Genomic DNA, 57,510 nt, shown 5'->3' on the forward strand with positions numbered 1-57,510 from the left:
CGCGCGCGGGGTCCATGGGCGTGGCGGGGTCCATGGGCGTGGCGGGGTCCATGGGCGTGGCGGGGTCCATGGGCGTGGCGGGGTCCATGGGCGTGGCGGGGTCCATGGGCGTGGCGGGGTCCATGGGCGTGGCGGGGTCCATGGGCGTGGCGGGCGTCCAGCCGTTGGACAGGGCCCAGCGCACCATGCTGGGGCCGCTGGCGATGGTCTCCAGGCAGCCGTTCGTCCCGCACGAGCACGGCTCGCCATCGCGATCCACGATCACGTGACCCACGTGGCCGGCGTTGCCCGTCCCGCCGAGGACCGGACGCCCGTCCAGGATGAGGCCGCCGCCGACGCCGGTAGAGACGACGATGCCCAGGAGCGAGTCGGCGCCGTGTCCCCCGCGCCACCACTCCCCCAGCGCCATGCACTGCCCGTCACCGGCCAGCGCCACGTCCGCGCCGGGCACGAGGCGGCGGACGGTGTCCGCCAGCGGGAAGCCCCGCCAGGCCGGGATGTTGATCGGGGAGACGGTTCCGGTGAGGACGTCGAGCGGGCCGGCCGATCCGATCCCGACGGCGCGCAGGCCGGGGGTGCGGAAGTCGGCGACGAGGTCGCTGAGCGTGGCGGTCGGGTCGGTCCCGATGGGCCGCTCCTCGCGCCGCAGCAGCGTGCCGTCGGCGGTGATGTGGGCGGCGGCGAACTTCGTGCCGCCGATGTCGAGCGCGAGCACCGTCATGCCTGCCGCCCTTCCGACGAGAGTCCTGGAACCGCCCGGTACAGGCTGCTCAGGCCGGTGAGCCGCGCGCCGCGCAGACCGCCGCGCAGACCAGCGCGCAGACCGCCGGGCAGACCGGCGTGCGGACCAGCGCGCAGCCCAGCGCACAGACCGGCGCGCAGACCGCCAGGCAGACCGGCGCAAAGACCGGCGGGCAGACCGGCGGGCGGACCGACGGGCGGGAACGCGGCCTGTTCCGCGCCGAGCCGCACCCCGTCGATCACCGCCTCGCCCTCGACGCACAGCACGATCCCCGGGACACCGCCGGACAGCCGGCGCGGCTCCAGGCCGGTGAGCGTCAGCCCGCACCGCATCACGTCGTCGGAGTTCGTCATGACGTTCACTTGGCCGCGCCCTGGGTCAGCCCGTTGTAGATGAAGCGCTGGAGCAGCAGGAACACGGCCAGCGTCGGCACGATCACCAGGATCGCGCCCGCCGAGATGTTCTCCCAGTGCGCCCCGAACGGCCCCTTGAACCGGAACAGCGACGTCGAGATCGTGCCGAGCCCCTGGTCCGGCATGTAGAGGAAGGGAATGTAGAAGTCGTTGTAGACGGCGATGCCCTTGACGATGACGACGGTCGCGATGGCCGGCTTGAGCAAGGGCAGGATGATCTTTCGGTAGATGGCGAAAGAGGAGGCGCCGTCGAGGCGGGCGGCCTCGTCCACGGAGATCGGGATGCTCCGGATGAACTGCAGGAAGATGTAGATCGCGACGATGTCGGTGCCGAGGTACAGCATGATCGGGGCCAGCCGGGTGTTGAACAGGCCGAGCTGGTCGACCACCTGGAAGGTGGTGACCTGGGTGGTGATGCTGGGGACGAGCGTGGCGAACAGGAACAGGGCGACGACGAGCTTCTTCAGGCGGAAGGTGAACCGGTCGATCGCGTAGGCGGCGGCCGAGCCGATGAAGACCGTGCCGGTGATCGACACCACGAGGATGATGAAGGTGTTGAGCGCCGCCTCCGCCATCCGTCCCTTCTCGAAGGCCGTGAAGTAGTTGGCCAGGTTGAACCAGTCGCCTGGCGGCGTCAGCGGGCCGCTGCCGGCCGCGAGCTCGTCGGACGTCTTCAGCGAGGTGAGCAGCACCACCCCGAGCGGCAGCAGGACGACCAGGCTGGCCAGGATCAGCGACAGGTACTTCAGGGTGCTCGCCACCCTGGCGCGGACGGCGGTGGTCACGAGGTCGCCCTTTCTTCAGGAACGATCCGCCGCTGCGCCCAGGCCACCAGCAGGATGATGACGAGGAGCACGACGGCGGCGGCCGAGGCCAGGCCGGTCTTGTTGAAGCGGAAGGCGAGCTTGATGGTCTGGATGACGAAGGTCTCGCTCGCGCCGGCGCCGCCGGTCATGATGTACGGGATCTCGAAGACCGACAGGCAGCCGGAGACGGCCAGGATCGCGGTCAGCCCGATGAGAGGGCGCAGGCTGGGCACGATGATGAAGCGGAACTGCTGCCACCGGTTGGCCCCGTCGAGCTCGGCGGCCTCGTACAGCTCCGGCGCGATCGACTGGATGGCGCCGAGGAAGAGCACGAAGTTGAGCCCCATGTAGCGCCACACCGAGACGCCGGCCAGCGAGTAGTTGACCAGGTCGGGGTCGCCGAGCCACAGGTGCTCGCCGCCGACGCCGAAGAGCCTCAGCACGGTGTCGAACGTGCCGCCTTCCTGGAAGAAGTAGAGGAAGACGAAGCCGATGGCCACCCCGTTGATCAGGTAGGGGAAGAACAGGATGCCCTTGAACAGGTTGCGGAAGCGGGTGTTGAAGCTGAGGACGGTGGCGAAGTACAGCGCGAGCACGATCTGCAGGACGGCGGCGCCGAGGTAGTAGGCGCTGGCGACGAAGACCCTGAACAGCTCGGGCCGGGTGAAGATCTCGAAGTAGTTCTCGAGACCGGTGAAGGTGTAGTCGGGGCTGACGCCGTCCCAGTCGGTGAAGCTGTAGACGATCATGTTGATGATCGGCACGTACGAGAAGGTGATGAGCAGGGCCAGCGGCACGAGCAGGAACAGCCAGGGGGTCAGGCCCTGCCTCCAGCGGCGGCGCGGCCGATGCCGGGAGTGCCGCGCCGCGTCCTGCGGTCGCGGGCCTCCCGCCGGGCCGCGCTTCAGGGATGACGAGATCGGTGTCATCTCTGCCTTTCTTCGGTCAGCTCGCGGCGCCGGCGCGCCGGATCGGGCCGGCGCCGCGAGTGGGGGTGTCAGGCGGTGGCCTGCTGGCCTTCCACCGAGCGGGGATGTCGGGCGGCGGGTGGAGGGCGGCGGCCCCCCACCGGGCGATGTCAGGTCGCGGCGGCCTCCCACCGGGCGGGGGTGTCAGGCGGCGGCCTGCTGGGCGGGGGTGTCAGGCGGCGGCCTGCTGGCCGGCCTTCCAGCGGGCGGACAGGTCGGCGAGCACGCTGTTCAGGTCGCCCTTGGCGGCTCCGCGGGCGACGTCGATGAGCTTCTGCCGGTAGTCGGGCGACTTGATCCCGACCTCGGACTCCTTGTCGATGTTGTCGACCAGGATGCGCTGGTCGGTCTCCAGCTCGATGAGCTTGACGCCGCCGTCGCTGTACGGCTTCAGCGCCGAGGGCAGCGGGTCGGACTTGACGGGCGAGACGCCCTGGTTGGTGGCGGAGAAGCCGGACTTGTCGACGAACCAGTCGAGCCAGGCCCGCGCCGCCGCCTTGTTCGGGGAGTGGCTGTTGACGGCGTACTGGTAGTCGGGGTTGAGCACCGAGCAGAACGAGCCTCCCGCCTGGGAGGGGAAGGGCATGAAGGCGATGGAGTCGGGGCTCTGGCCGGCCGTGGTGGCGGCGGCCTGCATCTGCGGGATCGCCCAGGAGCCGAGCCACATCGCGCCGATCTTGCCGGTGGCGATGAACTTCTTGGAGTCCTCCCAGTTGGTGGTGGTCGGGTCCTTCTCCGTGAGCTGCTGCTGGACGGCGTTGAACAGCAGGGAGTCGATGACGTTGAGGTCCTTGCCGGGGGCCCACGGGTCCTCGGTGGTCATCGCGGACTCGGCCTTGACGTCGCAGGTGACGGAGCCGTTGCCGTTGGTCCAGTTGCTGAGCGGCCAGCCGTCCTTGTAGTTGGTGTAGAGCGGGGTCGCGCCGGTCTTGTCCTTGACGGCCTTGAGCCCGGTGAGGAACTCCTCCGGCGTCTTGGGCCAGTCGGTGACGCCGGCCTTGGCCCACAGGTCCTTGTTGTAGACGAAGCCGTTGGCCGAGGCGAAGGAGACGATGCCGTAGACCTGGTCGTTCACCGTGCCGGACTGAACGAACTTGTACTTCTGGGACAGGTCGGCGGCCGAGCCGAGGGGGGCGAAGAACTTGGGGTAGTCGCCCTTGGCGATGTTGTTCGGGATCAGCAGCACGTCACCGTAGTTCTCGGTGTTCATGCGGATCTTGACTTCGCCCTCGTAGTCGGTGATCGCCTCGAACTTGACCTGGACGCCGGGGTAGACCTTGACGAAGTCGTCGGCGTACTTCTTCATCGTGCCGTCGTTCACCAGGTCGGTGCGGTTGGTCAGTACGGTGATCTCGCCGGAGACCTTCGACGGGTCGCTCGCCGCCGTGGCGGGCGCCGTGCTCTTTCCGCTGCCGCCGCAGGCGGCGGCCAGCGCCGCGGTCACCGCGAGGGCCAGACCGGTCAGCGCAAGTCTGCGCATCTCACACCATCTCCTAAGGGAAGCACCGTGGTTGCGGTGAACAGTGGCATGTCGCGTTTAGGCGTAAAAGGGACGAAGCACTGAAGATACATAACCGTTACAAGGCGTTCAGTGCAGACGTCGATCGAGGTGTGGAGTGAGCTGGGAAAACAACTACTAGAGCGGTTTAGTAGCTGGAAGGCATGCAAGGGCCGCTCACAGTGACAGGCGGGGTCAGCGAGCCCTGGCGGTGGTGCCGCGCGGGACGAGCACGGGTGTCGGCACCGCGCCCACCTCGGCGTGACCGCTGTCGATGAGGTCCATGAGCCGGCGCGTGACCTCGGCCCCGAAGGCGAAGACGTCGTGACTCATGGCCGACAGCGGCGGATGGGTGAGCCGGCAGAGCTGGGAGTCGTCCCAGGCCAGCAGGGACAGCTCGGACGGCACGGACACGCCCATCTCCGTGGCCACGGACAGGCCGGCCACGGCCATGATGTCGTTGTCGTACAGGATGGCCGTGGGCCGCTGGGCGGAGGCGAGCAGCGCCCGCGTGGCGCGGGCGCCCTGCTCGCCGGAGAAGTCGGTGGGCAGGATCCTGCCGGGCTCCAGGTTGAGGTCGGCCACCGCCTTGGCGAACGCCTCACTTCTGATCATGCTGTGCCCGAGAGTGGCGGGGCCGCCCACCCGCGCGAGCCGCCGGTGCCCGAGCGCCGCCAGGTAACGCACCGCCTCGGTGACCGCCGCGCCGTCGTCCGTCCAGACCGACGGCAGCCCGCCGGTCAGGTCGGGATGACCGACGGCGATCACCGGCAGGCCCAGCGCCGCGATCGGCGCGACGCGCGGGTCGTCGAGGGTGAAGTCGACCATGATGGAGCCGCTGATCTGCTTGCTGCGGCCCCAGCCGTCCAGGACGCCGATCTCCTCGCCGACGTCGTGCACCAGCCGTAGCAGCAGCGAGTGCGACCGCTCCACCAGCACGCTCTCGATGCCGGAGACGAACTCCATGTAGAACGGCTCGAGCCCCAGCATGCGGGCCGGCCTGGCGATGACCAGCCCCACGTTGCTGACCTGCGTCGAGGCCGACGACAGGGAACGGGCGGCCTGGTTGGGCAGCCAGCCCAGCTCGCGGGCGGCCTTGAACACCTTCTCCCGCGTGGCCGCGGACACCCCCGGCTTGTCGTTCATCGCCAGCGACACCGAGCCCTTGGACACTCCGGCGCGCGCGGCGACCTCGGCGATCGTCACCTTCCCGCCCGGGCGGGCGGCAGCTCTCATGGCCGGGGAACCCCTTCCGCCGCGTTGACAGAGAACAGCGCCGACCGTACGGCGTCCGCGCCGACGCCGGCGGCGTCGGCCAGGCCGCTCACCGTGATCGTGACGCTCTCGCCGGGCAGCAGCGTGACCAGCCCGCGGTCGGCGGTCGCCGCGGGGCCGAGCCGGTCGGCCTGCAGCAGCAGGTCGCGGACGAAGGCGCGGGCGGTGATCACAACCATGAGCGTACCGCCGGAGGCGTCCAGCCGCAGGTCGAGTTCGGCGGGCGGGTAAGCGAACTCCTTGTCGGGCCCGCCGAGCACGACGTCGCGCAGGTCACCGGCGTCGGCCACGAGCAGCTCGCCCGCGGCGTCCTTGATCTCGGCCACCTCGGCCGTCAGCGGCAGCAGCGCGACCGAGCGCGGCGGCACGGTGAACGGCACGTGCTCCTCGGCCAGGCCCGTCCCGTCGGCGCGCAGCCTGCGCACGACGGCGGTGCCCTGCCAGGGGTCAGGCGACTGGTTGTCGGCGGCGAGCACGCGGGCGCCGTCCCTGCTCTGGAAGGTCAGCAGCCGGTCGGCGTACAGGCGGCGCAGCTCGTGGTAGAGCGGCTTGAGCCGCTCGGCCCCGTCGATGGCCGCCCACGAGGTCACCGGCCAGCAGTCGTTGAGCTGCCAGACGACGGTCCCGCCGCAGACCGGCCAGTGGGAGCGCCAATGGGCGACGCCGGTCGCGATGGCGCGGGCCTGGTTGACCTGGGTGAGGTAGTGCCACTGGTCGAAGTCGGCGGGGACGCTGAAGTGGTGGGCCAGGCCCCGGTCGAGCTTGCCGTTGCCGTCCTCGGCCTTCTGGTGGTGCAGCATGCCGGGCGAGGTCGAGGTCAGCGGGTCGTCGCCGAGCCATTCGCGCAGGGTGGCGTGGGCGGGCGGCGCCTGCCAGCCGAACTCGGCGGCGAAGCGCGGCACGTGGTCGAGGTAGTCGCTGTAGTCGCGGCGGTTCCACGCCTCCCAGAAGTGGGAGGGCCCGTGCGCGGGGTCGTTGGGGTGGTGGTCCCACGAGCCCGACCAGGGGCTGCCCGCCTGGTACGGCCGGGTCGGGTCCAGCTCGGCCACCACGCGCGGCAGCAGCCCGAGGTAGTAGCCCTCGCCCCAGCTCTCGCCGTTCAGCTTGGGCTCCCAGCCCCAGTCGCGAAAGCCCCACAGGTTCTCGTTGTTGCCGTTCCAGAGCACGAGGCTGGCGTGCGGGCTGAGCCGGGTGACGTTCTCGCGGGCCTCGGCCTCGATCTCGCCGCGCAGCGGCTGCTCCTCGGGGTAGGCGGCGCAGGCGAACAGGAAGTCCTGCCAGACCATCAGGCCGAGCTCGTCGCAGGCGTCGTAGAAGGCGCGGTCCTCGTAGATGCCGCCGCCCCAGACGCGGACCAGGTCCACGCCCGCCTCGGCGGCCTGGACCAGGCGGCGGCGGTAGCGCTCGGGGGTGATGCGGGCGGGCAGGGCGTCGTCGGGGATCCAGTTGACGCCGCGGGCGAAGATCGGCTGCCCGTTGACGCGCAGGGTGAAGGCGGTGCCGTGCTCGTCGGGCGCGCTGTCCAGCTCCACCGTGCGGAAGCCGACGCGCCGCTCCCACCGGTCCAGGACGCGGCCGGCGTCGGACAGGGTGACGACGCAGTCGTAGAGGGGCTGGTCGCCGTACCCGCGCGGCCACCACAGCTCGGGCCCCGGCACCTCCAGCTCGATCACCGCGTCGTCGGAGGAGACGGCCCGGGTGGCGGTGTGCCCGGCGGCCTCGATGGTGAGCGTCAGCTCGCGGCCCGCGCCGGAGGCGGTGCGCTCCAGCTCGACATGCGCCTCGATCCTGCCGGTGCCGGAGCCAGAGCCGAAGCCAGAGCCGAAGCCGGAGCTGGTGACGGAGCTGGTGACGGAGCTGGTGACGGAGCTGGTGACGGAGCTGGTGACGGAGCCGGAGCCGGAGCTGGTGACGGTGACGAGCGGCCGGACCGAGGCCAGCCTGGCGGTGCTCCAGCTCTCCAGCCGCACCGGACGCCAGATGCCGGCGGTGACCAGGGTGGGCCCCCAGTCCCAGCCGAAGGAGGCGGCCATCTTCCTGATGTAGTTGAACGGCTCCGGGTACTCGTTCGGCCGCGCGCCGAGGCGCTCACGCAGCCCTTCCGCCTCGGTGTACGCCGAGGTGAACAGCACCGACAGCGCCGAGCCGTCACGCACGCGGCCGGTCACGTCGAACCGGTAGGAGCGGTGCATGTTGCGGGTCTCGCCCAGCTCCTCGCCGTCCAGCAGCACCCTGGCGACGGTGTCGAGCCCGTCGAAGACCAGGTCCGTGCGCTCGAAGCCGGGCGGCGCGGCGGCCAGCGCGGTGTCATAACGCCAGTCGGCCCGGCCCGCCCACGCCACCTCGACCTCGTTGAGATCACGGTAGGGGTCGGGGATCAGCCCGGCCGCCAGGAGGTCCGCGTGAACGCAGCCGGGCACCTCGGCGGGCACGGCGTCGTCGCGCAGACCGGCGACCTCGGCGGGGGCCGCGCCGCCCGCCAGCCGGAGCGTCCATCCCGAGTCCAGCGACCTACTCTGCTTCGTCAACCTGCCTGCTCCTTGATCATCACAATGGGACAAACGCCCCCAGACGTCCGACAAGGTAGCGATTTCCACCTGAACATGTCTAGACCGTTTTAGGTCTTCGCTGAACCAGCAGGTCGTGGAGGCGGCTCAGGACCCCTGCCGACGTCGGGGCGGCGAGCAGGCCACTGAACCGAGTCAGCCGAGTGTTAAGCGACCGTGTCTTGCAGGTTTCGGGCCGTTGACATCGTTGTCGCGGCAGTTCTATCTTCAGGGCACTTATTCGGTAAAGCAATCGTTCAGCCGAATCCGAGAAAGGCCCAGCCCCATGCGATCCCTCCGATGGGCGAGCCTCGCCGCGGTCGTTCTGGCACTCTCCCTGGCCCCGCCCGCGCACGCTGCCCCCACCCCCACGGACCTGAGCTCGCTGAACACCCGGTTCGTGACCCGCTCCGACTCCCGCCTCAGCCTCGACGGCAAGCCGTTCCGCTTCGCCGGCACGAACATCTACTGGCTCGGGCTGGACGAGAACGTCGGCGGCGTCGCCTACCCGACGTTCTTCCGCATCCGGGACGCCCTCGACACGGCCAAGGCCATGGGCATGACCGTGGTGCGCTCGCACATGCTGGCCTCCACCGGCAACCCCCTGTCGATCCTGCCGTCGAAGGAGGCGGGCTTCAACGAGGAGGCGTTCGCGACGGTGGACTACGCGATCGCCTACGCCGGCTCGATCGGCCTGCGGCTGATCCTGCCGCTGACCGACGAGTGGTCCTACTACCACGGCGGCCACCGCGACTTCACCGACCCCTACGGCCTGCCGTCGGCGGCGTTCTACACCGACGAGCGGGTGATCGCCGACTACCAGGCCTACGCCGGGCACGTGATGCGCCGGGTCAACCCGCTGACCGGCAAGGCCTACAACGCCGACCCGACGATCATGGCGTGGGAGTTCGGCAACGAGCTGGAGGGCATGACCCTCGACTGGATCAACCGCAACGCGACCGCGTTCAGGAAGTGGGCGCCGCGCCAGCTCATCGCGGCCGGCCGCCGCTTCGAGATCGACCCCGACACGCTCGCCGCGCCCGGCGTGGACATCGTGGACGTGCACTACTACCCGCCGACCGCCGAGCGGGTGCGCGCCGACGCGGCCACCATCACCGGCGCGGGCAAGGTGTACATCGGCGGCGAGTACGCCTCGACCGCGGCCACCAAGGAGCTGCTGACCCCGCTGGCCGAGGACCGCGATGTCACCGGCATGCTGTCGTGGTCGCTGTTCGGCCACCACGACCGGGGCGGCTTCGTCCAGCACGACGACGGCTTCACCCTGCACTATCCCGGCGACGACGAGCGCATGCGGGCCTCCGTCGAGGCGCAGATCGCCTTCGCCGACCAGGTCTCCCCGTCGAGGCGCCCCGCCCGCGTGGGGCCGCCGCTCATCGTCGCGGTGGGCAAGCGCGGCGGGCTCAACGAGCTGAGCTGGCGCGGCGCGGCCGGCGCCGCCGGGTACGTCGTGGAGCGCTCGCAGCGCGGCCGGTGGAGCGCCGCCCACCAGGGGCTGCTCACCGACAACCAGACGCCGTGGCTCGACACGGGGACGACGGGCGAGGTCACCTACCGGGTCGTCCCGGCCGGCCGCGACGGCCGCCGCGGCACGGCCTCCGAGCCGGTGCGGGTCACCCGCTCGCAGGTCGTGCTGGTGGACCCGCTGCAGACGACGGACCTGGCCGACGGCCACGAGAACGTCACCATCACCCCGGCGGCGGCCGTCGCCGAGGGCGAGGCGTGGCTGTCGTGGAGCCGCCCCGGGCTGCGGCAGGTGCGTTTCGACGTGGCGGGGCGGCCCCGCGTGCGGGTGCAGGTCTCCGGCGACGGCTCCGCCTGGCGCACCGTGCGGCACGAGAGCGAGGACGGCCAGGTGACGGCCGACGCCGGCGGCGCCGGTCACGTCCGCGTGCTGTGGAGCGGCGGCAAGGGGCTGACCCGCGCCACCCTCTGGTCGGCCGACCCGGCCCCCGTCTCCGCGCCGCCGGCCGCGCCCGCGCCGCTCACCCCGGCTCAGGACGCCCGTGACGTGCTGGGCACCCCGGCGTTCACCTGGAGCCCGGCCGCGGGCGCGGGCCACTACACGCTCGTCGTCTCCGAGCACGCTGACCTGAGCGACCCCGTGCTGACGGCCACCGCGATCACCGGGACGGAGCACAAACCGGCCGAGGAGCTCGAACCCGGCGTCACCTACCACTGGCGGGTCACCGCGGTCAACGCGGCCGGCCGCACCCACGGCGCGGTGTCCTCGTTCGCCACCCGCCCGCTGCCCACCGCCCCCGCCGTCGTGGACGACTTCACGGGCTACGCCGACTCGGCCCAGCTCGCCGCCGCGTACGTGCGCAACCCCGGCGGCGACCCGATCACCCCGTCGCTGGCGCCCGGCCAGGACCTGCGGCTGGACTACACGCTCGGCGGCGCTGGGTACGCGGGCGTCACGCGTACCTTCTCCCCCGCCCTGGACGTGTGGGGGCAGCACGGCCTCGAACTGCGGCTCGCCCAGACCGGCGCCGCCGCGAAGATCACCGTCCAGTTCGTCACCGGCGGCGTCTACTTCGAGCACACCCTGGACGCCGCGCCGGACGGCGTGGTCCGCATCCCGTTCACCGAGTTCGACCATCCGAGCTGGGCCGGCGCGGGCCCGCTCGACCTGACCCGCTTCGAGCAGCTCTCGTTCTACGCCGGAGGCGGGCCGGGCACCGGCACGCTCACCGTCGACCAGGTCACCGCCTATCCCACCCCTTAGGAGACCGGGTCACCGCCTATCCCACTCCCTAGGAAAGGAAACCCCGCGATGCGCACCCCCCGCACCCTGTTACTGACCCTGGCGGTGGCCCTGGCCACCGTCGCGAGCCTGGCCACGCCCGCGCTGGCCTTCCCCGCCGCCACCCGGGCCGACCTGATCGGCTTCCTGAACGGCATCTCCGGCCAGTACACCCTGTCGGGCCAGCACAACCGCGAGCCCAACAGCGACCCCACCAAGTACACCCGCGTCGCCCAGAGCATCACCGGCCAGACGCCCGGCCTGTGGGGCGGCGACTTCCTGTTCGCCTCCTCCGACGTCTCCAGCCGCCAGACGATGGTCAACGAGGCCATCCGCCAGTGGCAGGGCGGCTCCGTGGTGGCGCTGACCTGGCACATGTGCCCGCCCACCACCGGTTCCACCTGCGGCTGGGACTCGGGTGGCGTGCTCAGCCACCTGTCCGACAGCCAGTGGAGCCAGCTCGTCACCAACGGCACGAGCCTCAACAACGCCTACAAGGGCCGGCTCGCCGAGGCCCTGCCCTACCTGCGCCAGCTCCAGAACGCCGGGGTGCCCGTGCTGTGGCGGCCCATCCACGAGATGAACGACGGCTGGTCCTGGTGGGGCGGCCGGCCCGGCGCGAACGGCAGCCGCAAGCTCTACCAGATCACCTACGACTACTACACCTCCCAGGGCCTGACGAACCTCGTGTGGGTGTGGAACGTCAAGGACGTCAGCATGGGCTCCATCGGCGAGTACTGGCCGGGCTCGTCGTACGCCGACGTGGCCTCGCTCGACGTGTGGGCCAAGCTGGAGCCCTCCTCCTCCGACTACCAGGCGATGCTCAACGTCGCAGGCGGCAAGCCGATCTCCCTGGCCGAGGTGGGCCGCGCCCCCAGCCCCGCGCTGCTCAACGCCCAGCCGCGCTGGACCTGGTTCATGGTGTGGGCCGAGTGGCTGACCAACCCGTCGTACAACACCAACGCCAGCGTGCAGGCGAGCTACTTCGGGCCGCGCGTCCACAACCGCGGCGAGTTCACGATCACAGGAGGAGGCGGCGCCACCCGTACGGGGAAGATCAAGGGGCTCGGCGGCAAGTGCGTGGACGTCGCCGCCGCCAACCCCGCCAACGGCACCAAGGTGCAGCTCTACACCTGTGACGCCAACGGCAGCGCGCAGGCGTGGACGGTCGGCTCCGACGGCACCATCCGCGCGCTCGGCAAGTGCCTGGACGTGGCCGGCGGCGTCAACGCCGACGGCACCAAGGTGCAGATCTGGGACTGCACGAGCGGCAACGCCAACCAGCGGTGGACCTACGACTCCGCCACCCAGCGCCTGACCAGCGCAGCCACCGGCAGGTGCCTGGACGCGACCGGGCAGAGCCCGGCCGACGGCACCGCGCTGCAGATCTGGAGCTGCACCACCAACGCCAACCAGAAGTGGACCTTGCCCGCATGAGCAGAGTGCTCACCGTCCTGCTGACCCTTCTCGCGCTCTGCGTGGCCGTCCCGGCCGCGCAGGCCGCGGACTCCTACCGGGAGAAGCTGGACGACTTCTCGGCCTACGCCGACAGCGCCCGCCTGTCGGCCGCGTACACGCCCAACCCCAACGGCGGGACGAACACCGCCACGCTCGTGCCCTCACCGTTCGGCGCCGGACTCGGCAACGCCATGGCGTTCGCCTACACGCTGACCGGCGGCTACTCGGGCCGCTCCCGGCCGGTGAACGGCTACTGGCCGGGCCTGCGGGCCGTCGAGCTGTGGGTCGCCAACGCCACGCCCGGCCAGGACGTGCTGCTGCAGCTCTCCGACGGGGCCTCCTACGAGGCGCACCTGAACGCGGTGCCCGGCTTCGACCCTGCCTCGGCGCAGCCGCAGCACCTGATGATCCCGATCGGCTCGTTCACCCCCAAGACGGGCACGGGGACGATCAACACGGCGGGGATCACCTCGTTCGCCCTCTACGTCAACCAGGTCGGCGACGTCCGGGAAGGAAGCATCACGCTGGACGAGATCGAGCTGGTCTTCGACGAGAAGCCGTACGTGCCGGAGGTGTCCTTCCCCGGCGGCACGCTGACCGCCGACCGGGTCGGCAACCTCGTCACCGTCCTGAACGACGCCGCCGTGCTGCCCGCCGGCGCGCGGATCGTCCAGGCCCGCTACACCTCGGACAACGCGGCCGTCCTGCCCTCCTCCGGCGACAGGTTCGCCCCCAAGGGCGACTTCGCCGGCAACGGCAGCACGGTCGTCCGGCTCCAGCAGCTCAAGCTGCACCAGAACGGCGTCACCTTCACGGTGGACCAGGACGTGAGCCTGCGGGTGCGGGTGCGTAACCTGCCGCCGCGCGTGGACGTGACCGCGTACCTGAAGGGCCTGACCGGCAGGGGCATGCTCTCGGCCATGCACCACGACCAGTCGTACGCCGACCCGCTCAACGCCGACGTGCTGCACCAGCGGGTGGCCAACCAGTTCGGCGTGTACCCGGCCCTGTACAGCGCCGACTTCCTGACCGGCGGCACCGTCCCGTACCGGCAGAACATGATCGGCGAGGTGCAGCGGCAGTGGGCCGGCGGCGACCTGGTGCAGATCATGTTCCACGTCTCGCCCCCGCAGTACACCGTCGCGCAGGAGCGCGAGGGCGGCTGGGGCGGCGACCAGGCGCACGAGACGCTGCCCGGCCCGAACCGGATCTTCAGCTACCTCTACAACGACCAGTGGAAGGAGCTGATGACCGAGGGCACCCCGCTCAACCGCAACTGGAAGCTGCGCATGGACGAGTACGCCCGCCACCTCCAGCAGTTGGAGGACGCCGGCGTGACGGTGCTGTTGAGGCCCTTCCACGAGATGAACCAGCACGTGTTCTGGTGGGGCGGCCGGCCCGGCCTGACCGGCAGCGCGGGGCTGTACCGGATGTTCCACGACTACCTGGAGGTCGAGAAGGGGCTGTCCAACATCGTCTGGGTGTGGAACATCCAGGATCTGCCGGACGATTACGGCTGGGCCGACGGTGACCCGAAGTTCGACCGCTACGAAGGGCTCGAAGGCGGCCTGGCCGAGTACGACGCCAACGACTGGTCGTCCTTCAGCCCCGGCGAGGACTACTACGACGTGCTGTCGGTGGACTTCTACGACGCCGAGGGCTACGCCGCCCGCCACTACGAGCAGGCCAGGTCGATCGCGAGGCGCGACGGCAAGCCGATGATCATCGGTGAGACGTTCGTCCTCCCGTCGCAGGCCGAGCAGGCGGCCCAGCCGGACTGGACGCTCGCCATGCCGTGGGGCGTGCGCACATGGAACTACAACACCCCTGAGGCGATGGCCGCGTTCTACCACAACAGCATCGGCGCCGACGGCGTGCCGCGCCTGGCCACCCGGCGCAACGTCATCGACCCGCTGCCGCGCGTCTCCGTGGAGGCCACGTCGGACGGCCGCGAGCCCGGCACCGGCGCGGTCCTCACGTTCGTCAGGCCCGCGCACTCCGCGGGCGAGGCGCTGACCGTGCGCTACGTCGTCCACGACGACCGGGACACGCGGGCCGGGCGGGACTACGCGCCGCTCGACGGGCGCGTCACGTTCGCGGCCGGTCAGACCACGGCCACCGAGACGGTCCGGGTGCTCGACCGGCGCGGGCACTCGCCCGGCGGGCGGACGGTCACGGTCACGCTGCTGCCCGGCAGGGGGTACCGCGTGAGCGCTCCCGCCGCGGCGACCGTCCGGATCCTTCCGGAGGGCTGACGGGGGTGCGGCGGTCTCCCCCGCGCGGGTCGTGCAGGAAGCGCAGAGATCGCCATGACCGGGACCGTGCCAAGCGGCCAGACCTCTACCTGGCCCCCCGGAGGCGGCGCCGTACCTGGGCCAGGCGTTCGGCGATGTGATGGGCGCGGTCCCTGGCCTGCTGGGCGCGTTCGGCGGCGGCCCGCGCGCGCTGGGCGGCGGCGCCGGCCTGCAGTGCGGCCGAGCGGGCTATCTCCCGGTTGAGCGGGAGCAGCACCGAGGCCAGGTCCTGGAAGTCTGAGTGATCGGGAGGAAAATGTGAATGAGGCATGGAATGGCATTCCCGAACGGGGACCCTCTCCGGGCGATGGTGTGCCGCTAGGGCGATGTCCGGCGAATCGGACCGCCATCGCAGGGAGCGTCCCTCAGGCAGATGGCCGATCACTCACCTCGTTGAGCGAGCCGGCCAGCCGCAGGGCACCGGCATGAACCAGGCGGTGCCGTCCGGCCAGATCAACAAAACACGCGATCAAGCGCTGTCACCCTTCACGGTACGCGCCTTTCCGCGGGCTGGCGAGGCGTGACCGGCGGAGCGACCGCGGTGAGTGGCCGGGATCTCGAACCCGTACGCCTCACCGAGGGCCCGGACGTCCTCGAGATCCTTGTCCTGGGGCGGGTACGCCGTCTTGAACCTGAACATCCATTCGGCGCCGACGCACCGCACCTCCTGCCCCGCGATGACCCCCGTGCCCGTCAGCGAACCATGGGGATATTCGATCCCGTACGTGTTGCGGCCCTGGTCGTCGTACTCGAACACGTGAACGTCGACGCTGCTGCTGCCTTTCGCGACGACGTAGCTCCAGTCGGTCGTGTCCTGCCGTGGTATCGGCGCGTAGCCCCATCGGCCGAACAGCTCCCTGAGGCGCCGCGCGTGCTCGCGGGCGACGGCGAGGTCGAGGTCGGAGTGTTCGCGGGTCTGCCTGCCGAGAAGCGCGTCCACGCACCATCCGCCGTCGATCCAGACCGGGACGCCCTCGGCGTCGAGATCGCGGTAGATCGCGAGGACTTCGTCGGCGTTCACGTGTGCAGCGTAATGCGACAGGATGGGACGCGGGCACTCGCCTGACGGCACCGACGGGAGCTTCCATGGTCAAGGCTTATGTCTTTCTCGCACTCGGCGTCCTGCTGGCCCTGACCGGGCTGGTGTGGACCTTGCAAGGGCTGGGGATCGTCGGCGGCAGCGTGATGAGCGGCGTCACCACCTGGGCGATCATCGGCCCGATCGTGATCGTGGTGGCGCTGGTCCTCGCCTCCATCGGGCTCCGGCGGCTGACCGGGCGCGGCCGGTGAGGGCCGCACTCAGCGGGAGGTGAGGCGGGCCGCACTCAGCGCGGGGTGAGGCGGGCCGCACTCAGCGGGGGGTGAGGCGGGGCGCCCGGTTCTCGATGGCCTGGGCGGCGTCGAGGATGAGCCGTTCGGTGAATCGCCCGCCGACGAGCTGAACGCCGACCGGCAGCCCGTCCGTCACCCCCACCGGGACGGTGACCGCGGGCACGCCCAGCACGGGCACGGACGTCATCGGCCACTGCGCCGCGAACAGGCCGCGCGCCCGGTCCGGGTCGGTGATGTCGGCGTCCTGCTCGAACGGCGGCTCGGCCGAGGCCGGGGTCAGCAGGACGCGGTTGGTGCCGAGCAGCTCCTGCAGCCGGGTGATCAGCGTCGCGCGGCGGGCCCAGCCCTGGATGTAAGCCGAAATATCCGGCTTCTCGCCCCACAATTCCGCGGCGGCCTCGTAGAAGTGGGCCATGTTCAGCCGGGTCGCCTCGTCGCCGATCTCCAGCATGCCGGGCAGCAGGGGCCGGGTGTCCTCGGCGAGCAGCAGGTGCCAGAGCCGCGCCGCCTCGCCGAGCAGCGGCAGCTCCAGCTCCTCCACCTCGTAGCCCGCCTCGCTCAGCCACCGCGCCGCGGTGTCCAGGGCGTCGCTGACGGACCGGTGCGGGGTGGCCATGCCCACGTCCCGCACCAGCCCGACCCGGATCGGCCCGGCCTGCGGGACGGGCTCGGGCAGGGCGGGGATGCCGAACGGGTCACGCAGGTCCGGGCTCGCCATCGCGTACAGGGCGGTGCGCGCGTCGGCGACGGTTCTGGCCAGCGGGCCGTGCACCGCCCAGGCCTGGAAGGTCAGCGGGCCCTCCAGCTCCATGTCCCCGGGGGCCGTCCAGCCGGACACGAGGCCGACGGTCGGGCGGATGCCGACCAGCCCGCAGCAGGCGGCGGGGTAGCGGATCGACCCGGCGATGTCGTTGCCCTGCCCGATCGGTGTCATGCCGGCGGCGACGCCGCTGGAGGCGCCGCCGCTGGAGCCGCCGGGGGTGCGCGCGTGGTCCCACGGGTTCAGCGTCCTGCCGTGCGGGTCGTTGGCGGAGAACCAGCGCAGCGAGAAGGCGGGCGCGTTGCTCCGGCCGAGGAAGATCGCCCCCGCGTCGCGCAGGGCGGCGACGCACGCGTCGTCGCCCCTGGCCATCGCGCCGGCCGCGACCGACAGGCCGTTGCTCATCAGCCGCGACTTCTGCCCTGTGTTGATCTTCGTTGACACCGGCACGCCGTGCAGCGGGCCCAGGCTCTCGCCGGCGGCCACCGCCGCGTCGGCCCGGCGCGCGTCGGCCAGCGCCTCCTCCGGACGGACGTCGAGCAGGGCGTTCAGCACGGGATTGACCTCCTCGATCCTGCCCAGGCAGGACTGCACCACGTCCACCGCCGAGATCTCCCGGGTGCGGATTCCAGCCGCTAGCTCGGTCGCCGACCACTGCCAAAGTTCCATGCCTGCTCCTGGGCGAAGGGGGGATGCCGAGGAGAGTACGTGATGCAACAAAGATGTACAACAGTGTTGTATCTCAGGCTCGTTCTGGTTAGCCTCCCGTCCATGCCGGTGGAAATCGACCTCGCCCAACGCCTCGCGACCATCGCCGAAGCCACGCTGGACATCGTGGCGGCCGACGGCATCGACGGCGTGAGCATCAGAGCCGTGGCCAAGCGGATCGGCGGCTCCACGACGCTCGTCACCAACTACCTGCCCACCCGGGAGGCCCTGCTGCGCAACGCCGTCGAGCACGCGATCCAGTCGTGGGCCGGGGAGGTCGGCCAGGTCGTCGATCAGGCGCCCGCCGCCGAGCGGCTGGCCGTCGTCGCCCGCTGGGCGTGCTCGACCACCGGCAACGACCAGGTGCTGCGGCGGCTGTTCATGGAGATCCTCGGCCGTGCGCAGCCCGAGTCGGAGGCGCTCATGGTGCTCAGGCAGGACGCCCGGCAGAGCCGGGACCTGCTGGCCGACGCCGCCCGCGACGCCGGGGCGGCCGACCCCGCGTTCACCGCCGACCTCGTGCACCTCGTCCTGCGCGGCTTCTACGTCTCCAGCCTGGAAGACCCCGAACGCTGGAACAGCGACAGCGTGACCCCCGTGATCGACCGGCTCGTCCGCCTGCTCATCAACTGAACGCCCGCCCAGCTCGTGAAGGGCCCACCCCCCATGAGACATCCCCGCCCCGCCGCCCTCACCGCGGCCCTCCTCACCTGCGCCCTCACCGCCTGCGCCGGCAGTAACGCCTCCGGCAAGGCGGCCGGCCCGTCCATCACCACGTCCGTCCCCGCCGCCACCGCCGAGGTCGGCGTCATCACCTGGAACGTTCCCGCCGGCGAACCTCCGACGCTGGACCCCGCCCGGTCCGCCATCGAGTCCGTCAGCACCATCGTGGCCAACCTGTGCGAGGGCCTGTTCACGCTCGGCCCCGGCTACCGGCCCGAGCCCGCCCTGGCCACGTCCGTCGAGCACCCCGACCCGCTCACGTACGTGATCCACCTGCGCGCGGGCGTCACCTTCTGGAACGGCGACCCCGTCACCACCGAGGACGTCCTCTACAGCGTCCAGCGCATCCTCGACCCCAAGCTCGGCTCGTCCTGGATCGGCTGGGCCGCCCACCTGGACGGCATCAAAGCCACCGGCGACGACGAGATCACCGTCAAGCTGAAGAAGCCGGACGTCGTCGTGCCGAACTTCTTCGCCATGCCCGCCTTCCACGTCGTGCAGAAGAGCTACGCCGAGAAGGCAGGCAAGGACTTCGGCACCGCCGCGGGCGGCGTCATGTGCACCGGCCCGTACAAAGTGGACGACTGGGCGCAGGGCAGGCAGATCACGCTGACCCGCAACGACGCGTGGTGGAACCCGGCGAGGCCCAAGGTCAAGGAGGTGCGCTTCACGTTCGTCACCGACCCGGCCGCCCAGGTCGCCGCGCTGGCCGGCGGCGACGTGGACGGCCAGTTCAGCGTCCCGCGCGCCGCCCACGACCAGCTCGCCGCCAAGGGCCGCCTGCTGTACGGGGCGAGCCTGGCCACCACGTTCCTGTCGGTCATCAACCCGGACGGCGCGCTCTCCGACCTCGCCACCAGGCAGGCGCTGCACGCCCTGATCGACTACCAGGGGATCATCCAGTCGGTCTACCGGGGCACCGCGCAGCCGCTGCGGGCGCTGGTGCCGCCGCAGGCCTGGGGCTACGGCCGAGACGTCTACCAGGCCGAGTACGACAAGCTCCCCCAGCCGGCCCAGGACCTCGCCAAGGCCAGGAGCCTCGTCGCCGGGTCGGCCAAGGCCAAGGAGAAGCTGGTGCTCGCCTACACCCCCGCCATCGAGGAGGAGAACCGGATCGCCACCGCGGTCGCCGACGCCGCCACCCAGGCGGGCATGCGCGTCGAGCTGCGACCGCTGACCGCCGAGCAGTTCGGCGCCGTGTTCTCCTCGCCGCAGGCGCGCGCAGGCATCGACCTGCTCCTGTCGAGCGGCTACCTGGACTTTCCCGAGCCGCTGGCCTACTACCAGTTCTTCACGACCGGCAACTTCTACAACTTCGGCGGATACCGCAACAAGGACTACGACGTCGCCATCGCCGCCGCGACGGTCACCGACGACGCGGACGCCCGCGCCAAGGAGGTGGCCAAGGCCCAGGCCATCATGGCCAGGGACCTGGTCAACATCCCGATCGCGACCCAGTACGTCAGCGTCTACCACCGCTCGGGCCTGACCGGGCTGGTGCCGCGGCAGAGCTACCTCAACACGCCGTGGGCGGCCGAGCTGGGAGGGGCGTGATGGCGGTCGCGGCCTGGCTCGGGCGGCGTGCCGTCGCCGCGCTGGTCACCCTGCTGGTGGCCTCGATCCTCATCTACGGCGCGCTCCGGCTGGTTCCGGGCGATCCCGTCCTGGCGGTGAGCGGGGGGCGGCGCCTCACGCCCGGCCAGATCGAGGCCCTGCGCGAGGCGTACGGCCTGAACCAGGGGCTCGTGCAGGGCTATCTGGACTGGATCGGCGGTGTGTTCCGCCTGGATCTCGGCACCTCGATGACGTACCAGACCGGTGTCACCTCGCTGCTGGCGAGCAGGCTGGGCGTGTCCGGGCTGCTGGTCGCGTACTCGGCGGCGCTGGCGATCGGGTTCGGCTCGGCGGTGGCGCTGGTGTCGGCGGTCAAGGGCGGCCTAATCAACAGGGTGACGTCGATCGTGGCGGCGGTCACCACGGCCACGCCGACGTTCGTCGCGGCGATCGGGCTGCTGTCGCTGTTCGCGGTCGGGCTGGGCTGGTTCCCCGCCACCGGCGCGGGCACGGGCCTGGCCGACCGGCTGTGGCATCTGACGCTGCCCGCGGCGGCCATGGCGATCGCCGCTTTCGGCGTCCTGGCCCGGGTGGGCAACGCGGCCTTCGCCGGCGAGCTGAGCCGCGAGCACGTGGACGTGGCGCGTGGCCGCGGGGTGAGCGGCGGCGCGGTGATCCGCCGGCACGTGGTGCGCAACGCGCTCGCGCCGCTGCTGACGGTCGCCGGTCTGCTGGTGGCGAGCCTCTTCGTGGGCACCGCCGTGGTGGAGACCGCGTTCGGCGTGGACGGCGTCGGCTCGCTGCTGGTCAGCTCAGTGTCGCGGCGGGACTTCCCCGTCGTGCAGGGCATAGCGCTGGTCGCGGTCGTGCTGTTCGTCCTGGTCAACACGCTGGTGGACCTGGCGCTGCCGGCCATCGACCCGCGCGTGACCGCCGGCGGGCCGGCCCGATGACGCTGACCATCCCCGCGCTGCGGGCCAGGGCCGCCAGGCGGCGGCGCAGGCCGCTCGGCGTCACGCTCGCGGTCGCCTTCCTGGCGCTCGCCGCCGTCACCGCGGTGCTCGCGCCGGTGCTGGCGCCGCACTCGCCGGCCGCCACCAGCCTGCTGAACTCGCTGGCGCCGCCGGGAACGGACGGGCACCCGCTGGGCACCGACTCCACCGGCCGGGACGTGCTGTCGAGGATCATGTACGGGGCGCGGCTCTCGCTGCTCGCGCCGCTCGGCGTGGTGCTGCTGTCCGGGCTGCTGGGCACCGTGATCGGCCTGGTCGCGGCCCGCGCCGGAGGGTGGGCCGACGCCGTGCTCTCCCGGGGCATGGACATCGTCTTCGCCTTCCCCAGCCTGCTGCTGGCGATGCTGGTGGTGGCGGTGTCCGGCCCTGGGCTGGCCGCGCCGATCTGCGCCCTGGCCGTCGGCTACACGCCCTTCGTCGGGCGGGTGGTGCGCAGCATGGCGATCCAGGAGGGCGCGCGCCCGTACCTGGAGTGCTACCGCGTCATGGGCTTCGGGGAGCTGACGGTGGCGGTCCGCCACCTGCTGCCCAACGTGCTGCCGGTCCTGCTCGCGCAGAGCGCGCTGGCGTTCGGCTACGCGCTGGTGGACCTGGCGGCGCTGTCCTACCTCGGGCTGGGCGTGCGGCCTCCGGACGCGGACTGGGGCTCGATGATCGCCGAGGCGCGCAGCGCCATCCTCCAGGGCGAGCCGTGGAGCGGGCTGCTGCCCGGCCTCGCGGTCATGCTGACGGTCGTCAGCGTCAACGTGCTGGGCGAGCACCTCGGGGCCGCCGTCTCCGGCGACCGGCGGGAGGTGGCGTGATCATGGGCGAGGACGTGCTCGGCATCACGCGGCTGGGCCTTGCCATCGGCGCGGGCGAGCGGGCCGTGCCGCTGCTGGCCGACGTCACCGTACGGGTGCGGAGGGGAGAGACCGTCGGCCTGGTCGGCGAGTCGGGCTCCGGCAAGTCGCTCACCGCCCGCGCCGCGCTCGGCATGCTGCCGCGCGGGGCGCGGGCCACCGGCGGGGTCACGGTGTCGGACGTGGACGTGCTCGGCGCGGACAGCAGGACGCTGCGCGAGCTGCGGCGCACCCGCGTGTCGATGATCTTCCAGGATCCGCGCGCGTCGATCAACCCCGTGCGCCGCGTCGGCGACTACCTCACCGAGGGGCTGCGCGCCCGCGGCGTGCCCGCGCGCGCCGCCGCCGAGCGGGCCGCCGACCTGCTCGGCCGGGTCGGCATCCGGGATCCGCGCGGCGCGCTGCGGCGCTTCCCGCACCAGTTCTCCGGCGGCATGCTGCAGCGGGTCGTGATCGCCGGCGCGCTGTCCACCGAGCCGGAGCTGCTGCTGGCCGACGAGCCGACCACCGCGCTGGACGTGACCACCCAGGCCGAGGTGATCGGCCTGCTGCGCGACCTCCAGCGGGAACGCGGCACCGGCATGTTGTTCGTGACCCACGACCTCGACCTGGCCGCCGCCGTCTGCGACCGCGTCTACGTCATGTACGCCGGCCGCATCGTCGAGGAGGCCCCCGGCGCCTCGCTGTTCGCCGCGCCCGCGCACCCGTACACGAAGGCGCTGCTGGAGGCGAGCCCGTCCGTGCACGGCGACAAGGTCGCGATCAAGGCGATCGCGGGACGGCCGCGGTCGCTGGCGGAGTCCCCGCCCGGCTGTTCGTTCCGCGACCGCTGCCCGCTGGCCGGGGACGACTGCGCCGGGCAGGTGCCCGCCCACCGCCCGCACGGGGCGTCGTCCGCCGCGTGCCTGCACCTGGGAGGGGTGACGCCGTGACCGCACCCGTGCTGGCCGTCACGTCACTGGTGAAGAGGTTCGGCTCCGTCGCCGCGGTGGACGGGGTGAGCTTCGAGCTGATGCCCGGCGCCTCGCTCGGCATCGTCGGCGAGTCGGGATCGGGCAAGACCACCGTCGCCCGCGTCCTCGCCGGGCTCGAACGCCCCACCTCGGGGACGGTCACGCTGGCCGGCGAGGTCGTCACCGGGCACTCCCGCCGCACCCGGCTACGGCGGGCCCGCCTGCTGCAGCTCATCTTCCAGGACCCCTACGGCTCGTTCGACCCGCGCCGGAGCATCGCCGCGTCCATCGCCGAGCCGCTGCGGCTGCACCGGCCGGGCTCCCGCGAGCGGCACCGGGCCCGCGTCGCGGAGCTCCTCGACCAGGTCGGGCTCGGCAGCCGGGCCGCTCGGTCGCTGCCGCGCGAGCTGTCGGGCGGCCAGCGGCAGCGCGCCGCGATCGCCCGCGCGCTGGCCGTCGAGCCGCGCGTGCTCGTGCTGGACGAGGCCGTCGCCGCGCTCGACGTCTCCATCCAGGCCCAGATCCTCACCCTGCTCGACGGGCTGCGCCGGGACACCGGCATCGCGTACGTGTTCGTCAGCCACGACCTCGCGGTCGTCCGCCACATCACCGACTCCGCCCTCGTCATGCGGCACGGCCGGGTGGTGGAGCGCGGCGAGACCGAGCGGATCCTGCGCGACCCCCGCCACCCTTACACCCGCCTGCTGCTCGACTCGATCCCCTCCCCCGGCTGGGACCCCGGCCGGGTGGCCAGGGACCGGCGGGCGCTCGACCAGCATCCATCCCACGGAGAATCCGCATGCTCGACATCCACCGTGTAGGCCCGGCGGCCGTGCCGGACGACGCCGTCCAGGTCATGATCCCCATGCGGGACGGCGTCCGGCTCGCCGCCGACCTCTACCTCCCGCAGCCGCCGGATCCCCGCCCCGTCGTGCTGGTGCGGCTGCCGTACGACAAGGACGGCGTGTACTGCTTCATGCCGCGCATCAGCCGCTACCTCCTGGCCCGCGGCTACCCGGTCGTCGTGCAGGACGTGCGCGGCAAGTACCGGTCGGAGGGGGCCACCGAGTTCGGGCTGCACGAGGTGGACGACGGCTACGACACGATCCAGTGGATCACCGGGCAGCCGTGGTGCGACGGCGGCGTCGTCATGTGGGGCGACTCCTACTACGGCTACACCGCCATCGCCGCGGCGATGAGCGGCCACCCCGCCCTGCGGGCCATCGCGCCGCGCGTCACCGGCTCCCAGCTCTCCACCACCCTGCGGTACGGCGACGGCACCCGCGACGTCGAGCAGACCACCCGCAAGCTGTACCTCGCCTCCCACTACGTGGACCAGGGCCGCTACGAGTGGCAGCCCGACTGGGGCGGCCGCCCGCTGCGGGCCACGTTCGAGGAGTTCTTCGACCGGATCGGCAAGCGCTCGGCCGGCTTCGACGCCGAGTTCGCGGGCGAGTCGAGATTCGTGCCGCCGCCGCTGAAGGCGCTGCTGGAGAGCCCTGCCGTGCCCGCCCTGTACACGATCGGCTGGTTCGACAACTGCGCGATCTGGTCCTGGCACGACGTCCACGCCCTGTCCCGCGACCCCGCCTGGTCCGGCGGGCTGCGCCTGCGACTGGAGGCCATCGACCACGAGAACTACTGGCTCGGCCACGCCCCCGTCGCCCCCGCCCACGACCACGCGGTCAGCCCCGCCGCGCTGGACGGCCTGCTGCCCCGCTACCTCGACCCGGCCGTCGAGTTCTTCGACGCCGTGCTCGGCCGTTCCGGCGAACCGGCGCGGCTGCCCCGCGTGCGGTACGAGATCTGCCACGGGGAGTGGCGCGAGAGCGACACGTGGCCGCCCCAGGAGGCCGCCGAGCTGGAGTACCACCTGTCGGCGTCGCTGCGCCTCACCGCGTCACCGGAGCCGGAGGCGAGCGTGCTGAGCTGGACCCACGACCCGTCCGACCTGGTTCCCTCCACCGGTTCGAACCCGTTCGCCGCCCTGTTCGACCGGGGGGATCTGGCCGCCGTGGGGGAACGCGCGGACGTGCTCCGCTTCACCGGGCCCTGCGCCGCCGAGGACGTCGATCTGATCGGCGTCGTGACGCTGACGCTGCGTCTGTCCGCTCCGGCCGGGGCGCACGTCCACGTCCGGCTGCTCGACCTGACGCCCGAGGGGGCCGCCCATCTCGTCGCCAAGGGGCAGGTGCGGCTCGACGCGCCGCTCGGCGAGGTCGTGGTGGGCCTGCAGAGCGTGGCGTACCGGCTGCGTGCCGGGCACCGGCTCGCCCTCGACCTCATGAGCAGCGACTTCCCCGACTACGTCGCCGAATGTCCGCCGGGGGCCGATCCGTGGGCGAGCCTGCCCGGTGAGCCCGTCACCCGCGAGATCACCGTCGGCGGGCCGCGCCCGTCCTGTCTGCGCATCGGCCCGGCACAGCCGCACGAGGAGACCCCGTGATGTCCTTCGCCCCCGCCCTGACCTTCGCGTTCGAGATCCGCGCGCGCCTCTCCCCCACCCTGCGCATCGGCGGGGGCGCCGAGTTCACCCCCATCGTCGGCGGCACCGTGGACGGGCCCAGGCTGCGCGGGACCGTCCTGCCCGGCGGCGGCGACTGGTCCGAAACGCGCGGCCAGGTCTGCCGGTTGAACGCCCGCTACCTCATCCAGGCGGAGGACGGCGCCGTCATCGACATCGTCAACCGCGGCTACTACCACGAGGGGGCCGGCAGCCCCGGCCAGTACGACGGCGCGCTGCGGGTGAGCGAGGCGGGCGTGTACTACCGGACCTCGCCCGTCTTCCGCACCGACGCGGCAGCGCACGCCTGGCTCGCCCGCACCGTCTTCGTCGGCCTGGCGCGCGACGGGGCGGGAGAGGACGAGGTCGTGATCCGCATGTACGCCGTCGGCTGAGTCGTCAGAGCATCCCTCACAACTCCTTGAGGCGCTTGTGTCCCTTCTCCGTCAACGACGCCAGATGCACCCCCACACCGAAGGTGGTGAAGCCCGACCTGGCCGCCTTCGTGAACTCCTCGACCACCGCCTCCGACGGATACTCCTTGACCAGGACGTCATAGGCCGCGAACCCATGGTCCCGGACGGCGGCGAGGACCATGTCCGTGTTCAGCTCGGCGTGTGCCACGATCTCCTCCAGCGGGTCGCCCTACCTTCACAGTCCCACCATCCGCCGGGAAAGGCGACCACGCGCCCGTGAAGCCGATCTGAAGCCGATCCCGGCATCGCCTCTGCCATAGTCATCGTGATCAGGCCCGTCACCGCCCCCTGACCCGGGTTCCCGGAATGACCGGTCGATGTCCTCGTTATGCCCTGTTCGTGACCGGAGCGGCCGGACATAGTCAGGAGGCATGGGAGCAGCAGAACATGCTCGACCGGGGCCATGACCGGTAACCTGCGCATCGCCGTCCTGGGGCCGCTGGAGGTGTGGCGCGGCGGCGTACAGATGCAACTGGGGCCCAACCGGCTGCGGACGATGCTGGCCGTCCTCGCCATGTCGGCACGCGAAACCGTCTCCGCGGACCAGCTCGCCATCGCGATGTGGGTCCACGACCCGCCCGCCAACCAGCGGCGCAGCGTGCAGACCTACATCGCCCGGCTCCGCCACGCGCTCGGGCCCGCCTCGATCAGCACGTCGGCGGCGGGATACCGGCTGGAGGTGGAGCCCGACCTGGTGGACGCCCTGCGTTTCCGCAGGCTGCTGAACGAGGCCACGCGGTCGCGCGGCACCCCCGCGGAACGCGTCCTCCTGGACGAGGCGCTGGCCCTGTGGCGGGGCGGGGCGTTCGACGGCATCGAGTCGGAGGTGCTGTCAGGCCCCAAGGCGTCCCACCTGGTGGAGCTGCGCCTGTCGGCCGTGGAACGCTGGATCGACCTGGGCCTGGCCGAGGGGCGGCACGCCGAGATGGTCGCCGAGATCCAGTACCTGGCCGACGGCCATCCGCTGCGTGAGCCGCTGTGGGGGCGCCTGCTGCGCGTGCTCGGCCGCTGCGGCAGACAGGCCGAGGCGCTGGCCGTGTACGAGCGGCTCCGGCGCCGCATCGCCGACGACCTGGGCGTCGACCCGTCCTCCGAGTTGCAGCGCATCCACCTGAGCCTGCTCCGGGGCGGGATGGGCGGTCTCCTGCCTGATGGAAGGGTTTGCGGCCACGGCGCATCTGCGGTGATCCCGATGTGACAAGCCGTGACCCGCCCGCGCGACCTTCGCGATACGCGTCCTTCTTACGTTGGACGGCTGTGCATGGCCGGCGCGGGCGGCGGCTACAAGCTGTCGCCGCCCTCGGATGCGACGTCGTCGAGGGCACGGCGCTCCGCATCACCGGGGACGACCTCGCCGCCGCCGACGACTACGAGCGGGCCCTCATCCCACTCGCCTCGGGACTGTACGGCTGGGTGTACGCGGCGAGCCGCAACAGCCCTGACGCGAGGCGGTGACCAGGCCGCGCATCCGACCTCAGGGGCTCCCGGCCGACAGGACCGAACCGGACCGCGGACTCCCTGCCCCTCCTACCCGGGACGGTAGCGGGCGATCATAGGGCCGAATTTCTCGCCGTAGGCGACGCCGACCGCGTAGACCGTCCTCGCGCCTGGCACCGCGGCCAGCGCGGAGACGTCGAGCTCGCGATCACGATTCGCCTCGGTCATCGGCGGCAGCTCGGTCCTGCTGCCGTCGGGTGAGACCCGGATGGCCCCGCTCAGGCCTGCGGTGTCCCAGACGGTCAGGATGATCCCGTCCGCGCCGTCGGAGCCGGCGGCGCTGACCCCGGCCGCGCCCGGCATCCGCGACCAGGCCTTGCCGTCCCAGCGCATGGTGATCGTGGTCTGCCTGCTGCCGTCCTCGTAGTCGAACACCTGGCGGGTGCCGATGGCCCACACGTTGTCCGGAGCGTGGGCGACGACCTGGGTGAGTGTGATCCTCGGGATGTTGCCGTCCGGACGGCCCGCGCTGTTGATCTCTGTGCTCGGCGTGCGGTCCTCGGGGGCGGGGACGAGTCGCCATGATCGGCCGTCCCAGCGCATGGTCGCCGCCTGCGAGCCGGTGCTGCCCTGGGCGAGCGGACGGCCGGTGCCGCCGACCGCCCAGACCTGGTCGGGCGCCACGGCCGACACCGACGTCGCCCAGGCCGGCAGACGCATGGCCGTCCACGTCTTCCCGTCCCAGTGGGCGGCGTGATCGCCCACCACCAGCCAGACGTCGTCAGGCGCGAGAGCGACGGCACCGGCTCGCTCGCCCGGATTGTGGTCCAGGTCGCGTAGTCCGCTTCGGCTCCAACGCTCGCCGTCCCAATGGTGGGCGGTCAGGACGGGGGTGGTGGCGAAGATCCAGGCGTCGCGCGGGCCGGTCACCACCAGCTCGGGGAACCCCTTGGCGTCGTTGGAGTTCCACGTCAGCTCGGGTGCGGGGTGCTCACGCCAGCGCCGGCCGTCGAAATGCAGGAGCAGCACCCGGCCGGTGCCTTCGTTCGGGCTGCCGAGCGCCCACACGTCGCGCGGGCCACTGGCCGCGACCGCCCTCAGCCGGACTCCGCGCTGGTCACCGACGTGCGCCAGTTGCCAGCCACGACCCTGCGCCGTACGGATCGGGGCGGGCTTGGAAGGTGCCGCGGTGGGTGCGCTGTGGGGTGCCGGTGCGGCGGTGCACGCCGTGAGCAGGACGGTGACCGCGCACAACGCGGCCCGGCCTGTGACGCTTGGGCGACGACGCCCTGCGGCGACCCTCGGATCCGACACCTACTGCCTCTCTACCACCAAGTCGGTCAGTCTACGGAATCCGGATGATCCGGGACTGCCCGGCGCACCCACGCGCCCACCGCGAACAGGAGGGCCGCGGTGACCACGGGGATCATGGACGCCTCGCTGTACGAGTACGTGCACGCGCCTGAGAAGCCCACTCTGTCAAGGAGCATGGCGGAGGTGTAGTAAGGGGCAAGCGGTCCGAAGAGCGCGACGGTGGCGCAGAGCCAGGCGAGTCCCACCCGGCAGCGCCGTGCAGAGGGAAGATCATGAGGCAGCGACCGGGACAGCCGGTAGAGCAGAATCCCCGCGCAGAAAACACATAACGCGATCAGAAGGTTCTCTCCGTGGGCCATGACTTGCTCGGCGACCGAAGCGTCGGCGACGAGCAGTGTGTCCGGCGGAATGTACCTGGCCCCTGCCGACAGATCCGTGGCTCCCGATACCCGCACGTCAAAAGTGTGCGGAATGGGCAAGCACCGCACGCTGGCCACGCCTCGAAGTTCATCGCTGATCACGAGTGCCAGTCCCCGGATCGCAGCGACGACCCCTGACACCAAGGCGAGACCACCAGCCACCCTGACGAGCAGGGACGAAGACCACTGAAACATGGCCACGACCGCCTTCGTAGGTGTTCGTCGAGTTTCAAGCCTGCGCCGCCCTCCGCTGCACCGCCAGCTCCACCTTGGAAGGCCACCCACGACGCGTTAGTGCCCTCGCCGCTCATCGCAGTCGTTCGTGTCCTGTTGCTCGACGAGCTGACAAGTCATGTGGACGCGCGCTCCGAGCAGCTCATCATCGAGTCCCTGCACCGCCTGCACGACACCCGGACGATCATCGTCGTCGACGGGATCACCGTCGAGATCACCCCCGGCGGCCTGACGGGACTGCTCGGCCCGAACGGCTCAGTGGAGCTGGATGCCCACGAGGCAGGTGTCGTCGTCGGTGTCGGACTTGCTGTGGGTCAGGAGGTGGTCCAGCCGCTGGCCGAGGCCCGTGCTCGGGTGTGTGGCGGTGCGGAGGAGCTGCTGCTGTGCCTGGTGGAGGGGCAGGTCGCGGCGCTCGATGAGGCCGTCGGTGTACATGAGCAGCACGTCGTCGTGGGCGAGCTGGATCTGGCTCTCCTCGTACGTCATGTCCGACAGCGCGCCGAGCAGCACGCCGCTGATCATGTCCAGCTCGACGGCCTGGCCGTCCCTGACCAGGATGGGCGGCAGGTGCCCGGCTCTGGCCCAGCTCAGCACGTGCGTGTCGGGGTCGTACAGCCCGCAGATCGCCGTGGCCGTCACGTTCTCGGTCAGGTGGTGGGCGACCATGTTGAGCCAGGCCAGGAGCTGGCCGGGGCCCGCGCCGGTGGCGGCGAGGCCGCGCAGGGCGTTGCGCAGCACGACCATGCCGGTGGCCGCCTCGATGCCGTGGCCGGCGACGTCGCCGACCGCCAGCAGGATCTTCTTGGACGGCAGGATGACGGCGTCGTACCAGTCGCCGCCGACCAGGTGCTCCTTCTCGGCCGGCCGGTAGCGGACGGCGACGTCGAGGCCGAACGCCTCCACCGGCTGCTGGCTGGCGGGCATGATGGCCCGCTGGAGCTGCAGCGCCAGCCGGTTGCGTTCGGCTGCCTGCTGCTCGGTGTGGGCGAGTTGGTCGCGGGTGGCCGCGAGCGCCATCTCCGTCCAGTGCTGGGAGGAGATGTCCTGGTACGCGCCCCGGATGGCCAGCAGATGCCCCTCGTCGCTCAGCGTCGGCTCGGCCACCACCCTGATGTGGCGGGCGATGCCGTCGCGCCGCTGCAGCCGGAACGCTGCGGAGGCGGGCTGGCGGTGGTGCAGCACGGTGCGCAGGAAGCGCCCGATCACCACGGCGTCGTCGGGGTGGGCGTGTTGGGCCAGGAGTTCCAGCGGGATGGGCGGCTCGCCGGGGTCCATGCCGTACAGGGAGTAGAGCTGGCTGTTCCAGGTGATCTCGCCGGTGAGCGCGTTCTCCTCGAAGCCGCCGATGCGGCCCAGGCGCTGGGCGTGCTGGAGCAGGCTGGCCAGGCGGGTGGCCTCGTCCTGCAGCCGCCAGATCATCAGCACGTCGTCGCCGTGGCGGGTGATGCTCACGTGCGCGACGCTGGCCAGCGGCACCTGGTCGACCAGTGCGGTCAGCGTCACCCGGTCGGACTGGAACGGCTCGCCGGTGGCGTGCACCCGCTCGATCTTGGAGAACAGGCCGTCGTCCTGCGCGGCCAGCGGGTACGCCTCCAGCAGCAGCGCACCGGTCACCATCGCGGCCGGCCGCCCGGCCGGGTCGGTGAAGCGCCGGTTGGTGTGGCGGATCCGGAAGTCGGTGAGCCGGCCGTCGGCGCTCAGGCAGGGCTGCAGCACCATCGCGGCGTCGGGCAGCACGTCGGCCAGGTCGGTCAGCTCCGACGGCGGGGCCGGGGCGGGCGTGCCGACGGGCCGCTCCAGCGTGTGCGCGCACAGCTCGGCCAGCGCCTCGATCTGCTTGACGATCTGCGGCGACGGCGTCTCCAGCGGCTCCGGCCAGCTGATCTCCAGCACGCCCAGCACTCGGCCGCCGGTGCCGGCGGGCACCGACGCGCGGCCACCGCCGGGGGTGGCGTGCCAGCCGATCGAGGGCAGGCCGACGTCCGACAGGGCGCGCAGCCAGATCGCCTTGCGCTCGGTGAGCGCCCGCCGGGCGGGGGTGGCCACACCGGGCGGGACGTAGCGCCAGCGGGCGGCTTCGGCCTCGTTGAAGCCGGCGTAACCGGCCAGTGAGAGCGAGGCGTCGTGGCCCGCGACCCAGACGGCGACGGCGGTGGCGCCTAGCGGGGTCAGCGCGTGCTGCAGCAGCGACTCTGCCACGGCCTGCGCGTCGCCGGCCTGCAGCATGCCGTTCTCGGCGCTGCGCATGCGCACCGCCACACCCGCACCGTTTCCGGCACCGGCACCGGCACTGGAGACGGTTCCCGAAGCGGATCCCGAGGCGGCCCCTACGCCTGAGGCAGGCCCAGTGCCGGAGGCGGGCCCTGCGCCCGAGGCGAGCCCTCTGCCGGAGACAGGCCCAGCGCCCGAGGCGAGCCCTCTGCCGGAGGTGGGTCCTGCGGCTGAGGCGGGTCCTCGGCCGGAGGCGGGGTCTGTGCCGGGGCGGTCGTGTCCGGCCGCGGGCGGCGCGTCACCGGAGCGGGCCGCGTTCAGGAACTCCCTGGCCGTCTCGCTGATGCGGTCCCTGGCGGCGTGGTTGATGATGTCGGCCGACATCTCGATGGGAGAGACGCCCGCCTGCTCGGCCAGCGTCGCGATCTGCCGCGCCGCCTCGGTGAGGCCGCAGCCGAGCCGTTCGATCAGGATGCCCTTGGCCACCTCGATCAGCGCCCGGCCCTCGGCCACGTGCTGGGCCTCCCGCACCGCCTCGCGCAGCCGTTCGATGGTGGCCGCCAGGCGGCCGACGTTCGTGGCCGCGTCCGGAAGCTCCGGGGAACCGGCAGCGCCGGCGTCCGGCGCGGCCGGGTGCTGGAGGTCGTGCACGTGCTCTCCTTGCCTGGGACGAGGCTTGGTGACGAGGCTGGTGGGCGAGGCTGGTGGGCGAGGCTGGTGGGCGAGGCTGGTGGGCGAGGCTGGGGGGACGAGGCGGTGCGGGCCGGTGGGCGGGCTATGTCGTCAGCCAGTGCCGGATGCGCTCGATCAGGTGATCGGCGTCCACCGGCTTGGTGACGTAGTCACTGGCCCCCGCCGCCAGGCTCTTCTCCTGATCGCCCGGCATCGCCTTGGCGGTCACGGCGATGATGGGCAGCGCGGCGTACTGCGGCATGGCACGGATCGCCGCCGTGGCCGCGTAGCCGTCCATCTCCGGCATCATGACGTCCATCAGCACGAGGTCGATCTCGGGGTGCTCGACGAGAGCGTCGAGGCTCTCCCTGCCGTTCTCGGCGTGCAGGACGCGGATGCCGTGCATCTCCAGCATGCTGGTCAGCGCGAACAGGTTGCGGGTGTCGTCGTCCACGACCAGGATCGTGCGTCCGCTCAACGCGCCGTCCACCTCGCCGCCGGCCGCGGCGGGGAGGGGCGCCTGCGAGCGCATCAGCGGCAGCACGTCGCCGACCTGCTCGGCCGTCAGGTGCAGGGCGATGCGCTCACGCAGCTCGTCGAGGCTGGACAGCAGCTCGAGCGGCTGGTTGGCCAGGTGCGCCTCGCGCTGCGGGCCGGCCTGCCAGTTGGTGTAGGCCAGCACGGGCACGCCCGCCAGCGCCGGGTCGCCGTCCATCGCCTCCAGGAGCTGGTACGCCGCCTGCTGCGGCATCTCCAGGTCGAGCACGATGCAGTGGCAGGGTTCGGCCGCCAGCGTGGCCGCCGCCTCCTGGGCGCCGGCGGCGGCGACGAGCTCGATCTCGCCGACGCGGGTGCGCGGCAGCTCGTGCACCACGCTCTCGGCGACCAGTGAGAGCAGCCCGCGGGCGCGGTGCTCGATCACCAGCAGGCGGCGCTGCTGGGGCGGCGCGGGCGTCCCGACGGAGCGCGGCTCGCCGGGCGTCGTCTCGTCCTGCTCGGTGGTCTCCTCGGACTGCTCGGCCGCGGCGTCCTTGGCGGCCGGGTCCTGGAAGTCGGGGCGCGCGATCGGCAGGTAGAGGGTGAACGTGCTGCCCTCGCCGGGCGTGCTGTGCGCGGTGATGGCGCCGCCGAGCAGGTAGGCGATCTCGCGGCTGATCGACAGGCCGAGGCCGGTGCCGCCGTACTTGCGGCTGGTGGTGCCGTCGGCCTGCTGGAACGCGCCGAAGATGACTTCGAGCTGCTGTTCGGCGATGCCGATGCCGGTGTCGATCACGCGCAGGGCGAGCGCGCCGCCGTGCGGGCGTACCGAGGGGGGCAGCTCCGACTGCGCGGCGGGCTCGATGCGCAGCTCGACGCTGCCCGTCTCGGTGAACTTGACGGCGTTCGAGAGCAGGTTGCGCAGCACCTGCCGCAGCCGCGAGTCGTCGGTGAGCAGCTCGGACGGGACGCCGGGAAGCGTCGTCACCCGGAAGGCGAGGCTCTTCTGACTGGTCATGGGCCGGAACGTGGCCTCGACGTAGTCGAGGAGCTGACGGACCTGCACCCATTCGGGGTTGATGTCCATCTTGCCCGCCTCGACCTTGGACAGGTCGAGGATGTCGTTGATGAGCTGCAGCAGGTCGGAGCCGGCCGAGTGGATGATCCCGGCGTACTCGACCTGCTTCGGGGTGAGGTTGCGCGTGTGGTTCTGCGCCAGGAGCTGAGCCAGGATGAGCAGCGAGTTGAGCGGCGTGCGCAGCTCGTGGCTCATGTTCGCCAGGAACTCGCTCTTGTACTTGCTGGCCAGGGAGAGCTGGTGAGCGCGGTCCTCCAGCTCCTGGCGGGCCTGCTCGATCTCCAGGTTCTTGGTCTCGATGTCCTGGTTCTGGCGGGCCAGCAGCGTGGCCTTCTCCTCCAGCTCGGCGTTGGAGCGCTGCAGCTCCTCCTGCTGGTTCTGCAGCTCCTCCGAGCGGGCCTGCAGCTCGACCGCCAGCCGCTGCGACTCCTTGAGCAGCTCGTCGGTGCGCGCGTTGGCCACGATCGTGTTGAGGTTGACGCCGACGGTCTCCATGAGCTGGTCGAGGAAGGTCCGGTGGACGGACGTGAACGGCTGCACGGAAGCCAGCTCGATCACGCCCAGCACCTGCTCCTCGACCACGATCGGCAGCACGATGAGCGAGGCCGGCAGGCTCTCCCCCAGACCCGAGGAGACCTTCACGTACCCGGCGGGCACCTCGTCCACGGCGATGGTCCTGCGGGTGCTCGCCGCCTGCCCGACCAGGGCCTGCCCGAGGCGGAAACGGTCGGGACGGTCGGTCTCCACCGGGTAGCCGTAGGCGCTGATCAGCTTCAGCTCGCTCTCCTCCGCCAGGAAGAACGCGCCGTACTGGGCCGCGACCAGCGGCGCCAGCTCGTTCATCACCAGCTCGGCCACCGTGGCCAGGTCGCGGTGCCCCTGCATCAGGCTGGACATGCGGGCCAGGTTGGACTTCAGCCAGTCCTGCTGCTCGTTGGCGCTGGTCGTCTCGCGCAGCGACTTCACCATCGAGTTGATGTTGTCCTTCAGGTCGGCCAGCTCGCCCTCGGCGTCCACGGTGATCGACCTGGTCAGGTCGCCGGACGTCACGGCGCTGGTCACCTCGGCGATGGCGCGGACCTGCCGGGTCAGGTTGCCGGCCAGCTCGTTGACGTTCTCCGTCAGCCGCTTCCACGTGCCGGACACGCCCTCGACCTCGGCCTGCCCGCCCAGCCTGCCCTCGCTGCCCACCTCGCGGGCCACGCGCGTGACCTCGGCGGCGAACGCGGAAAGCTGGTCCACCATCGTGTTGATGGTGGTCTTCAGCTCCAGGATCTCGCCCCGCGCGTCCACGTCGATCTTGCGGGTCAGGTCGCCGCGCGCCACCGCCGTGGTGACCTGGGCGATGCTGCGCACCTGGTTGGTCAGGTTGTCGGCCATCGAGTTGACGTTGTCGGTCAGGTTCTTCCAGGTGCCCGCCACGTTCGGGACGCGCGCCTGGCCGCCGAGCTGACCCTCGGTGCCGACCTCGCGGGCCACCCGGGTGACCTCGTCGGCGAACGCGCTGAGCGTGTCGACCATCGTGTTGATCGTCTGTGCCAGGACCGCAACCTCGCCCTTGGCCTCGACAGTGATCTTCTGCGACAGGTCGCCGCGCGCCACCGCCGTGGCCACCTGCGCGATGCTGCGCACCTGGCTCGTCAGGTTGGACGCCATGACGTTGACGTTGTCCGTCAGGTCCTTCCACGTCCCCGACACGCCGCGGACCGTGGCCTGGCCGCCCAGGTTGCCCTCCGTGCCCACCTCGCGGGCCACCCTGGTCACCTCGTCGGCGAACGCCGACAGCTGGTCGACCATCGTGTTGATGGTCTCCTTGAGCTCCAGGATCTCGCCCCGGGCGTCCACCCGGATCTTCTGCGACAGGTCGCCGCGCGCGACCGCGGTGGTGACCTCGGCGATGCTGCGGACCTGCGCCGTCAGGTTGTCGGCCATGACGTTGACCGACTCCGTCAGCGCCTTCCAGGTGCCGGAGACGCCCTTCACGTCGGCCTGGCCGCCCAGCCGGCCGTCCGTTCCCACCTCGCGGGCCACCCGCGTCACCTCGTCGGCGAACGAGGAGAGCTGGTCCACCATGGTGTTCAGCGTGTTCTTCAGCTCCAGGATCTCACCCCGGGCCGAGACAGTGATCTTCTGCGACAGGTCGCCGCGCGCCACCGCGGTGGCCACCTGCGAGATGTTGCGCACCTGATCGGTCAGGTTGCCGGCCATGAAGTTCACCGAGTCGGTGAGGTCGCGCCAGGTGCCGGCCACGCCCTTCACGTTGGCCTGGCCGCCGAGCTGCCCCTCCGTGCCGACCTCGCGGGCCACCCTGGTGACCTCGTCGGCGAACGAGGAGAGCTGGTCGACCATCGTGTTGACGGTGTTCTTCAGCTCCAGGATCTCGCCCCGGGCGTCCACGGTGATCTTCTGCGACAGGTCGCCGCGCGCGACCGCCGTGGTGACCTGGGCGATGCTGCGCACCTGATCGGTGAGGTTGCCGGCCATGGCGTTGACGGAGTCGGTGAGGTCCTTCCACGTCCCCGACACGCCCGGCACGTCGGCCTGGCCGCCCAGCCGGCCGTCGGTGCCCACCTCGCGGGCCACCCGCGTCACCTCGGAGGTGAACAGCGCGAGCTGGTCCACCATGCCGTTGAACACCGACGCGATCTCGCCGAGCAGCCCGTCGGCGTCGCCGGGCAGCCGATGGCGGAAGTCGCCGTCCCTGACGGCCGTCAGCCCCGCCAGGAGCTGCCGCAGCTCCTGCTCGCCGACCTCCGCGTTCCCTGGGTTGGTGGAACGCGAGCCCTTCACCGATGAGTCACTCATGTCCCGCCTCTTCGTTCTTACCCGTCAACCTGAGCTGCCGGCGACTCGTACGTGCCTTCGTCACCGGTTTGTGAGGGTACTAGATCCTTTGCTGTACTTCCCCGCCGAACAGCCTCGGACCTGCAACGAATGCCCGGATCGGGCGGTGGCGCCGCCGTCGAGCACGCACCCGCGGGGAGGCGTTCGCCCGGCTGGTGCGCGCCGTTGACGAGCAGGCGCGGTGGTCACTCCACCGAAGTACGGTGACCCGGCGGCACGACCGAGGTGCCGGGGATGCGACGGGTCGAGTCCCGCTCCACCAGTGCGGGCGCGATGAGCTGCTTCAGCGGGCGGGCGCTCCGGACGCCGGCGATCTCCTCCAGCAGCAGGTCCACCGCGATGGTGCCGATCTCCTCAGCGGGCAGCCGGACAGTGGTCAGCGGCGGCGACAGGAACGCGGAGAAGGGGTGGTCGCCGAACCCGATCACCATCATGTCGTCCGGCGCCCTGAGCCCGTGCTCCTCCAGGGCGCGATACAGGCCGAGCGCGAAGTAGTCGTTGCCGACCACGACCGCGTCCGGCAGCCTGGCCCGGCGTAACAGGCGGCGCGCCATCTCGTACGCCTGCTGCGGCTGCCACGGCTGGGCGGCCTGCTCGATCCGGCGGGTGGGCACCCGCATGACGCTGCCGTGCGCCGTGGCGAGGCCTGCCTCGGCCATGGCCCGGCGGAAGCCGGCGATCCGGTCGGCGATGGTGGTGATCGGCAGGTCCTCCTCCAGCACCACGATCGAGCGGGCGCCGCGGGCGATGGCGTGCGCGGTGGCGCGGTAGCCGCCGAGTTCGTTGTCGGTGCCGACGAAGCGGTAGCCGAGGTCGGGCAGGTCCCGGTTGAGCAACACGGTGGGCACGCCGACGGTGCTGAGCCGCCGCCACGGGTCGGCGCTCGCCTGAACGGGGACGACCATCGCGCCGCTCACGGAGGATCGCAGCAGCGACTCGGCGGCGCGCGTCTCGTTCTCCGCCGATTCCTCGGTGACCGTCAGGAGCAGTGAGTAGTCGTAGGTCCGGGCGCGTAACTCGATGCTGGAGATCAGTTGCGCGTAGAACGGGTTGGAGGGGTTGGTGATGACCAGGCCGAAGGTCATCGCGGAGCCCGTCACGAGCGACCTGGCCATGGAGTTCGGCACGTAGCCGACCCGTTCCGCCTCGGCAAGCACCAGGGCCCTGGTCTGCTCCCCCATGCCATCTTTCCCTGAGAGGGCGCGGGAGACGGTGTTGACCGACAGGTTCAACGTCGCGGCGATGTCCCGCAAGGTGTGACGCCGGCCCCCAGCCATTCGCGCGCCTTCTCTCATTCGCTTCCGATGGGTCGGAAATTAACGTTAATGGTGAGCGGCCGTCAACCCTCCGAGGAGCGTCTCACTCCTGGACGGGCGTTGCGGTGAATTCTTCGCATGACTGTATTGGCAGCTCAATGCCTATGTAGCAAGCTCGATGAGCGCCTCCGTCAGGCAGTGGAGGCCGATCGGACCCTTGACGGCCACATCGGCCGGTCCTAGCATCATCCGTCAATCGCATTAACGTTAATGTGCCGGGCCGGATCGAATGCGGCCTTCCCCCTCGAACCCCACCCCTCACCGCCGGACGCTTGCCGCGTCCTGGCCCACCCAGGAGTTGCCTGGCGATGCTGAAACGGGACGCCGGCCGACAGCGATCGGCCCTGCCATGACCGCGTACCTCATCCGGCGCACGCTGTTCGCCGTCTTCGTGTTGTGGGGCGCCGTGACCATCGTGTTCCTGGTGCTCCGGCTGGTTCCCGGCGACCCGGCCCAGCTCATCCTCGGCTCCGACGCCACCAGGGACGAGATCGCGCGGCTGCGCGAGCAGATGGGCCTGAACCGCCCCGTCCTGGTGCAGTACGGGATCTATCTCAGCGAGGTGGCCCGGTTCGACTTCGGCGATTCCTACCGCTACCACGGTGACGCCCTGGGCCTGGTGGTGGACAAGTTCCCGCTCACCCTCCAGCTCGCCGTGGTGGCGATGGCGATCGGCCTGGTGCTCGGGATCTCGCTCGGCGTCCTCGGCGCGCTGCGGGTGAACCGCCTGGCCGACCGCGTGGTCTCGGTGCTCGCGCTGCTGTCGCAGTCCATGCCGTCGTTCTGGATCGGGATCATGTTCATCCTGGTGTTCGCCCGGCAACTGCACTGGCTGGCCAGCGGCGGGCACGGCGGGCTCGACCGGCTGATCCTGCCCGGCGTCACCCTGGCCCTGCCGCTGATCGCGGTCCTGATCCGGCTGACCCGCAGCGGGCTGCTCGACGTCGTCCATGAGAACTACATCCAGACCGCCCGCGCCAAGGGCCTGCCGGAGCGGCTGGTCATCTTCGTGCACGCCATCCGTAACGCGCTCATCCCGATCGTGACGGTGGCCGGTCTGGAGTTCGGCAAGCTGCTGGGCGGCGCGGTCATCGTCGAGACGGTCTTCTCCTGGCCCGGCGTCGGGCGGCTGCTCATCGACTCCATCTCGGCTCGTGACTACAACGTGGTGCAGGCCGCGATCCTGCTGATCGCCGGCGGTTTCGTGCTGATCAATCTGGTCGTGGACGTCCTGTACGGCTACCTCGACCCGCGCATCCGGCTGGGACGGTGACCATGGACAGGCCAACGGAGAACGTCCTGACCAGGACCGCCGCGCCCCCGGACGGCGACGCCGTCCGACCGGCGGCGGGCAGGACGCGGGTCAGGCTCGGGCGGCTGCGCATCATCGTCTCGCTGTCGGTGATCGCCTGCTACGTGGCCGCCGCGGTGGTCGGGCCGATCCTGCTGCGGTACGACCCGGTCGCCACCGACCTCGGCTCCCGGCTGAAGCCGCCCGGCACCGTGCTGCCGGGCGGGCAGACCGCCTTCTTCGGCACCGACCAGGTCGGTCAGGACGTGCTCGCCCAGATGCTGCAGGGCGCGCGGGTGTCCATCACCGTCGGTGTGGCGACGCTCGTGCTCGCCGGCGTCATCGGCGTCGCCGCCGGCATCGCCGCCGGGTACTTCGGCGGCTGGCCGGACATGGTGCTGATGCGGCTGGCGGACGTGCAGCTCACCTTCCCGTCGATCCTGCTGGCCATCTTCATCGCCTCGATCCTCGGGCCGAGCGTGGTGAACGTCGTCATCGTCCTGTCCATCTCCAACTGGGTGACGTTCGCCCGGGTCACCCGCAGCCAGGTGCTCGGGCTGAAAAGCCGGGACTTCGTGGACGCCACCCGCACCCTCGGCGCGCGGACCTGGCATCTGGTGATCCGCAGCATCCTGCCGTCCATGATCGCGCCGATCCTGGTGGTCGCGACCGTGGAGCTGGGCCACGTGATCCTGGCCGAGGCGTCCTTGAGCTTCCTCGGCCTCGGCACCCCGGCCAGCACGCCGAGCTGGGGGCTGACCATTGCCAACGGCCGGGACTACCTGTCCAACGCGTGGTGGATCTCCACGATCCCCGGCATCGGCCTGGCCGTCCTGGTGATCAGCTTCGGCGTGCTGGGTGACGCGCTGCGCGACCGGTTCGATCCGCGGCTGAGGAGCATGTGATGGACGACCCACTGTTGTCGGTGCAGGACCTGACGGTGCGCTTCCGTACCAGGGCGGGAACGGTCACCGCCGTCGACCGGGTGAGCTTCGACCTGGCCGCCGGGGAGACCCTGGCCATCCTGGGCGAGACCGGCAGCGGTAAGAGCGTCACCGCCCAGGCCCTGATGGGGCTGGTGCCGCGACCGGCGGGAGAGGTGACCGGCGGCCGGATCGTCTATGACGGCACGGATCTGCTGACCCGCCCGCGATCGGACAACCGGCGGCTCAACGGGACCGACCTGGCCATGGTCTTCCAGGACCCGCTCAGCTCGCTCAACCCGGTCTTCCGGGTCGGCGCGCAGATCGGCGAGCTGTTCCGGCGCCGTCGTGGCGCCTCCCGCGCCGAGGCGCGGCGCCAGGCGATCGAGCTGATGGACCGGGTGGGCATCCCGGCGGCCGATCGCAGGGTCGACGACTATCCGCACCAGTTCTCCGGCGGCATGCGGCAGCGGGTGATGATCGCGATGGCGATCGCTCTCCGGCCCAGGGTGCTCATCGCCGACGAGCCCACCACCGCCCTGGACGTCACCGTCCAGGCGCAGGTCATGGCGTTGCTCGCCGAGCTGAAGTCGGAGCACCGCATGGCGATGATCCTCATCAGCCACGACCTCGGCGTGGTGGCCGGCGTCGCCGACCGGGTCATGCTCATGTACGCCGGCCGGGTCGTGGAGACCGGCGGCCTGCGCGAGGTCTACGAAACGACCGGGCATCCCTACACCCGTGGTCTCATGGCCTCGATCCCGGCGGTGGACGGCCCGCGCGAACGGCTGACGCCCATCAAGGGCTCGCCGCCGGACCTCATGCGGCTGCCCGCGAGCTGCCCGTTCCAGCCCCGGTGCGACTTCGCCACCGACGTGTGCGGCGCCGAGCGGCCGGAGCTGCTGCCCGTGCCCGCCCGGCCCGCGTCGCATCGGGCCGCCTGCCACCACGCGAAGGAGGTCGTGGCCGATGTCGTCGTCCCCGGCTGAGCCGCTGCTGTCGGTCAGAGACCTGCGCACCAGCTTCCCGGTCCGCTCCTCTCTGCTGCGCCGCAAGGTGGGCGCCGTCCAGGCCGTCTCGGGCGTCTCGTTCGACCTGCCGGCGGGCCGGACGCTGGGCCTGGTCGGCGAGTCGGGCTCGGGCAAGACGACGCTGGCGCGTACCGTCATCGGCCTGGCGCCGCCGGAGTCGGGGCAGGTGCTCTTCGACGGCCGTGACCTGCTGACCCTCCCGGGTGCCGACCTGCGGCAGGCGCGACGGCAGGTGCAGATGATCTTCCAGGATCCGTACGCGTCGCTGAACCCCCGGCTCACAGTCGAGCAGATCATCAGCGAGGCCTGGCTCATCAACCCCGGTGTCGTGCCCCGCGACAGGTGGGCCGCCGAGGTGCGGGACCTGCTGTCCAGGGTCGGGCTGAACCCGGACCACGCCGACCGCTACCCGCACCAGTTCTCCGGCGGGCAGCGCCAGCGGGTCGGCATCGCCCGCGCGCTGGCGCTCCGGCCGCGGCTGGTGATCTGCGACGAGGCGGTCTCGGCGCTGGACGTCTCGGTGCAGGCGCAGGTGCTGAACCTGCTCGTCGACCTCCAGGCGGAGCTGGGGCTCAGCTTCCTGTTCATCGCCCACGACCTGTCGGTGGTGCGGCACATCAGTGACGAGGTGGCGGTGATGTACCTCGGGAAGGTCGTGGAGATGGGCACGACGGAGCAGATCTTCGCCGCTCCTGTGCACCCGTACACACAGGCGTTGTTGTCCGCGGTGCCGGTGACCCGGCCGTGGGCCGCGCCGCCGCGACAGCAGATCATCCTCACGGGCGACATCCCGTCGCCCGTGTCGCCGCCGTCCGGCTGCCGGTTCAGGACCCGGTGCTGGAAGGCCCAGGATCGCTGCGCCACGGAGGAGCCGGCGCTGGCCGACCGGCTGGGTGACCACTCCTCCGCCTGTCACTTCCCCGAGCTGCCCGCCTCACCGGGGAGTTCCCGGTGAGCGGCCGGGTGCGGCTGGTCCTGGTCCGGCACGGCGAGTCGCTCTGGAACGTCGAGGAGCGCTACCAGGGGCAGGCCGACTCGGGGCTCACCGCCGCCGGGCGCGAGCAGGCCGAGATGGCCGCGTCCGTGCTGCTGGCCCGCTTCGGGACGCCCGAGCTGGTCGTCTCCAGCGACCTGCCGCGGGCCTGGGACACGGCGGGCGCGTACCTGCGCCGGCTCGACGTCCAGGTCAAGCGGGACGCCCGGTTGCGCGAGGCCGACATCGGGACCTGGGCGGGCCGGCCGTTCACCGAGATCGCGCAGGAGCATCCGGAGGTGCTCGCGGCGCTCGGCCGTGGCGAGGACGTGCGGCGCGGCGGCGGCGAGACCTTCGCCGAGCTGCGCCGGCGGGTGTGGCGGGCGCTCGCCGACGCCGCGGGCATGACGGCCGGTGACGCGACCGTCGTCGTGTTCACCCACGGCGGCCCGATCCGGGTGGCCGCGGCCGCCGCGCTGCGCCTGCCGCCGCCCGGCCACCTCGCCTTCGCCCCGCCGGTGAACACCTCGCTGACGGTCATCGGCTACGCGGGCGAACGGCAGCACCACTCGGTGGTCGAGTACAACGCGCCGACCGCCTGGGCCGCGCGGGCCGCGCGCGCCGACTGAATCGAAGGGATCAGCATGCTGACCGGATCGTTCACCTTCGTCGCCATGACCTACAACCTGTGGGGCGACTGGCATCTGGAGCAGCGGGAGCCGGCGATCCGCGACCTGTTCACCACCCGGCCGCCCGACCTCCTGGCGACCCAGGAGCTTCGCCCCCGCTCGCGCGCGGTGGTGGACGAGGCCATGCCGGGTCACGCGCGGGTGCACGACGACTTCCCCGGATGGGGGACGCAGAGCAACCTGTGGTGGCGGCGGGAGCTGTTCGACCTCGTGGAGCACGGGACCAGGGACGTCGGCATCCTCGACGCCGGCGCCAGGCTGTTCTGGGTACGGCTGCGCCCCAGGGCCGGCGGGGCGCGGACGCTGGTGTTCTCCACCGCGCACCTGACCTGGCCCGGCCACGCGCGGGAGCGGGAGGACGGCCGCAACCTGCGGACCGGGCAGGCGCGGCAGGTCGCCGCGGCGCTGGACGAGATCTCCGGCGACGAGGCGTGCCTGTTCACCGTGGACATCAACGACATCGGGCAGCCGCTGTGGGAGCTCGGCAACAGCGGCTTCCTCGACTCGTTCACCGCGCTGGGACGCACGTCGCCGGTCACCCACCCGGTGTCGCCGCTGCCGTTCGCCACCGGCAGGGGAACGCGCCTGTCCCCGCTGGGGTCCCCGTCCAAGGCCATCGACTGGATCTTCTCCCGGGGGCCGATCGCCACCCGGGCCAGCGAGGTCGTCGACTTCTTCTCGTCCGGGAACGCCCCCTCGGACCATCACCCCGTGGCGGCGACCTTCACGCTGCCGTCCAAGCAAGGAGAGAGGCCATGATCACACGATCCCGGGCCGGGAACCGCCTCGCCGCCATCGCCCTGGTGATGAGCCTCGCGGCCTGCGGCGGCTCCGGCGGCTCCGGCGGCGCTGCCGGCGAGGAGCAGGTGCTCCGCTATGCGCCGCAACTGTTCCCCGTGTCGCTCGACGTCCAGCAGTACCCGGCGGAAGAGGCCGTCCAGACCGCCGTCCAGCAGGGGCTCGAGACGCTCACCGTCATGAAGGACGGCCAGGCGGCCCCCAAACTGGCCACCTCGTGGGAGAGCCCCGACGACAGGACGTGGGTGTTCCACCTCCGCGAGGGGGTGACGTTCAGCGACGGGAGCGCCTTCACCGCCAAGGACGTCAAGGGTTCCGTGGAGCGGCTGATCGGCCTGAAGGGGTCGCTGGCGCCACTGCTCGCCTCCATCACCGCCGTCGAGGCCACCGACGACCGCACGGTGACCTTCCGCACCTCCGCGCCGCTGGGCACCCTGCCCAGCACCCTGTCCCTGGTGTTCATCGGCCAGGGCGACAAGGTCGCCAGCGACGCGTACTGGCAGAAACCGATCGGCACCGGGCCGTTCAAGTTCGACTCCTTCAGCCCCGACGACAAGGTGGAGCTCAGCCGCAACGACACCTACTGGGGCGCCAAGGCCAAGGTGGCGAAGCTGCAGATCCTCAACATGCCGGAGATCTCCGCGCGGATCACCGCGCTGAACAACGACGAGGTGGACGTGCTCGCCTCGATCCCGCCCGACCAGGTGGCCGAGGTGTCCGGCGTGGACGGGATCAAGTACGGGATCGGCCCGAGCTTCAACTACTACTTCATCTGGTTCAACCAGAACAACAAGCCGTTCGACGACGTCAAGGTACGCCAGGCCATGTTGCACGCCATCGACGTCAAGAGCGTCGTCGGCGACCTGTTCGGCGACCTCGGCACGGTGGCCAGGTCGCCGGTCACCCAGGCGGTCTTCGGGTCGGCCGAGCTGGAGCCGTACTCCTACGACCCGGCCCTGGCCAAGAAGCTGCTCGCCGAGGCCGGATACCCGAATGGCGTCACCACCACCATGCAGTGGCCGCTGTCGGGCGGGCCGAACATCCGGGCCATGGCGCAGGCGTTCATCTCGTCCTGGGAGAAGGTCGGCATCAAGGTGCAGCCGCAGGAGAAGGAGCGGGCGACCTGGCTGAAGGACTTCGCCGCCCTGCAGTGGGACATGAACCTGCAGACCAACACCACCGGCACCGGCGACGCCGACTTCACGCTGAACCGGCTGTACACCTGCGAGGCCAAGCGGATGGGCTACTGCAACAAGGATCTGGACTCGATCCTGGCCAAGGCGCGCGCCTCGCTGGACCAGAACGAGCGCAAGACCCTTTACGCCCAGGCCGACAAGATCATCTGGGAGGACGCGGTCGGCCTCTTCCCCGTGGACCTGAAGAACAACTACGCCGTCCGCGACGACGTCCAGGGCCTGGAGATGCCGGTCAGCGGACGGCCTGACTTCTCGCAGGTGTCCGTCGGCTAACAGCCTTTCTCGCCCGCCCTCACCCAAGGAAACCCTTCATGCCCCTCCGCACTGCCGTACTTGCCGGTCTCGCCGCCTTGACCACCCTTTCCGTCCAGACGATCAACGTACCCGCCGCTCAGGCCGCCCTGCCGGAGCCTGCCCGCAGCGCCTGCCGCAACGCCGCCGTGGCGCCGGTCGAGACCGGCGCCGCCTTCAACGACCCGGTCGCCGGCGCCGCGACCGCGGTCGTGGAACGGATCTGCTCACTGATCAAGCAGGCTCCCGCCGGGTCGTCGATCGAGATCGCCGAGTTCGTCGTCTCGGGCGACGCCGGCGCCGACTACGCGGCGGTGCTGCTCGACGCCTACCGCCGCGGCGTCGAGGTCCGCATGGTCATGGACGGCTACCAGATCGACAACCCCGCCGCCGCCTCGCTGATCAGCACGCTCGGCACCGACAAGTCGGCCACCTCGTGGGTGCACGTCTGCGGTCACCTCAGCCCGGAGGGGAACACCACCTCCTGCCAGGGCACCAAGGGCATGCACAACAAGTTCTCGCTGTTCTCCGAGACGGGCGGCCGGCGGGACGTCGTCGTCCAGGCCTCCAACAACATCACCGACGTCAACTCCACCAGCTACTGGAACAACCTGGTCGTGCTGCCCGGCGACCGCCGGCTCTTCAAGGGGTACGGCAAGTACTTCGACGACCTCGCCGCCGAGGTGCAGAACCCCGACTACGACACCACCGTCACCGCCGGCGGGCGGGGCGGCCGGATCACCGCCCAGTTCTACCCGGTCGCCGACCGCGACCCGATCGCCGACCGGCTCGGCGAGGTCCGCTGCGACCGCATGGGCCGCACCCGGGTCGAGATCGGCCAGTCCGAGTGGGACGCCACCCGCCTCGCGATCGTCGACCGGCTCGCGGCGCTGGTGAGCGCGGGATGCCGGGTACGCGTCGTGCACGGCCCGGCCGACGACGCGGTCACCGCCGCGCTCGACGCCGCCGGGGTGCGGCGGCGGGTGCTCGACGGCTCGACCCCGGCCGGGCGCGTCCACTCCAAGTACCTCGTGGTCACCGGGCAGGCGGGCGGGCGGAGCTGGGTGATGACCGGCAGCCACAACTTCAACGCCACCTCGCTGCGGCGTAACGACGAGGCGATGGTGGAGCTGTCCGAGCGGGGCGTCGTGGAGGCGTACGCGGCGAACTTCGCCCGGCTGTGGGAGGTCGGCGTGGTGGCGGGAGGCTAGCGGCTTCCTTACCCGTTCCGCGACGAGGCGTGGGCGGCTCGGCTCGGGAGGCCAGCGAGCCTCCCTACCCGTTCCGCGACGAGGTGTGGCGGGCCAGCCAGTCGCGGTAGCGGCGCAGCAGCCGGGCGCGGCGCCGCGCGTCCAGGCGCAGCGCGGCGTCGGGATCGGCGGTCTCGGGGGCGACGCCGCGGGCGGCGGTCCGGCGCAGTATCCACCGGACCGCGGCCTGCTTCGCGGCGGAGGCCGTCGCCTTGTCGGCCGCCGACGAGGCGGGCAGCGGCGCGGGGCCGGGCCGTCCGTGGAACCAGTCGCGGGGCAGGGCGGGGCGTTGCGCGAGGGCGGTGGCCACCCCGACGACGGCCACCCCGGCGCGCAGGACCTCGCGGGCCCCTTCCACGGTTCTGATGCCGCCGGTCAGCATGACGGGGACGGGCGAGGCCGCGACGATCTCGTGGGCGAGGTCGAGGAAGTACGCCTCCCGCGCCCGGGTGCTCTCGTCGAGGCCGGCCCCGTGCATGACCGGGCGCTCGGCGCTGCCGCCCGACAGCTCCACCAGGTCCACGGGGTGCTCGCCCAGCAGCTCGACGACGCGTACCGCGTCCTGCTGCCGGAAGCCGCCGCGCTGGAAGTCCGCCGTGTTGAGCTTGACGCCGAGCGCGGCGTGGGCGGGCATGGCCGCGCGTACGGCCCGCACGATCTCGATCAGCAGCCGGGCCCGCCGCTCGATCGGGCCGCCCCAGCGGTCGGTGCGCCGGTTGGCGAGCGGGGACAGGAACTGCGAGAGCAGGTAACCGTGCGCGGCGTGGATCTGCACCCCGGTGAAGCCGGCCTCGATCGCGCGAGCCGCGCTGGTGGCGAACATGGCGATCACGGCCCGGAGGTCGTCGTCGTCCATGGCGACCGGCCGGGCGAAGCCGCCTGCCCCGGAGATCGGGACGCCCGACGGCGACCAGGCGACGCCGCCCAGGTCGGCGCGTACCTGGCGGCCGGGGTGGTTGAGCTGCATCCACGCGGCGGCGCCGCCGGAGCGTGCGGCGGCGGCCCAGGCCGCGAACGGCTGAAGCGGCGCCCGCGCGTCGAGGACGACCCCGGCCGGCCCGGTCATCGCGCGGGCGTCCACCATGACGTTGCCGGTGATGAGCAGGCCGGCGCCGCCGGCGGCCCAGCCGCGGTAGAGCTTGCGGAGGCGGTGGTCGGGAATCTGGCCGGGCGCCGCGAGGTTCTCCTCCATCGAGGCCTTGGCGACCCGGTTGCGCAGCACCGCGCCGCCGGGAAGGGACAGTGGGGAGAACAGCACTTCAGCCGGGTCCGAGCCGTGCACGTGTTGCAGGTTATGCAAAGGTTTGGGCATTATGCAATACATGGACATGCAGGGGATCAATCCGGCAGGCGGCGCCGAGCCCGCTCCGATCGTGCTCGGCGGCAACGTGTTCGGCTGGACCGCCGACCGCGACGCTTCGTTCGCCGTCCTGGACGCGTTCGTGGCGGCGGGCGGCACGCTCATCGACACCGCCGACTCCTACTCGCAGTGGGCGCCGGGCAACTCCGGCGGCGAGTCGGAGACGATCATCGGCGCCTGGCTGGCCGGGCGCGGCGACGGCCCGCCGGTGTCGATCGCCAGCAAGGTGAGCCAGTCGAAGCGCCGGCAGGGGCTCGCCCCTGACAACATCCGCGCCGCCGCCGACGACTCCCTCGCCCGGCTCGGCCGTTCGTCGATCGACCTCTACTACGCCCACTTCGACGAGGAGAACCGTCCCATCGAGGAGATCGCGCGGGCCTTCTCCCGACTGCGGGACGACAAGCTGATCGCCGCGATCGGCGTGTCCAACTTCAGCGCCGAGCGGATCGCCGCATGGCTGGACGTGGCGGAGCGGGAGGGGCTGCACGGCCCGACCGTGATCCAGAAGGAGTACAGCCTCATGGAGCGCGGCATCGAGGCCGACATCATCCCCCTCGCCCGCGAGCGTGGCCTGACCGTCATGACGTACTACTCGCTCGCCCGCGGGTTCCTCACCGGCAAGTACCGCGACGGCGCGACGGTGCACAGCCCCAGGGCCCAGGCCGCTGCGGCGTACCTGGACGAGCGCGGCCACGCGGTGCTTCGCGCGCTCGACGAGGTGGCCGCCCGCCACCAGGCCGCGCCGGCCGCCGTCGCCCTCGCCTGGCTGGCCGTCCGGCCCGCCGTCAGCGGCGTCATCGCTTCCGCCCGCGACACCGGCCAGCTCCGCGACCTGCTCGCCGCCGGGCAGGTGCGGCTCAGCGAGGAGGACGTCGCGCGACTCGACGCAGCCTCGACAGCGAGCCGATGACCCGAACCGGCAGATGCCCGTCCCGACGCGATCTCCACGCCGGGACGGTGACGCGAACCGGCAGATGTCCGGCCCGACGTAGCCTCCGCGCCGGGCCCATGACACTGACCCGTGGATGTGCGGCTCGGCGGCGTCGGCGTGCTTGAGCGCGATCGTCGCTGACTAGGATTCAAGCATGGGCGATTGGACCCCACCCGCCGCCGGAGGGGACCGGCAATCCGGGCAGAACGTGATCGTCGCGCTCCGCCGGGGCCTGGACATCCTCGACATGTTCAGCGCCGACCGACGGGTGGTCGGCATCACCGACATCGCCCTCGAACTCGGCATCCACAAGTCCAGCGCGTCCCGGCTGGCGGCGACCCTGGCCTCGGCCGGATACCTCGTGGCGGCGTCGGCCGGCAACTACACGCTCGGGCCGCGGATCGCCGTGCTGGGCTCGCTGCTGGCCGCCCGTCAGGATCTCGCCTCCGTGGTCACCCCGTTCCTGCGGGAGCTGGTGGAACGCACCGGCGAGACCGGGCACCTGGCCGTGCTCGACGACACCGTCGCCAAGACCGTGCAGGTGGTCGACGGCTGGCACACGGTGCGCATGCACTCATGGGCCGGCAAGCTGTCGCCGGCGCACTGCAGCTCCATGGGCAAGGCGCTGCTGGCGGGCCTGGACGGCTCCGAGGTCGGGAAGCGATATCCGGACGCGGAGCTGCCGGTGCGGACCGTGCACACCATCGGCACGGTCGAGAAGCTGTACGACGAGCTGGCGCGCATCCGCCGCACCGGGTACAGCCTCGACAACGAGGAGCTGGAGGCGGGGCTGCGCTGCGTGGCCGCGCCGGTCTTCTCGCCCGAAGGGGTGGTGGACGCCAGCATCAGCATCTCCGGTCCCGCCCAGCGGCTGACCCGCGATCGCATGACGGTCCTGACCAAGCTGGTGCGCTGGTACGCGTGGCGGGCGAGCATGGCCCGCGGCCTCCTCACCGTGCCCCCGGGCTGGGCAGCGGCCCCCACGGAGGAACCACCGGCCCCGGACTGGATCGACCGCCCCACGACCACCGACCGCCCCGACACCTGAGAAGGTGTCTCGGAACCGCTCGATGATCTTTGGGTGATCCGCAGCCACGTTGAGTGTGAGCTGGCCTGATATGGACAGGGTCAGAAGCCTGACAAGGCGCGGCTGCTGGGAGAGGCTTGACAGTGAGCGGCGTGCGCCATCGATCCAGCAACCGGCCATCACCTGGTGGGGAGGACGCATGGTTGACGAGGGACAGAACTACATCAGAGCCGGTTTCAAGGGGGGTAACGACGACACCCGCACCGCGGGCGGCGAGACCTTACCAATGAGCCTGAGCATCGTGGACATACCCAGGCCATGGGTACGCATCCAGCAACTCGGAGTCAGCTTACTCTCCGATGTCAGCGACTTTGTCAGCAACGCCCCCCTCCCTGCCTTGCAGCAGCAATACACCGACGACTCAACGATCGACGACGGGGACGAGGCGCTCATGAACATCCTCAAGGAGATCCCGATCATCGGCGGCACCAGCAGCGCGGAAGAGTGACGTCATGGCATCGCTTCGGACCCCTGTGCAGGTGCCGGTCTGGGCGGTCAAGACCGCCCGTGGGCCGCTGATCGCCCTGGCCGAACCCGATCCCGCCGAGCTCAGCGATGACGGGATCCTGGTGCTGCGGCAGGTCTCAGGCCAGGCCGGCCTGGTCGACCCCGTCGCTGTGACGGGGGACTTGTCGATCACGCAGGACCTGATGGTCGGCCAGAACGCGGCCGGGATCGGTATCGCGATTGCGATGCTCGTCTCCGTGCCGTCCCTCGATCCTACCCAGGCCACCCAATGGGGCTTGGCAGACGGAATCCTGACGATTCCCCGCCGGGTCGTGACCGACAAGCCCACCTCCACCGGCGGATGCGCCCTGGCCCAGAGCACACTGAGCTTCCCCGCCGACGCGGCCCCCGCCCCTGCCGCCACCACCCTCCAGGTGCCGGTGCAGTTGCTGCTCGGGCAGGACGCTGCAGGGCATGTGGTCGCCGTGGCGGTGCCGCTCAGGCCCTTCGCCACCGAGCTGGTCAGCCGGTGGCTGCCCGCCCACACAGCCGTCACGGTCGGCGCCTGACACCTCGCAACGGTCTGAGCGACCGACCGGCCCGGAACCGCCGACCGGCCGGATGCCTGAGCGATCGGCCGAGGCGCGCCATCCGATACCGGAGCGGCGAGGGCCTGGAGTTCGCAGCCCCGGTTCAGCGGGTGGCGGCGTGCAGGCCCGCGAGGTAGCCGAAGGTCATGCCCACGGCGAGGGTCGCTCCCGGCCCCGGGTAGCCGTCGCGGGTCCAGAAGGCCGCGGCGTTGCCGACCGCGTACAAACCGGGCAGGGGCGGCCCCTCGCGGGTGAGGGTGCGCCCGGCGGGGTCGGTGACGGGCCCGCCCTTGGACCCGATCACCCCCGAGTACACGCGCATCGCGTAGTACGGCGCCCGGTCGATCGGCCCCAGGCAGCGGTTGCCCTCCTGCCAGGGGTCGCCGTAGTAGTCGTCGTAGGCGTTCGCGCCCCGCTGGAAGTCGTGGTCGGCGCCCTCGGCGCAGAAGCCGTTCCAGCGCTCGACGGTCGCGGCGAGCCCGTCCGGGTCCACGCCGATGCGCCTGGCGAGGGTGGCCAGGCTGTCAGCGGTGACGATGTGGCCCGGCAGGGGGCCGTCCGGGGTCAGCCCGGGGAGCGGGTAGCGCTCGCGGAAGCCCTCGTCGAAGATCAGGTACGCTTCGTCGCCGGGTTCGAGCCGGTGCATGGCCTTGCCGAACTCGTTGTACGGCGCCGCCTCGTCCACGAAGCGCCGGCCCTGCCGGTTGACCACGATCTGCCGCGGCACCCCGCGCTCGCGCACGAGCCCGCGCGGGTACGGCAGGCCGTCCACGAGGTCGCCCTCGGGCCGCGCCATGGGCATCCACCAGCCTTCGGACAGGTTGTCGACGGGCAGGCCCAGGTCGCCGGCGACGGTGAGGGCGATCCCTGTGTCGCTGGGCGCCGAGGCGGACACACCGAGCCCGGCCGGCAGCAGCCGGTGGCGCAGCTCGTCCGTCGCGTCGAACGCGCCGGTGGCCAGCACGACCGAGGACGCCCGGATGATCCGCTCACCGTCGCCGTCGCGCACCCGCACACCAGTGACAGCGCCGCCGTCGGCGGTCAGCACTCCGAGCAGTGCGGTGCTCGTCCTGACCGTGGCGCCGGCCCTGACGACCCCGTCGAGCAGCGCGGCGACCAGCCCGAGCCCGCCCGTCCGGATCCCCTGAGCCATCCTGTCCGCGAGCAGCTCGCGATCCATACGGTCCGGGTAGCGCCATTTCTCCCATTCGGCGTGCGTGATCGGGCTGTATCCCGGCGGCTGCCGGACCGCCCGCGCCTCAGGCACCAGCTCACGAAGATCGACCGGCGCCACGTCGAAGCACCGCCCGCCGCGGGTCGCCCCCGCGCGGTCCTGGTGGTAGTCGGGATAGTTCGGGCAGACGACGAACCGGTGCGGGGAGTGCTTCTCCACGAAGGCGGCCATCACGCGGGCCTCCCGGACGAACGTGCGGATCATCGCCTCGTACCGGGTGTCGAAGATCTGGTCGAGGTACCGGTTCGCCAGCTCCTCGGAGTCGCCCGCGTTCTCGGGTGTGCCGTTGGCGGGCAGCCACACGCGTCCGCCGCCGAGCGCGCTGGTGCCGCCGATCTCAGCCGCGGACTCGATCACCAGGGTGCGCGCGCCGCTCGTGGCCGCGGCCAGGGCGGCCGTGAGCCCGGCGGCGCCGCTTCCGGCGACGACGACGTCGTAGGTCTCGCTCATCGATGTCCTCTCATTCCGGCCGGCGCAGGTTGAGCACCACGATGCGCGGGTCGGTCATGTCGTGGACCGCGTACCGGGGGCCCTCCACGCCGTGCCCGCTGTCCTTGACCCCGCCGTACGGCATGGCGTCGGCGTGGTAGCTGGAGGTGTCGTTGATCATGACGCCGCCGACGCGCAGGGTGCGGGCGGCGTGGAAGGCACGGTCGAGGTCCTGGGTGAAGACGCCGGCCTGCAGCCCGTACCGGCCCGCGTTGACCCTGGCGATCGCGTCGTCGAGGTCGCGCACGGGGACGACGGACACGACGGGCGCGAAGATCTCCTCGGTGAGCACCTCGCTCTCCTCGGGCGGCTCGGCGAGCAGCGCCGGCGTGAGCACGCTGCCGGAGCGTTCGCCCCCGACCCGCAGCCGCGCCGCTTTGCCCGCCGTCTCGACCCAGGTCGCGGCGCGCCGGGAGGCGGCTTCGGAGATGAGCGGGCCGACGTCGGTGCCCGCCGCCCGCGGATCTCCCGCCTTGAGCCCGGCGACGCGGTCGGCCAGCGCCTCGGTCAGCTCGTCGAAGCGGGTGTGCTCGACCAGGAGGCGCTGCACGCTGGTGCACACCTGGCCGGCCTTGCGGAAGCCGGCCGTGGCCACCAGCCGTACGACGTCGTCGAGCCGGGCGTCGGCGGCGACGATCGAGACGCTGTTGGAGCCGAGTTCGAGGTGGGTCCTGGCGAGGCCGGCGCCTGCGGAGATGAGGCGTCCCACGGCGGTGGAGCCGGTGAAGGTGTAGAAGCGCACCCGGTCGTCGCCGAGCAGCGCGGGCCCGATCACGCCGCCCGGCGCGCACACGAGTTGCAGCAGGCCGGGCGGCAGCCCGGCGTCGATGAACGCGTTGACGACGTTGATCGCGCTCAGCGGCGTCTTCTCGGCCGGTTTGAGCACGACCGCGTTGCCCGCGGCGATGGCGGGGCCGACCTTGTGCGCGACGGTGGACAGGGGGGCGTTGAAGGGTGAGATCGCGACGACCACGCCGACGGGCACGCGGGTGGTGAAGGCCAGGCGGTTCTCGCTGCCGGGCGTCGCGGCGAGCGGCACCTGCTCGCCCGCGACGCGCAGCGCCTCCTCGGCGCTCAGCCGGTAGATGCCCACCGCCCGCCGCAGCTCGCCCCGCGCGTCGGATTCCAGGAAGCCGGTCTCCCCCACGTAGTCGTCGACGAGCCGGTCAGCCCGTTCCTCCATCAGGTCGGCGACCCGGGACAGGATGCGGGCTCGTTCGCCCTCGCCCAGCGGGGTGTGCGAGGCGCGGTACGCGCCGGCGATCGCGTCCTGGGCGTCGGCCGGTGTGGCCTCGGCGACGCCGGCGAGCATGTCGCCGGAGTACTTGTCCAGGACCTCGATCCGGCCGGCCGTTTCCCGCCATTCCCCGTCGATATGCAGGCCGCTCGGGCGTACCGCTGCGCTCATTCAGGTCTCCTTGACGTGCCACTCAGAGACTACCTACCATCTCACATCATGCAAGGCGTTGCATGTGATGCAATGCGATAGAGATCGCTGTGCTCCTACCAGCGGAATCAATCATGGAGGTCAGCCTGTGAGCCTCACCGGCGCACAGATCATCACCGAATACCTGGTCCGCGAGAACGTGCCCTACGCCGTCGGTCTCTGCGGCCACGGAGACCTCGGCCTGCTGGACGCCCTCGTGGAGCGGCAGGACGAGATCGCCACGATCTCGGTCCACCACGAGTCGCTGGCGGGGTTCATCGCCGACGCCTACCACCGCATCACGCACCAGCCGCTGGCGACCTTCACCTCGTGCGGTCCCGGCTCGGCCAACCTGCCCATCGCCCTCGGCTCCGCGCTGATGGACGACTCCGCCTTCCTGGCGATCACCGGCAACGTCGCGACGAGCCAGTTCAACCGCGGGCCGTTCCAGGAGACCGGGCGGCACTTCCAGGCCGACTTCCCCAGCGTGCTCCGGCCGTACGTCAAGCGCGGCTTCCAGGCCACCCGCGCGGAGCAGCTCCCGCTCATGCTGCGGCAGGCGTTCGCGCTGATGCGCGGCGGCCGTCCCGGCCCCGTGCACCTGGACGTGCCGCTGGACGTGTTCGTGGACCGCACCGACGAGCCGGTCCCCGACCCCGCCGACTGGGGCACCGGCCGGCCGGCCGCACCGGGCGCGGGGCGCGCCGAGCTCGACGCGGCCTGCGCGCTCATCCGCGACTCCGCCCGCGTGGTGATCGTCGCCGGGTCCGGGGTGGAGGGCAGCGAGGCGGAGGCGGAGCTGCTGGCCTTCGCCAGGGAGCACGGCTTCCCCGTCGCGACCTCACCGCTGGGCAAATCGGGATTTCCCAGCAGCGATCCGCTCGCGCTCGGCGCTACCGGCCGCAACGGCACCTACCAGGCCAACCACGCCGCCAGGAACGCCGAACTGGTGCTGGCGTTCGGCACCCGGTTCGACGACCGGGCGACCAGCTCGTGGCTGCCCGGCTACACCTACTCCTTCCCGCCCGCGAAACTCGTCCACGTCCACGTGGACGCGCAGGAGCTGGGCCGCAACTTCCCGCCCGCGCTGGGCATCTGCGCCTCGCCGCGCGAGGTGCTCGCCCAATTGCGGGAGCGGCTGCCCGATTTCCCGCCGTCCGGCGCGGTCGCCGGGGGGCGCCGCCGCTGGCTGGACGAGCTCGGCGAGGCGCGGGCGAAGTGGGTCGCGCACACCGAGCCGCACGACCACTCCGACGCCACCCCCATCCGGCCGGAGCGCGTGCTGGCCGAGCTGCGCGGCGCGCTGCCCGCCGACGGCATCCTGCTCAGCGACGTGGGCGTGCACCACAACTGGATCGTGCAGAACTGGCGCACCGACGCGCCCCGCACCGTGCTGCAGAGCTGGGGTTTCGCCTCGATGGGCTTCGGCGTCGGCGGCGTGCTCGGCGCGCACCTCGCCGCGCCGGAGCGGCCCGCCGTCGCGGTCGTCGGCGACGGCGGGTTCCTGATGTTCCCCAGCGCCGTGGCGACCGCCGTCGAGTACGACATCCCCGCCGTCTGGGTCGTCTGGAACAACGGCGGCTACGTCTCCATCCGCGACCAGCAGAAGCTCTACTTCGGCGCGGACCGGCAGCTCGCCACGAGCTTCGAGCACGTCGCGAGCCGCACGCCGTACTCGGCGGACTTCGCCGCGCTCGCCCGCTCGATGGGCGGCGAGGGCCTCACGGTCACCGAGGCGTCCGACCTCGGGCCGGCGCTGAAGACCGCGATCGACCTGCGCCGTCCCGTCGTGGTCGACGTGCGCGTCGACGACGCGGCCGGCCCGCCGGCCGCGGCCACCTGGGAGCTGCCGCCGCTCCCCCACCCCGAGCCGTCGTTCGGCTGGCCGCAGGCGCAGCAGGGAACGCGATGAAAGCGCTGGTCAAAACCGCGCCCGGCCCCGGCGGGCTGGAGTGGGCCGACGTGCCCGAACCCCGGCCCGCCGAGGGGGAGGTGCTGCTCGAACTGGTGGCCGCCGGTCTGTGCCACACCGACCTGGGCATGATCAACGGCGACTACGGCCCCGGCAGCGGGTACGCGCCGAGCTTCCCCCTCGTGCTCGGCCACGAGTACACCGGCCGCGTGGTCGAGACCGGCCCTGGCGCCGCCGTCCCCGTCGGCAGCCGCGTCGTCGGCAGCGCGCACCTCACCTGCGGCGCGTGCGCCTGGTGCCGCCGGGGCCGGTCCATGTTGTGCGAAAGCCGCAAGGTCCTCGGGCTCGACGTGGACGGGGTGTTCGCCGAACGCTTCACCGTGCCGGCGCGCAACCTCGCGATCCTGCCCCCTGACGTGCCCGACCGGCTGGCCGTGCTGGCGGAGCCGTTCGCCGTCGCGGCGCACGCCGTGGACGTCGCCCGGCTCGGCCCCGGCGACGACGTCTGCGTCATCGGCCCCGGCACCATCGGCCTGCTCACCCTCGGCGCGCTCGCCGGGCGGCGGGTCACCGTGGTCGGCAGGGCCGAGGACGCCCCGGAGCGGGCGATGCGGCTCGGCGCGGACGCGGTCGTCACCGCCCCCGACGAGGTCGAGGCCCTGTACGGCCGGTTCGACGTGGTGTTCGAGACCGCGGGCAGCGCGTCGGCGGTGACCACCGCGACCCGGCTGCTCGGCCGCGGCGGGCGGCTGATCTGCGTCGGGCTTCCGGCCGGACAGGCCCGCTTCTCCTCCGCCCAGCTCTCCTGGAACGAGCAGACGATCGTCGGCTCCCGCGCCTACGACGTCTCCACCTGGGCCTGCGTGCCGGAAAGGCTCGCCGCGGCCCCCGGCCTGGAATCCATCGTCACGCACACCGTGCACCTGTCGGACCATCAGCGCGCGCTGGAGCTGGTCGAGTCCCGGCAGGCGGCCAAGGTGCTGCTGCACTCCTGAGGAAGGCAAGACGTTGAGCGAACAATCGCCCGACCGCGCGGACGTCGTCGTCGTAGGCGGCGGCAACGCCGGTTTCTCCGCAGCCCACGCCGCCGCAGAACGCGGGCGCCGGGTCGTCCTGCTGGAACGCGCGCCGCGCGAGCTGGCGGGCGGGAACAGCTACTACACGGCGGGCGCGACCCGCATCACGCACGCGGGTCTGGACGACCTGCTGGACTTCGTCGAACCCGACGAGCGGCACGCCCGCACCGTGGTGCCCGCCTACTCGGCGGACGAGTTCGCCGCCGACCTGGTCAAGGTGACCGGCGGGCGCAACGACGCCCGGATGACCGAGCTGCTGATCGGCGACAGCGCGGGCACGATCCGCTGGCTCGCCGCCAAGGGCGTCCGGTACCGGCTGATGTACGAGCGGCAGGCGTACGAGCGGGAGGACGGCGGCTTCCTGTTCTGGGGCGGCCTGCACGTCGGCAACGTCGGCGGCGGCGTCGGCCTGGTCGCCGACCACACCCGCGCCGCCGAGGCCGGGGGCGTCGGCATCCGTTACGGCCACCGGGTGACGGGCTTCCTCACCGGCGACGGCGGGAGCGTGACCGGCGTCCGGTACGAGAGCGCCGGCGGTGTCACCGGCGAGCTGCGGGCGGACTCGGTGATCATCGCCTCCGGCGGGTTCGAGGCCAACCCCGGGATGCGGGAGGAGCACCTCGGCGCCGGATGGGGCAGGGCGAAGGTGCGCGGCACGCCGTACAACACCGGTGAGCTGCTGCTCCGCGCGCTGGAGCTCGGCGCCGCCCGCGGCGGCGACTGGACGACCTGCCACAGCGTGGCGTGGGACGCCCTCGCCGAGCACAACGAGAGCAACCGCGAGCTGACCAACCGCCTCACCCGGCAGAGCTATCCGCTCGGCATCGTCGTCAACGCGGAAGGCAGGCGCTTTCTCGACGAGGGCGCCGACTTCCGCAACTACACC

At 71.7% G+C, this 57,510-nt stretch carries 48 protein-coding genes (1 of these 48 only partly in view); 29 read left to right on the forward strand and 19 right to left on the reverse strand.

Annotated elements, in window-relative coordinates; translation table 11 throughout:
* The 7 genes from ABD331_RS41145 to ABD331_RS41175 all read right to left on the reverse strand — a co-directional run.
* Window positions 1-721, reverse strand: a 721-nt coding sequence (locus tag ABD331_RS41145) for an ROK family protein (RefSeq protein WP_344487727.1), incomplete at its 3' end; no start/stop codon positions are given.
* Window positions 718-1,095 carry a hypothetical protein gene (locus ABD331_RS41150; RefSeq protein WP_344487729.1) on the reverse strand — a complete coding sequence of 126 codons (378 nt, stop codon included), beginning with the start codon at window positions 1,093-1,095 and terminating at the stop codon, window positions 718-720. The genes ABD331_RS41145 and ABD331_RS41150, both read right to left, overlap by 4 nt.
* A 5-nt stretch (window positions 1,096-1,100) precedes the next feature.
* The gene (locus ABD331_RS41155; protein ID WP_344487731.1) at window positions 1,101-1,940 is read right to left on the reverse strand and encodes a carbohydrate ABC transporter permease; all 840 of its coding nucleotides are present in this window, start codon (window positions 1,938-1,940) and stop codon (window positions 1,101-1,103) included.
* Entirely contained in the window at window positions 1,937-2,890 is a 954-nt protein-coding gene (locus ABD331_RS41160) for a carbohydrate ABC transporter permease (protein ID WP_344487733.1), read from the reverse strand. The genes ABD331_RS41155 and ABD331_RS41160 overlap by 4 nt, the downstream gene beginning before the upstream one ends.
* A 211-nt stretch (window positions 2,891-3,101) precedes the next feature.
* Complete coding sequence (locus ABD331_RS41165) at window positions 3,102-4,409, reverse strand: ABC transporter substrate-binding protein (RefSeq protein ID WP_344487735.1); 1,308 nt, start codon at window positions 4,407-4,409, stop codon at window positions 3,102-3,104.
* 213 nt (window positions 4,410-4,622) lie between these two features.
* Window positions 4,623-5,663, reverse strand: coding sequence for a LacI family DNA-binding transcriptional regulator (locus tag ABD331_RS41170; RefSeq protein WP_344487737.1), 1,041 nt, complete (start codon window positions 5,661-5,663; stop codon window positions 4,623-4,625).
* Window positions 5,660-8,230, reverse strand: a complete 2,571-nt coding sequence (locus ABD331_RS41175; RefSeq protein WP_344487739.1) for a glycoside hydrolase family 2 protein — start codon at window positions 8,228-8,230, stop codon at window positions 5,660-5,662. The genes ABD331_RS41170 and ABD331_RS41175 overlap by 4 nt, the downstream gene beginning before the upstream one ends.
* A gap of 304 nt (window positions 8,231-8,534) precedes the next feature.
* On the opposite strand from ABD331_RS41175, the gene ABD331_RS41180 reads away from it, so the two are divergent.
* Genes ABD331_RS41180 through ABD331_RS41190 form a run of 3 tightly spaced genes read left to right on the forward strand, consistent with a single transcriptional unit; the run spans window position 8,535 to window position 14,725 of the window.
* Entirely contained in the window at window positions 8,535-10,994 is a 2,460-nt protein-coding gene (locus tag ABD331_RS41180) for a cellulase family glycosylhydrolase (protein ID WP_344487741.1), read from the forward strand.
* Window positions 10,995-11,042: 48 nt separating this feature from the next.
* A complete protein-coding gene (locus tag ABD331_RS41185; RefSeq protein WP_344487743.1) occupies window positions 11,043-12,449 on the forward strand; it encodes a glycosyl hydrolase in 1,407 nt (468 codons plus the stop codon).
* Window positions 12,446-14,725, forward strand: a complete 2,280-nt coding sequence (locus ABD331_RS41190; protein WP_344487745.1) for a glycoside hydrolase family 26 protein — start codon at window positions 12,446-12,448, stop codon at window positions 14,723-14,725. The genes ABD331_RS41185 and ABD331_RS41190 overlap by 4 nt, the downstream gene beginning before the upstream one ends.
* Window positions 14,726-14,810: 85 nt before the next feature.
* Here ABD331_RS41190 and ABD331_RS41195 read toward each other — a convergent pair whose 3' ends face one another.
* Entirely contained in the window at window positions 14,811-15,035 is a 225-nt protein-coding gene (locus ABD331_RS41195) for a hypothetical protein (protein ID WP_344487747.1), read from the reverse strand.
* Between the two features lie 198 nt (window positions 15,036-15,233).
* Window positions 15,234-15,785: a nucleotidyltransferase domain-containing protein gene (locus tag ABD331_RS41200; RefSeq protein WP_344487749.1), complete on the reverse strand. Its 552-nt coding sequence runs from the start codon at window positions 15,783-15,785 to the stop codon at window positions 15,234-15,236.
* A gap of 65 nt (window positions 15,786-15,850) precedes the next feature.
* Here ABD331_RS41200 and ABD331_RS41205 point away from each other — a divergent pair, with 65 nt between their 5' ends.
* Window positions 15,851-16,054 carry a hypothetical protein gene (locus ABD331_RS41205; protein WP_344487752.1) on the forward strand — a complete coding sequence of 68 codons (204 nt, stop codon included), beginning with the start codon at window positions 15,851-15,853 and terminating at the stop codon, window positions 16,052-16,054.
* 61 nt (window positions 16,055-16,115) lie between these two features.
* On the opposite strand, the gene ABD331_RS41210 is transcribed toward ABD331_RS41205, so the two are convergent.
* Entirely contained in the window at window positions 16,116-17,525 is a 1,410-nt protein-coding gene (locus tag ABD331_RS41210) for an amidase (protein WP_344487754.1), read from the reverse strand.
* Between the two features lie 102 nt (window positions 17,526-17,627).
* On the opposite strand from ABD331_RS41210, the gene ABD331_RS41215 reads away from it, so the two are divergent.
* The 8 genes from ABD331_RS41215 to ABD331_RS41250 are packed head-to-tail and all read left to right on the forward strand — an operon-like array spanning window position 17,628 to window position 25,547.
* A complete protein-coding gene (locus ABD331_RS41215) occupies window positions 17,628-18,197 on the forward strand; it encodes a TetR/AcrR family transcriptional regulator (protein ID WP_344487756.1) in 570 nt (189 codons plus the stop codon).
* 33 nt (window positions 18,198-18,230) lie between these two features.
* The gene (locus tag ABD331_RS41220; RefSeq protein ID WP_344487758.1) at window positions 18,231-19,841 is read left to right on the forward strand and encodes an ABC transporter substrate-binding protein; all 1,611 of its coding nucleotides are present in this window, start codon (window positions 18,231-18,233) and stop codon (window positions 19,839-19,841) included.
* Window positions 19,841-20,794 (forward strand): ABC transporter permease, encoded by a 954-nt coding sequence (locus ABD331_RS41225; RefSeq protein ID WP_344487760.1) that lies wholly within the window; start codon window positions 19,841-19,843, stop codon window positions 20,792-20,794. The genes ABD331_RS41220 and ABD331_RS41225 overlap by 1 nt, the downstream gene beginning before the upstream one ends.
* Window positions 20,791-21,657 (forward strand): ABC transporter permease, encoded by an 867-nt coding sequence (locus tag ABD331_RS41230; RefSeq protein WP_344487762.1) that lies wholly within the window; start codon window positions 20,791-20,793, stop codon window positions 21,655-21,657. The genes ABD331_RS41225 and ABD331_RS41230 overlap by 4 nt, the downstream gene beginning before the upstream one ends.
* Window positions 21,658-21,659: 2 nt before the next feature.
* Window positions 21,660-22,628: an ABC transporter ATP-binding protein gene (locus ABD331_RS41235; protein WP_344487765.1), complete on the forward strand. Its 969-nt coding sequence runs from the start codon at window positions 21,660-21,662 to the stop codon at window positions 22,626-22,628.
* Window positions 22,625-23,470, forward strand: a complete 846-nt coding sequence (locus tag ABD331_RS41240) for an ABC transporter ATP-binding protein (RefSeq protein WP_344487767.1) — start codon at window positions 22,625-22,627, stop codon at window positions 23,468-23,470. The genes ABD331_RS41235 and ABD331_RS41240 overlap by 4 nt, the downstream gene beginning before the upstream one ends.
* Complete coding sequence (locus ABD331_RS41245; RefSeq protein ID WP_344487769.1) at window positions 23,449-25,095, forward strand: CocE/NonD family hydrolase; 1,647 nt, start codon at window positions 23,449-23,451, stop codon at window positions 25,093-25,095. Before ABD331_RS41240 ends, ABD331_RS41245 begins: the two co-directional genes overlap by 22 nt.
* Window positions 25,095-25,547 carry a DUF3237 domain-containing protein gene (locus ABD331_RS41250; protein ID WP_344487771.1) on the forward strand — a complete coding sequence of 151 codons (453 nt, stop codon included), beginning with the start codon at window positions 25,095-25,097 and terminating at the stop codon, window positions 25,545-25,547. The genes ABD331_RS41245 and ABD331_RS41250 overlap by 1 nt, the downstream gene beginning before the upstream one ends.
* A gap of 16 nt (window positions 25,548-25,563) precedes the next feature.
* On the opposite strand, the gene ABD331_RS41255 is transcribed toward ABD331_RS41250, so the two are convergent.
* Window positions 25,564-25,776: a hypothetical protein gene (locus tag ABD331_RS41255; RefSeq protein WP_344487773.1), complete on the reverse strand. Its 213-nt coding sequence runs from the start codon at window positions 25,774-25,776 to the stop codon at window positions 25,564-25,566.
* Window positions 25,777-26,031: 255 nt separating this feature from the next.
* Here ABD331_RS41255 and ABD331_RS41260 point away from each other — a divergent pair, with 255 nt between their 5' ends.
* Both ABD331_RS41260 and ABD331_RS41265 read left to right on the forward strand, forming a co-directional pair.
* Window positions 26,032-26,826: an AfsR/SARP family transcriptional regulator gene (locus ABD331_RS41260; RefSeq protein WP_344487775.1), complete on the forward strand. Its 795-nt coding sequence runs from the start codon at window positions 26,032-26,034 to the stop codon at window positions 26,824-26,826.
* A 59-nt stretch (window positions 26,827-26,885) separates the two neighbouring features.
* Window positions 26,886-27,083 carry a hypothetical protein gene (locus tag ABD331_RS41265; RefSeq protein WP_344487777.1) on the forward strand — a complete coding sequence of 66 codons (198 nt, stop codon included), beginning with the start codon at window positions 26,886-26,888 and terminating at the stop codon, window positions 27,081-27,083.
* 72 nt (window positions 27,084-27,155) lie between these two features.
* Here ABD331_RS41265 and ABD331_RS41270 read toward each other — a convergent pair whose 3' ends face one another.
* The 5 genes from ABD331_RS41270 to ABD331_RS41290 all read right to left on the reverse strand — a co-directional run bounded on the left by ABD331_RS41270 (window position 27,156) and on the right by ABD331_RS41290 (window position 37,591).
* Window positions 27,156-28,379: a beta propeller repeat protein gene (locus ABD331_RS41270; protein WP_344487779.1), complete on the reverse strand. Its 1,224-nt coding sequence runs from the start codon at window positions 28,377-28,379 to the stop codon at window positions 27,156-27,158.
* 26 nt (window positions 28,380-28,405) lie between these two features.
* Window positions 28,406-28,999 (reverse strand): hypothetical protein, encoded by a 594-nt coding sequence (locus ABD331_RS41275; RefSeq protein WP_344487781.1) that lies wholly within the window; start codon window positions 28,997-28,999, stop codon window positions 28,406-28,408.
* Between the two features lie 288 nt (window positions 29,000-29,287).
* Entirely contained in the window at window positions 29,288-31,894 is a 2,607-nt protein-coding gene (locus ABD331_RS41280) for a SpoIIE family protein phosphatase (RefSeq protein WP_344487783.1), read from the reverse strand.
* Window positions 31,895-32,018: 124 nt separating this feature from the next.
* On the reverse strand, window positions 32,019-36,275 hold the full coding sequence (locus ABD331_RS41285) for a HAMP domain-containing protein (RefSeq protein WP_344487785.1): 4,257 nt from the start codon (window positions 36,273-36,275) through the stop codon (window positions 32,019-32,021).
* A 224-nt stretch (window positions 36,276-36,499) separates the two neighbouring features.
* A complete protein-coding gene (locus ABD331_RS41290; RefSeq protein ID WP_344487787.1) occupies window positions 36,500-37,591 on the reverse strand; it encodes a LacI family DNA-binding transcriptional regulator in 1,092 nt (363 codons plus the stop codon).
* Window positions 37,592-37,979: 388 nt separating this feature from the next.
* On the opposite strand from ABD331_RS41290, the gene nikB reads away from it, so the two are divergent.
* From nikB to ABD331_RS41330, 8 genes are read left to right on the forward strand one after another with little or no spacing between them, the layout of a single operon-like run.
* Window positions 37,980-38,903 (forward strand): nickel ABC transporter permease, encoded by a 924-nt coding sequence (nikB, locus tag ABD331_RS41295; protein ID WP_344487789.1) that lies wholly within the window; start codon window positions 37,980-37,982, stop codon window positions 38,901-38,903.
* Window positions 38,904-38,905: 2 nt separating this feature from the next.
* Entirely contained in the window at window positions 38,906-39,826 is a 921-nt protein-coding gene (locus tag ABD331_RS41300) for an ABC transporter permease (RefSeq protein WP_344487791.1), read from the forward strand.
* Window positions 39,826-40,833 carry an ABC transporter ATP-binding protein gene (locus ABD331_RS41305; RefSeq protein ID WP_344487793.1) on the forward strand — a complete coding sequence of 336 codons (1,008 nt, stop codon included), beginning with the start codon at window positions 39,826-39,828 and terminating at the stop codon, window positions 40,831-40,833. The genes ABD331_RS41300 and ABD331_RS41305 overlap by 1 nt, the downstream gene beginning before the upstream one ends.
* The gene (locus ABD331_RS41310) at window positions 40,814-41,830 is read left to right on the forward strand and encodes an ABC transporter ATP-binding protein (protein WP_344487795.1); all 1,017 of its coding nucleotides are present in this window, start codon (window positions 40,814-40,816) and stop codon (window positions 41,828-41,830) included. The genes ABD331_RS41305 and ABD331_RS41310 overlap by 20 nt, the downstream gene beginning before the upstream one ends.
* Window positions 41,827-42,477 (forward strand): histidine phosphatase family protein, encoded by a 651-nt coding sequence (locus tag ABD331_RS41315; protein WP_344487797.1) that lies wholly within the window; start codon window positions 41,827-41,829, stop codon window positions 42,475-42,477. Before ABD331_RS41310 ends, ABD331_RS41315 begins: the two co-directional genes overlap by 4 nt.
* A gap of 15 nt (window positions 42,478-42,492) precedes the next feature.
* On the forward strand, window positions 42,493-43,296 hold the full coding sequence (locus ABD331_RS41320) for an endonuclease/exonuclease/phosphatase family protein (RefSeq protein ID WP_344487799.1): 804 nt from the start codon (window positions 42,493-42,495) through the stop codon (window positions 43,294-43,296).
* On the forward strand, window positions 43,293-44,804 hold the full coding sequence (locus ABD331_RS41325) for an ABC transporter substrate-binding protein (RefSeq protein ID WP_344487801.1): 1,512 nt from the start codon (window positions 43,293-43,295) through the stop codon (window positions 44,802-44,804). Before ABD331_RS41320 ends, ABD331_RS41325 begins: the two co-directional genes overlap by 4 nt.
* Before the next feature lie 38 nt (window positions 44,805-44,842).
* A complete protein-coding gene (locus ABD331_RS41330) occupies window positions 44,843-46,033 on the forward strand; it encodes a phospholipase D-like domain-containing protein (protein WP_344487803.1) in 1,191 nt (396 codons plus the stop codon).
* 64 nt (window positions 46,034-46,097) lie between these two features.
* On the opposite strand, the gene ABD331_RS41335 is transcribed toward ABD331_RS41330, so the two are convergent.
* A complete protein-coding gene (locus ABD331_RS41335) occupies window positions 46,098-47,354 on the reverse strand; it encodes an oxidoreductase (protein ID WP_344487805.1) in 1,257 nt (418 codons plus the stop codon).
* A 40-nt stretch (window positions 47,355-47,394) separates the two neighbouring features.
* On the opposite strand from ABD331_RS41335, the gene ABD331_RS41340 reads away from it, so the two are divergent.
* The 4 genes from ABD331_RS41340 to ABD331_RS41355 all read left to right on the forward strand — a co-directional run bounded on the left by ABD331_RS41340 (window position 47,395) and on the right by ABD331_RS41355 (window position 50,466).
* Entirely contained in the window at window positions 47,395-48,342 is a 948-nt protein-coding gene (locus ABD331_RS41340; protein ID WP_344487807.1) for an aldo/keto reductase, read from the forward strand.
* A gap of 175 nt (window positions 48,343-48,517) precedes the next feature.
* Window positions 48,518-49,411, forward strand: a complete 894-nt coding sequence (locus ABD331_RS41345; RefSeq protein ID WP_344487811.1) for an IclR family transcriptional regulator — start codon at window positions 48,518-48,520, stop codon at window positions 49,409-49,411.
* Between the two features lie 178 nt (window positions 49,412-49,589).
* Complete coding sequence (locus tag ABD331_RS41350; protein WP_344487813.1) at window positions 49,590-49,898, forward strand: hypothetical protein; 309 nt, start codon at window positions 49,590-49,592, stop codon at window positions 49,896-49,898.
* Window positions 49,899-49,902: 4 nt separating this feature from the next.
* Entirely contained in the window at window positions 49,903-50,466 is a 564-nt protein-coding gene (locus ABD331_RS41355; protein ID WP_344487815.1) for a hypothetical protein, read from the forward strand.
* A 124-nt stretch (window positions 50,467-50,590) separates the two neighbouring features.
* Here ABD331_RS41355 and ABD331_RS41360 read toward each other — a convergent pair whose 3' ends face one another.
* Both ABD331_RS41360 and ABD331_RS41365 read right to left on the reverse strand, forming a co-directional pair.
* Window positions 50,591-52,171, reverse strand: a complete 1,581-nt coding sequence (locus ABD331_RS41360; RefSeq protein WP_344487817.1) for an FAD-dependent oxidoreductase — start codon at window positions 52,169-52,171, stop codon at window positions 50,591-50,593.
* A 10-nt stretch (window positions 52,172-52,181) separates the two neighbouring features.
* Entirely contained in the window at window positions 52,182-53,618 is a 1,437-nt protein-coding gene (locus tag ABD331_RS41365; protein ID WP_344487819.1) for an aldehyde dehydrogenase family protein, read from the reverse strand.
* Between the two features lie 127 nt (window positions 53,619-53,745).
* Here ABD331_RS41365 and ABD331_RS41370 point away from each other — a divergent pair, with 127 nt between their 5' ends.
* The 3 genes in view from ABD331_RS41370 to tcuA are tightly spaced (at most 13 nt apart) and all read left to right on the forward strand, a layout consistent with a single transcriptional unit that may run on beyond the window.
* The gene (locus ABD331_RS41370) at window positions 53,746-55,548 is read left to right on the forward strand and encodes a thiamine pyrophosphate-binding protein (protein WP_344487821.1); all 1,803 of its coding nucleotides are present in this window, start codon (window positions 53,746-53,748) and stop codon (window positions 55,546-55,548) included.
* Complete coding sequence (locus ABD331_RS41375) at window positions 55,545-56,543, forward strand: zinc-dependent alcohol dehydrogenase (protein ID WP_344487823.1); 999 nt, start codon at window positions 55,545-55,547, stop codon at window positions 56,541-56,543. Before ABD331_RS41370 ends, ABD331_RS41375 begins: the two co-directional genes overlap by 4 nt.
* Window positions 56,544-56,556: 13 nt before the next feature.
* Window positions 56,557-57,510, forward strand: the 5' portion of a protein-coding gene (gene tcuA, locus ABD331_RS41380) for an FAD-dependent tricarballylate dehydrogenase TcuA (protein WP_344487825.1). Its footprint extends 528 nt past the window's final position; 954 of the gene's 1,482 nt are visible here — the first part of the coding sequence; its start codon is at window positions 56,557-56,559; the stop codon falls past the right edge of the window.

It is taken from the genome of Nonomuraea monospora, from assembly GCF_039531895.1.
Classification (GTDB): Bacteria; Actinomycetota; Actinomycetes; order Streptosporangiales; family Streptosporangiaceae; genus Nonomuraea; species Nonomuraea monospora.

What these genes read in the sequence shown, in the direction of transcription:
- ABD331_RS41305 (WP_344487793.1), top strand. Translation starts at nt 39,826, where the DNA reads ATGGACGACCCACTGTTGTCGGTGCAGGACCTGACGGTGCGCTTCCGT.
- ABD331_RS41190 (WP_344487745.1), top strand. Translation starts at nt 12,446, where the DNA reads ATGAGCAGAGTGCTCACCGTCCTGCTGACCCTTCTCGCGCTCTGCGTG.
- ABD331_RS41230 (WP_344487762.1), top strand. Translation starts at nt 20,791, where the DNA reads ATGACGCTGACCATCCCCGCGCTGCGGGCCAGGGCCGCCAGGCGGCGG.
- ABD331_RS41355 (WP_344487815.1), top strand. Translation starts at nt 49,903, where the DNA reads ATGGCATCGCTTCGGACCCCTGTGCAGGTGCCGGTCTGGGCGGTCAAG.
- ABD331_RS41170 (WP_344487737.1), bottom strand. Translation starts at nt 5,663, where the DNA reads ATGAGAGCTGCCGCCCGCCCGGGCGGGAAGGTGACGATCGCCGAGGTC.
- ABD331_RS41375 (WP_344487823.1), top strand. Translation starts at nt 55,545, where the DNA reads ATGAAAGCGCTGGTCAAAACCGCGCCCGGCCCCGGCGGGCTGGAGTGG.
- ABD331_RS41320 (WP_344487799.1), top strand. Translation starts at nt 42,493, where the DNA reads ATGCTGACCGGATCGTTCACCTTCGTCGCCATGACCTACAACCTGTGG.
- ABD331_RS41195 (WP_344487747.1), bottom strand. Translation starts at nt 15,035, where the DNA reads ATGCCTCATTCACATTTTCCTCCCGATCACTCAGACTTCCAGGACCTG.
- ABD331_RS41150 (WP_344487729.1), bottom strand. Translation starts at nt 1,095, where the DNA reads ATGACGAACTCCGACGACGTGATGCGGTGCGGGCTGACGCTCACCGGC.
- ABD331_RS41245 (WP_344487769.1), top strand. Translation starts at nt 23,449, where the DNA reads ATGCTCGACATCCACCGTGTAGGCCCGGCGGCCGTGCCGGACGACGCC.
- ABD331_RS41250 (WP_344487771.1), top strand. Translation starts at nt 25,095, where the DNA reads ATGTCCTTCGCCCCCGCCCTGACCTTCGCGTTCGAGATCCGCGCGCGC.
- ABD331_RS41160 (WP_344487733.1), bottom strand. Translation starts at nt 2,890, where the DNA reads ATGACACCGATCTCGTCATCCCTGAAGCGCGGCCCGGCGGGAGGCCCG.
- ABD331_RS41300 (WP_344487791.1), top strand. Translation starts at nt 38,906, where the DNA reads ATGGACAGGCCAACGGAGAACGTCCTGACCAGGACCGCCGCGCCCCCG.
- ABD331_RS41350 (WP_344487813.1), top strand. Translation starts at nt 49,590, where the DNA reads ATGGTTGACGAGGGACAGAACTACATCAGAGCCGGTTTCAAGGGGGGT.
- ABD331_RS41310 (WP_344487795.1), top strand. Translation starts at nt 40,814, where the DNA reads ATGTCGTCGTCCCCGGCTGAGCCGCTGCTGTCGGTCAGAGACCTGCGC.
- ABD331_RS41215 (WP_344487756.1), top strand. Translation starts at nt 17,628, where the DNA reads ATGCCGGTGGAAATCGACCTCGCCCAACGCCTCGCGACCATCGCCGAA.
- ABD331_RS41285 (WP_344487785.1), bottom strand. Translation starts at nt 36,275, where the DNA reads ATGAGTGACTCATCGGTGAAGGGCTCGCGTTCCACCAACCCAGGGAAC.
- ABD331_RS41330 (WP_344487803.1), top strand. Translation starts at nt 44,843, where the DNA reads ATGCCCCTCCGCACTGCCGTACTTGCCGGTCTCGCCGCCTTGACCACC.
- ABD331_RS41360 (WP_344487817.1), bottom strand. Translation starts at nt 52,171, where the DNA reads ATGAGCGAGACCTACGACGTCGTCGTCGCCGGAAGCGGCGCCGCCGGG.
- ABD331_RS41235 (WP_344487765.1), top strand. Translation starts at nt 21,660, where the DNA reads ATGGGCGAGGACGTGCTCGGCATCACGCGGCTGGGCCTTGCCATCGGC.
- ABD331_RS41260 (WP_344487775.1), top strand. Translation starts at nt 26,032, where the DNA reads ATGACCGGTAACCTGCGCATCGCCGTCCTGGGGCCGCTGGAGGTGTGG.
- ABD331_RS41165 (WP_344487735.1), bottom strand. Translation starts at nt 4,409, where the DNA reads ATGCGCAGACTTGCGCTGACCGGTCTGGCCCTCGCGGTGACCGCGGCG.
- ABD331_RS41205 (WP_344487752.1), top strand. Translation starts at nt 15,851, where the DNA reads ATGGTCAAGGCTTATGTCTTTCTCGCACTCGGCGTCCTGCTGGCCCTG.
- ABD331_RS41220 (WP_344487758.1), top strand. Translation starts at nt 18,231, where the DNA reads ATGAGACATCCCCGCCCCGCCGCCCTCACCGCGGCCCTCCTCACCTGC.
- ABD331_RS41210 (WP_344487754.1), bottom strand. Translation starts at nt 17,525, where the DNA reads ATGGAACTTTGGCAGTGGTCGGCGACCGAGCTAGCGGCTGGAATCCGC.
- ABD331_RS41180 (WP_344487741.1), top strand. Translation starts at nt 8,535, where the DNA reads ATGCGATCCCTCCGATGGGCGAGCCTCGCCGCGGTCGTTCTGGCACTC.
- ABD331_RS41185 (WP_344487743.1), top strand. Translation starts at nt 11,043, where the DNA reads ATGCGCACCCCCCGCACCCTGTTACTGACCCTGGCGGTGGCCCTGGCC.
- ABD331_RS41290 (WP_344487787.1), bottom strand. Translation starts at nt 37,591, where the DNA reads ATGGCTGGGGGCCGGCGTCACACCTTGCGGGACATCGCCGCGACGTTG.
- ABD331_RS41225 (WP_344487760.1), top strand. Translation starts at nt 19,841, where the DNA reads ATGGCGGTCGCGGCCTGGCTCGGGCGGCGTGCCGTCGCCGCGCTGGTC.
- ABD331_RS41365 (WP_344487819.1), bottom strand. Translation starts at nt 53,618, where the DNA reads ATGAGCGCAGCGGTACGCCCGAGCGGCCTGCATATCGACGGGGAATGG.
- nikB (WP_344487789.1), top strand. Translation starts at nt 37,980, where the DNA reads ATGACCGCGTACCTCATCCGGCGCACGCTGTTCGCCGTCTTCGTGTTG.
- ABD331_RS41345 (WP_344487811.1), top strand. Translation starts at nt 48,518, where the DNA reads ATGGGCGATTGGACCCCACCCGCCGCCGGAGGGGACCGGCAATCCGGG.
- ABD331_RS41340 (WP_344487807.1), top strand. Translation starts at nt 47,395, where the DNA reads ATGGACATGCAGGGGATCAATCCGGCAGGCGGCGCCGAGCCCGCTCCG.
- ABD331_RS41325 (WP_344487801.1), top strand. Translation starts at nt 43,293, where the DNA reads ATGATCACACGATCCCGGGCCGGGAACCGCCTCGCCGCCATCGCCCTG.